At 49.5% G+C, this 57,671-nt stretch carries 52 protein-coding genes and 4 pseudogenes (1 of these 56 running past the window's edge); 19 read left to right on the plus strand and 37 right to left on the minus strand.

Annotated elements, in window-relative coordinates:
* From D9742_RS06965 to D9742_RS06980, 4 genes and pseudogenes are all read right to left on the minus strand, one after another.
* Positions 1-362, minus strand: a pseudogene (locus D9742_RS06965) (surface-exposed virulence protein BigA); the annotation flags it as partial.
* Between the two features lie 406 nt (positions 363-768).
* On the minus strand, positions 769-1,092 hold the full coding sequence (locus D9742_RS06970) for a YdbL family protein (protein WP_000831639.1): 324 nt from the start codon (positions 1,090-1,092) through the stop codon (positions 769-771).
* Positions 1,093-1,099: 7 nt separating this feature from the next.
* The gene (locus D9742_RS06975; protein WP_130236413.1) at positions 1,100-1,285 is read right to left on the minus strand and encodes a YnbE family lipoprotein; all 186 of its coding nucleotides are present in this window, start codon (positions 1,283-1,285) and stop codon (positions 1,100-1,102) included.
* Positions 1,282-3,921, minus strand: coding sequence for a YdbH family protein (locus D9742_RS06980; protein ID WP_130236414.1), 2,640 nt, complete (start codon positions 3,919-3,921; stop codon positions 1,282-1,284). The genes D9742_RS06975 and D9742_RS06980 overlap by 4 nt, the downstream gene beginning before the upstream one ends.
* Positions 3,922-4,128: 207 nt before the next feature.
* Here D9742_RS06980 and ldhA point away from each other — a divergent pair, with 207 nt between their 5' ends.
* Both ldhA and hslJ read left to right on the plus strand, forming a co-directional pair.
* Entirely contained in the window at positions 4,129-5,118 is a 990-nt protein-coding gene (ldhA, locus tag D9742_RS06985; RefSeq protein ID WP_130236415.1) for a D-lactate dehydrogenase, read from the plus strand.
* A 157-nt stretch (positions 5,119-5,275) separates the two neighbouring features.
* On the plus strand, positions 5,276-5,698 hold the full coding sequence (gene hslJ, locus D9742_RS06990) for a heat shock protein HslJ (RefSeq protein ID WP_130236416.1): 423 nt from the start codon (positions 5,276-5,278) through the stop codon (positions 5,696-5,698).
* Here hslJ and D9742_RS06995 read toward each other — a convergent pair.
* The gene (locus tag D9742_RS06995; RefSeq protein ID WP_064527363.1) at positions 5,695-5,961 is read right to left on the minus strand and encodes a DUF333 domain-containing protein; all 267 of its coding nucleotides are present in this window, start codon (positions 5,959-5,961) and stop codon (positions 5,695-5,697) included. The two genes, hslJ and D9742_RS06995, sit on opposite strands and share 4 nt — an antisense overlap.
* 271 nt (positions 5,962-6,232) lie before the next feature.
* Here D9742_RS06995 and nifJ point away from each other — a divergent pair, with 271 nt between their 5' ends.
* From nifJ to ttcA, 4 genes are all read left to right on the plus strand, one after another.
* Positions 6,233-9,757 carry a pyruvate:ferredoxin (flavodoxin) oxidoreductase gene (nifJ, locus tag D9742_RS07000; RefSeq protein WP_130236417.1) on the plus strand — a complete coding sequence of 1,175 codons (3,525 nt, stop codon included), beginning with the start codon at positions 6,233-6,235 and terminating at the stop codon, positions 9,755-9,757.
* A 365-nt stretch (positions 9,758-10,122) separates the two neighbouring features.
* Positions 10,123-11,241, plus strand: coding sequence for a porin OmpC (gene ompC / locus D9742_RS07005; protein ID WP_130236418.1), 1,119 nt, complete (start codon positions 10,123-10,125; stop codon positions 11,239-11,241).
* A 139-nt stretch (positions 11,242-11,380) separates the two neighbouring features.
* The gene (uspF, locus tag D9742_RS07010) at positions 11,381-11,815 is read left to right on the plus strand and encodes a universal stress protein UspF (RefSeq protein WP_064527357.1); all 435 of its coding nucleotides are present in this window, start codon (positions 11,381-11,383) and stop codon (positions 11,813-11,815) included.
* A 175-nt stretch (positions 11,816-11,990) separates the two neighbouring features.
* Positions 11,991-12,926 carry a tRNA 2-thiocytidine(32) synthetase TtcA gene (gene ttcA / locus D9742_RS07015; protein ID WP_000081418.1) on the plus strand — a complete coding sequence of 312 codons (936 nt, stop codon included), beginning with the start codon at positions 11,991-11,993 and terminating at the stop codon, positions 12,924-12,926.
* A gap of 118 nt (positions 12,927-13,044) precedes the next feature.
* On the opposite strand, the gene dbpA is transcribed toward ttcA, so the two are convergent.
* From dbpA to zntB, 3 genes are all read right to left on the minus strand, one after another.
* Positions 13,045-14,418, minus strand: a complete 1,374-nt coding sequence (gene dbpA, locus D9742_RS07020; protein WP_130236419.1) for an ATP-dependent RNA helicase DbpA — start codon at positions 14,416-14,418, stop codon at positions 13,045-13,047.
* 29 nt (positions 14,419-14,447) lie between these two features.
* Positions 14,448-14,621: a protein YnaL gene (gene ynaL / locus D9742_RS23655; protein ID WP_276319618.1), complete on the minus strand. Its 174-nt coding sequence runs from the start codon at positions 14,619-14,621 to the stop codon at positions 14,448-14,450.
* A gap of 274 nt (positions 14,622-14,895) precedes the next feature.
* Positions 14,896-15,879 carry a zinc transporter ZntB gene (gene zntB / locus D9742_RS07025; protein WP_130236420.1) on the minus strand — a complete coding sequence of 328 codons (984 nt, stop codon included), beginning with the start codon at positions 15,877-15,879 and terminating at the stop codon, positions 14,896-14,898.
* A 256-nt stretch (positions 15,880-16,135) separates the two neighbouring features.
* Here zntB and D9742_RS07030 point away from each other — a divergent pair, with 256 nt between their 5' ends.
* Positions 16,136-17,368, plus strand: a complete 1,233-nt coding sequence (locus D9742_RS07030) for a sensor domain-containing diguanylate cyclase (RefSeq protein ID WP_130236421.1) — start codon at positions 16,136-16,138, stop codon at positions 17,366-17,368.
* 30 nt (positions 17,369-17,398) lie between these two features.
* On the opposite strand, the gene smrA is transcribed toward D9742_RS07030, so the two are convergent.
* Positions 17,399-17,962: a DNA endonuclease SmrA gene (gene smrA / locus D9742_RS07035; RefSeq protein WP_130236422.1), complete on the minus strand. Its 564-nt coding sequence runs from the start codon at positions 17,960-17,962 to the stop codon at positions 17,399-17,401.
* Positions 17,963-18,249: 287 nt separating this feature from the next.
* On the opposite strand from smrA, the pseudogene D9742_RS23775 reads away from it, so the two are divergent.
* The 5 genes and pseudogenes from D9742_RS23775 to uspE form a co-directional block, all read left to right on the plus strand.
* Positions 18,250-18,339 (plus strand): annotated as a pseudogene (locus D9742_RS23775) (AraC family transcriptional regulator); the annotation flags it as partial.
* A 277-nt stretch (positions 18,340-18,616) separates the two neighbouring features.
* Positions 18,617-18,762: pseudogene (locus D9742_RS23235) on the plus strand (AbgT family transporter); the annotation flags it as partial.
* Between the two features lie 10 nt (positions 18,763-18,772).
* Positions 18,773-19,288 carry a methylated-DNA--[protein]-cysteine S-methyltransferase gene (gene ogt / locus D9742_RS07040; RefSeq protein WP_130236423.1) on the plus strand — a complete coding sequence of 172 codons (516 nt, stop codon included), beginning with the start codon at positions 18,773-18,775 and terminating at the stop codon, positions 19,286-19,288.
* Between the two features lie 194 nt (positions 19,289-19,482).
* Positions 19,483-20,235: a fumarate/nitrate reduction transcriptional regulator Fnr gene (gene fnr, locus D9742_RS07045; RefSeq protein ID WP_000611911.1), complete on the plus strand. Its 753-nt coding sequence runs from the start codon at positions 19,483-19,485 to the stop codon at positions 20,233-20,235.
* A gap of 150 nt (positions 20,236-20,385) precedes the next feature.
* Entirely contained in the window at positions 20,386-21,336 is a 951-nt protein-coding gene (gene uspE, locus D9742_RS07050; protein ID WP_130236424.1) for a universal stress protein UspE, read from the plus strand.
* Positions 21,337-21,386: 50 nt separating this feature from the next.
* On the opposite strand, the gene D9742_RS07055 is transcribed toward uspE, so the two are convergent.
* Complete coding sequence (locus D9742_RS07055; protein ID WP_130236425.1) at positions 21,387-21,644, minus strand: DUF2534 family protein; 258 nt, start codon at positions 21,642-21,644, stop codon at positions 21,387-21,389.
* A 243-nt stretch (positions 21,645-21,887) separates the two neighbouring features.
* Here D9742_RS07055 and ynaI point away from each other — a divergent pair, with 243 nt between their 5' ends.
* Positions 21,888-22,919, plus strand: a complete 1,032-nt coding sequence (ynaI, locus tag D9742_RS07060) for a low conductance mechanosensitive channel YnaI (protein ID WP_130236426.1) — start codon at positions 21,888-21,890, stop codon at positions 22,917-22,919.
* Positions 22,920-22,976: 57 nt separating this feature from the next.
* Here ynaI and D9742_RS07065 read toward each other — a convergent pair whose 3' ends face one another.
* The 4 genes from D9742_RS07065 to pgrR all read right to left on the minus strand — a co-directional run bounded on the left by D9742_RS07065 (position 22,977) and on the right by pgrR (position 29,022).
* Positions 22,977-24,902 (minus strand): GH25 family lysozyme, encoded by a 1,926-nt coding sequence (locus D9742_RS07065; protein WP_130236427.1) that lies wholly within the window; start codon positions 24,900-24,902, stop codon positions 22,977-22,979.
* Positions 24,903-24,905: 3 nt separating this feature from the next.
* Positions 24,906-25,892: a GH25 family lysozyme gene (locus D9742_RS07070; protein ID WP_130236428.1), complete on the minus strand. Its 987-nt coding sequence runs from the start codon at positions 25,890-25,892 to the stop codon at positions 24,906-24,908.
* Positions 25,893-26,172: 280 nt separating this feature from the next.
* Entirely contained in the window at positions 26,173-27,786 is a 1,614-nt protein-coding gene (gene mppA / locus D9742_RS07075) for a murein tripeptide ABC transporter substrate-binding protein MppA (RefSeq protein WP_130236429.1), read from the minus strand.
* A gap of 336 nt (positions 27,787-28,122) precedes the next feature.
* Positions 28,123-29,022, minus strand: coding sequence for a DNA-binding transcriptional regulator PgrR (pgrR, locus tag D9742_RS07085; RefSeq protein ID WP_130236431.1), 900 nt, complete (start codon positions 29,020-29,022; stop codon positions 28,123-28,125).
* Between the two features lie 137 nt (positions 29,023-29,159).
* Here pgrR and D9742_RS07090 point away from each other — a divergent pair, with 137 nt between their 5' ends.
* From D9742_RS07090 to mpaA, 3 genes and pseudogenes are all read left to right on the plus strand, one after another.
* Positions 29,160-30,080, plus strand: coding sequence for an alpha/beta hydrolase (locus D9742_RS07090; protein ID WP_130236432.1), 921 nt, complete (start codon positions 29,160-29,162; stop codon positions 30,078-30,080).
* A 70-nt stretch (positions 30,081-30,150) separates the two neighbouring features.
* A pseudogene (locus D9742_RS07100) lies at positions 30,151-30,288 on the plus strand (NAD-dependent dehydratase); the annotation flags it as partial.
* Between the two features lie 125 nt (positions 30,289-30,413).
* Complete coding sequence (gene mpaA / locus D9742_RS07105) at positions 30,414-31,142, plus strand: murein tripeptide amidase MpaA (protein ID WP_130236433.1); 729 nt, start codon at positions 30,414-30,416, stop codon at positions 31,140-31,142.
* On the opposite strand, the gene ycjG is transcribed toward mpaA, so the two are convergent.
* The gene (gene ycjG / locus D9742_RS07110; protein ID WP_130236434.1) at positions 31,117-32,082 is read right to left on the minus strand and encodes an L-Ala-D/L-Glu epimerase; all 966 of its coding nucleotides are present in this window, start codon (positions 32,080-32,082) and stop codon (positions 31,117-31,119) included. The genes mpaA and ycjG overlap by 26 nt on opposite strands.
* A 118-nt stretch (positions 32,083-32,200) precedes the next feature.
* Between ycjG and tpx the strand changes: the two genes are divergently transcribed.
* Positions 32,201-32,707 (plus strand): thiol peroxidase, encoded by a 507-nt coding sequence (gene tpx / locus D9742_RS07115; RefSeq protein WP_064527317.1) that lies wholly within the window; start codon positions 32,201-32,203, stop codon positions 32,705-32,707.
* Between the two features lie 44 nt (positions 32,708-32,751).
* Here tpx and tyrR read toward each other — a convergent pair whose 3' ends face one another.
* The 3 genes from tyrR to D9742_RS07130 form a co-directional block, all read right to left on the minus strand.
* Positions 32,752-34,293 (minus strand): transcriptional regulator TyrR, encoded by a 1,542-nt coding sequence (gene tyrR / locus D9742_RS07120; RefSeq protein ID WP_130236435.1) that lies wholly within the window; start codon positions 34,291-34,293, stop codon positions 32,752-32,754.
* Between the two features lie 146 nt (positions 34,294-34,439).
* Positions 34,440-35,501, minus strand: coding sequence for a YcjF family protein (locus D9742_RS07125; RefSeq protein WP_130236436.1), 1,062 nt, complete (start codon positions 35,499-35,501; stop codon positions 34,440-34,442).
* Positions 35,498-36,895 (minus strand): YcjX family protein, encoded by a 1,398-nt coding sequence (locus D9742_RS07130; protein ID WP_130236437.1) that lies wholly within the window; start codon positions 36,893-36,895, stop codon positions 35,498-35,500. Before D9742_RS07130 ends, D9742_RS07125 begins: the two co-directional genes overlap by 4 nt.
* 153 nt (positions 36,896-37,048) lie before the next feature.
* Between D9742_RS07130 and D9742_RS07135 the strand changes: the two genes are divergently transcribed.
* On the plus strand, positions 37,049-38,047 hold the full coding sequence (locus tag D9742_RS07135; RefSeq protein ID WP_130236438.1) for a LacI family DNA-binding transcriptional regulator: 999 nt from the start codon (positions 37,049-37,051) through the stop codon (positions 38,045-38,047).
* Between the two features lie 57 nt (positions 38,048-38,104).
* Here the strand turns inward: D9742_RS07135 and ompG are convergent, their stop codons facing one another.
* The 16 genes from ompG to pspA form a co-directional block, all read right to left on the minus strand.
* Positions 38,105-39,010, minus strand: coding sequence for a monomeric porin OmpG (gene ompG / locus D9742_RS07140; RefSeq protein WP_000735247.1), 906 nt, complete (start codon positions 39,008-39,010; stop codon positions 38,105-38,107).
* 44 nt (positions 39,011-39,054) lie between these two features.
* Entirely contained in the window at positions 39,055-40,137 is a 1,083-nt protein-coding gene (locus D9742_RS07145) for an ABC transporter ATP-binding protein (protein WP_130236439.1), read from the minus strand.
* A gap of 13 nt (positions 40,138-40,150) precedes the next feature.
* Complete coding sequence (pgmB, locus tag D9742_RS07150; RefSeq protein WP_130236440.1) at positions 40,151-40,810, minus strand: beta-phosphoglucomutase; 660 nt, start codon at positions 40,808-40,810, stop codon at positions 40,151-40,153.
* A complete protein-coding gene (gene ycjT / locus D9742_RS07155) occupies positions 40,807-43,074 on the minus strand; it encodes a kojibiose phosphorylase (protein WP_130236441.1) in 2,268 nt (755 codons plus the stop codon). The genes pgmB and ycjT overlap by 4 nt, the downstream gene beginning before the upstream one ends.
* Complete coding sequence (locus D9742_RS07160; protein WP_130236442.1) at positions 43,071-44,126, minus strand: Gfo/Idh/MocA family oxidoreductase; 1,056 nt, start codon at positions 44,124-44,126, stop codon at positions 43,071-43,073. The genes ycjT and D9742_RS07160 overlap by 4 nt, the downstream gene beginning before the upstream one ends.
* Before the next feature lie 9 nt (positions 44,127-44,135).
* The gene (locus tag D9742_RS07165; protein ID WP_000690223.1) at positions 44,136-44,924 is read right to left on the minus strand and encodes a sugar phosphate isomerase/epimerase; all 789 of its coding nucleotides are present in this window, start codon (positions 44,922-44,924) and stop codon (positions 44,136-44,138) included.
* A 17-nt stretch (positions 44,925-44,941) separates the two neighbouring features.
* Positions 44,942-45,994: a zinc-binding alcohol dehydrogenase gene (locus D9742_RS07170; protein ID WP_130236443.1), complete on the minus strand. Its 1,053-nt coding sequence runs from the start codon at positions 45,992-45,994 to the stop codon at positions 44,942-44,944.
* A 30-nt stretch (positions 45,995-46,024) separates the two neighbouring features.
* A complete protein-coding gene (locus D9742_RS07175) occupies positions 46,025-46,867 on the minus strand; it encodes a carbohydrate ABC transporter permease (protein WP_000224675.1) in 843 nt (280 codons plus the stop codon).
* Positions 46,854-47,735 (minus strand): sugar ABC transporter permease, encoded by an 882-nt coding sequence (locus D9742_RS07180; RefSeq protein ID WP_001080790.1) that lies wholly within the window; start codon positions 47,733-47,735, stop codon positions 46,854-46,856. The genes D9742_RS07175 and D9742_RS07180 overlap by 14 nt, the downstream gene beginning before the upstream one ends.
* A gap of 20 nt (positions 47,736-47,755) precedes the next feature.
* Positions 47,756-49,048: an ABC transporter substrate-binding protein gene (locus tag D9742_RS07185; RefSeq protein ID WP_130236444.1), complete on the minus strand. Its 1,293-nt coding sequence runs from the start codon at positions 49,046-49,048 to the stop codon at positions 47,756-47,758.
* A gap of 14 nt (positions 49,049-49,062) precedes the next feature.
* Positions 49,063-50,742 carry a glucosylglycerate phosphorylase gene (gene ycjM, locus D9742_RS07190; RefSeq protein ID WP_130236445.1) on the minus strand — a complete coding sequence of 560 codons (1,680 nt, stop codon included), beginning with the start codon at positions 50,740-50,742 and terminating at the stop codon, positions 49,063-49,065.
* A gap of 212 nt (positions 50,743-50,954) precedes the next feature.
* Positions 50,955-51,269 carry a thiosulfate sulfurtransferase PspE gene (pspE, locus tag D9742_RS07195; protein ID WP_081520933.1) on the minus strand — a complete coding sequence of 105 codons (315 nt, stop codon included), beginning with the start codon at positions 51,267-51,269 and terminating at the stop codon, positions 50,955-50,957.
* Between the two features lie 74 nt (positions 51,270-51,343).
* A complete protein-coding gene (gene pspD / locus D9742_RS07200) occupies positions 51,344-51,565 on the minus strand; it encodes a phage shock protein PspD (RefSeq protein WP_001295585.1) in 222 nt (73 codons plus the stop codon).
* Positions 51,566-51,573: 8 nt separating this feature from the next.
* Positions 51,574-51,933 (minus strand): envelope stress response membrane protein PspC, encoded by a 360-nt coding sequence (pspC, locus tag D9742_RS07205; protein WP_000907387.1) that lies wholly within the window; start codon positions 51,931-51,933, stop codon positions 51,574-51,576.
* A complete protein-coding gene (gene pspB / locus D9742_RS07210) occupies positions 51,933-52,157 on the minus strand; it encodes an envelope stress response membrane protein PspB (protein ID WP_001274963.1) in 225 nt (74 codons plus the stop codon). The genes pspC and pspB overlap by 1 nt, the downstream gene beginning before the upstream one ends.
* Positions 52,158-52,210: 53 nt before the next feature.
* A complete protein-coding gene (gene pspA / locus D9742_RS07215; protein WP_000511019.1) occupies positions 52,211-52,879 on the minus strand; it encodes a phage shock protein PspA in 669 nt (222 codons plus the stop codon).
* A 165-nt stretch (positions 52,880-53,044) separates the two neighbouring features.
* On the opposite strand from pspA, the gene pspF reads away from it, so the two are divergent.
* The gene (gene pspF, locus D9742_RS07220) at positions 53,045-54,022 is read left to right on the plus strand and encodes a phage shock protein operon transcriptional activator (protein ID WP_023154543.1); all 978 of its coding nucleotides are present in this window, start codon (positions 53,045-53,047) and stop codon (positions 54,020-54,022) included.
* A gap of 128 nt (positions 54,023-54,150) precedes the next feature.
* On the opposite strand, the gene puuE is transcribed toward pspF, so the two are convergent.
* The 3 genes in view from puuE to puuC are tightly spaced (at most 37 nt apart) and all read right to left on the minus strand, a layout consistent with a single transcriptional unit that may run on beyond the window.
* Entirely contained in the window at positions 54,151-55,416 is a 1,266-nt protein-coding gene (gene puuE, locus D9742_RS07225; protein WP_130236446.1) for a 4-aminobutyrate transaminase, read from the minus strand.
* Between the two features lie 37 nt (positions 55,417-55,453).
* Complete coding sequence (puuB, locus tag D9742_RS07230) at positions 55,454-56,734, minus strand: gamma-glutamylputrescine oxidase (RefSeq protein ID WP_130236447.1); 1,281 nt, start codon at positions 56,732-56,734, stop codon at positions 55,454-55,456.
* Between the two features lies 1 nt (position 56,735).
* Positions 56,736-57,671 carry the 3' portion of an aldehyde dehydrogenase PuuC gene (puuC, locus tag D9742_RS07235; RefSeq protein WP_130236448.1) on the minus strand. 552 nt of this gene lie beyond the right edge of the window, so 936 of the gene's 1,488 nt are visible here — the last part of the coding sequence; the start codon falls outside the window, past its right edge; its stop codon occupies positions 56,736-56,738.

A 57,671-nucleotide genomic window follows, 5' to 3' on the forward strand; every position in this document is an offset into this window, starting at 1 on the left:
GGAACCGGCGTATCACCGCCGTCGTCTGGAGGAACAGGCGTATCACCGCCATCATCCGGAACTGGGGAGTTATTATGGTGGTGATTGTCATCGTCACTTAAGGTATATACTGCAATTCCCGTAGCTACTGCAGCAAGACCTGCAGCTGCCCATGGTAAAACTGCACTATCTTTATTTTCTCTGCACTCCGCGGATAAATTTTCTAGCTGCTCTTTGCTCAGGGAATGAATATTTGCCGGACATGTTATCTTACTGGACTTACGTGTTTTTTCGGTTGAGTCGGGTATTGAAGTATCCGCAGCCCATGTCTGGCTACTTAACGCCATGGCAACACAAACAGACAATAATTTTTTCCTTTGCATATAAAATTCCTTAGATCTAGACCGTGCGTAACAAGCCATGCAGAATTTGAAGATAAATCGTAGTAAATATTCATAGTGAAATAAGCAATAAAGAAATGCTTATATAATTCACAAAATCAATATTAAAATCAGGCAAGTAAAAGCATACAAAAAACAGTTGATGGAATTATATTCCACAAAAAACTCACTTCAATCTAAAAATTAACGACAAAAAACAAAAACACACTAATAATTCATTGACGCTGCATATATATTTTGTGGTTACATATATATTGGTAATGATTTGTTATTTAAGGGAAGGATATATAAGGTTTTTGTAGAAATACCCACGGTAATTAAGCATGCTAACGTCAGTTTAAATACTGTAAAAGATCATTAATAGATACATTTTGTAGCCAACTATAATTTATTTGCGCAACCATTTACCATTAATTCCCTGAACATATTGCCCCGACTTCGCGCGAGCAACAAGCTTTTGTCCAGCCAATTTGGCTATCTCTTTAGTGGATACATTATTTTGCTTTGCCAGTTGTTGGTAACTATGGTTACGAGCTTCATTAATATCTTTTACTAATGCCTGTGTTTCGGCATCCGTTTGTAGCGCCACCAGGTAACCGTTAAGCGTTTCACCTACCCGCCCCTGACTTCTGGCTTCGTTCAGGGTTAAAGCCATTGCACTGTCGCTCATCAGGCCAATGGCCCATACAGCTATGAGTAATGTTCTTTTCATCATCACCTCAAAATAGATCGCTACGGGTTTTGAGCAGGTTTTCAACGTCCTTATCCGCTTTAATGATGATTTCATGCTCAATTTTAACGTTCATATTAATGGTGATTGGCTCTTTCGGCGCAGCCACTTCAATGCGAGGCGTGCAACCAACCAACATAAAAGAGGACGCAAACGCGGCTATCACTATTTTCATTGTTTTTCCTCACACTCTTTTCCTGATGGGCAGCCAGTTTCCGGTAGCTGGGCATTCTGCTCCAGCCATACCTGGAGATTATCGCCAAAGCGTAAACTGCGCCATAACGTAAAAATATTCTCTTCATGGTGATAATTAAGGTTTACCGTACCGCTTTTACCATCGACGCGACTGGTGCCCGAAATGTTGGCCCGCATGGTTAACACACCGAGATTATCTAAATTAATCCTTGTTGATGAGCGACTGATTTCCATATAACGCAACCAGTTGATGGCAGTTCCAGCGGTCATATTGTCTTTGGCCACCGCATCTGCAGTGTCTTTATCCAGACGCAGCGTCATCGGCCCCGCGTTTGCCAACCAGCCATCTTTGACAATCCATTTTTCATTGTTCAGCCATAGTGGCAAGGCCCCACTGAATGCCCCAGACATAGCAAACTGTTTCGGATTAACCGCGCTAACCAGTTCGCTGGACGATAGATTATTCAGGCGTAGCAACGCTGGGTCGTGCTGCGGCATACGCAATTGTTTCATTAGTACGTTACCGCCCAAAACATCAACGCTAACATCGGTCAGCAGCAATGGTTCTTCTTCTGTCCACGGATAACGCCCTTGCAAATCAGCAGTGATATTTTTCGCTGTCACCAAATTAATGACTTCGGCAATACGCAAAGTAACAGGTCCGCGAGTCCCAAGATGCCAGGCACCATCGGCAAAACGGAACGGCAATACAAAATCGACGCCGTTGACCTGGTTGTCCGGCATCCAGGCGCTGCCGTCTTTTAGCACACCATGCCCCCCCGCGCGGAAACCTTGTTCAGGTGCGGCAGAAAACGCAACCTGGGCATACAGTTCGCCATCGCGTAATTTCATCTTCCAGTCAGGGGGGACCAGCGGCTGGAACACTGTCAGTGATTGTTTGGGCCACCAGGCATTACCGCGTAAGCGAATACCATCCCAACGACCGTTTACCCGTACCGGGCCAATTTCGCCAGCATGCAAATCCCCTTTGAAGAGGAAATAAGTTGGCTCGCGCCCTTCAACACTGAATTTCAACGTTGATGGCGGTAACACACTGCCGCCAGTAAACAGCGTTTGCCCGGCATCCAAAGAAAGCGCCCCTCGAAACGAAGGTTTCTGTCGATCACGTACCCAGACGACAGGCTCGTCGAGAATCAATCGTGGATTTTCTACCGTCATTGTGCCGTATTGCAATTGGTCGAAACCGGTCGAGAGGTCGGTCAGCGTAATCGTGCTGTCATGCCACTCGCCTTTTCCTGCGACATCCCAGTTGGCGTTCATTGGCGTAAAACTGCCTTTTCCCCAGTAACGCCACTGCCAATGGCCTGCGTCAGGGAGAAAATCTTTTGCCAGCCCATCCATATGTAGAACAAAGTCGCCCAATTCATTTTCATGAGCCTGTAAAATGGCCTGCAAGCGACCGTCCACACCGCGCTGCGTCACTTTTACGCCAGCTAAAGGCCAGCGGATTTCGTCAATGTCAAGCGAATCGATGACTCGCCCTTTAGAACGTAACAATGCGCCCGGTTCAAAAGCCAGCGTTGGGTCAGCCAGACTTCCGCTTAACTGCGCAGGTAAACGTGCATACAAAATGAGATCCGCCTGTTTTGCCTCGCCTGTCAGTTGAAGTGGCATTTGGCTGTTATCCATGCTTAATTTTCCTGGACCAAAATTAAGCACCGCGTTGCCTTTACCCGCTTGTCCCTGAGTCAACACACTCAGACGACCACTGACCAACGCGTTCTCAAGCCCTGCCTGCCAGTTGTCGACTTTGATACCCAGTCGCCCACTCAGGGGAAAACCTACATACGGCCAGCTCCAGCGACCATCGCTAACGGTCAGCTGTTGACGGGTAATTTCCCACGGCAAATCGAGCAACGGATCGCCGTTATCTCGTGCCAATACAATCAATTGCCCGCTATTTTCCTGCCACTCCAGCTCGGCATCCACCAGTGACGGTTCCTGCGGCAGGTTCAACGTTGCTGTAGCATGACCACTTATCGGAAGCCCATCCGGTACAAGCGGCATGGTAAATTCCCCCACCAGTTTTATCGGTGGTTGATTTTCAAACGCGGCAACAGCCAGTTCGCTGACAGTAAGTTGTTGTCCTTTAAGATGACCTTGAAATTTCACTTTTTCGCCCTGATAACGCAGTTGCTGAATATCAGAAGTCAACGCGAGTGATAGTTTTCCCTGCCATTCCTGCCAGGGAGAAAAGATCAACTTATCAATATTGAACCAGGCGTTAGGCAACATAGCTTGCCACTGCGCGAGGGTTTTCGGGGCAGCAGGAGACTGCTCTGTCTGCGGCAATTTCGCCAGACACGCAGAGTCAAGTTCCACTGTGCCAATATTTATCAACCAGCGGCTGGGATGAGAAATTCTGGCGTCAGTGACATGTGCTAACTGGCAATCAGCAACCAGATAACGGAGATCGGGAATGATTAACCCCTTACGCGTAAAGCGTGGGCTTTCATCCAATGCGATACGAGTACCGAGCGGTAGCCAGATACCCGCCAGCGTGGGAACCCACAACCCGAGCGTCATCAGTAGCGTCAACGGCACAAGAATAATCAGTAATAGCAGCGCGAGAACGGCTTTATATTTACCCAACATGGGTAGTTAATATCCTGATTTAGCGAAAAATTAAGCAGTCAATACAGGTATTGTGGCATGTTTAACCTTTCAGTTGAAGGTTGCGCCTACACTAAGCATAGATGTTCCTGGAATTTTCAATATCGCCATAACTTTCAATTAAATTTTAAATTTTGTAAAATATTTTTAGTAGCTTAAATGTGATTCAACATCACTGGAGAAAGTCTTATGAAACTCGCCGTATATAGCACAAAACAGTACGACAAAAAGTACCTGCAACAGGTGAACGAGTCCTTTGGCTTTGAGCTGGAATTTTTTGACTTTCTGCTGACGGAAAAAACGGCAAAAACAGCCAACGGTTGCGAAGCTGTATGTATTTTCGTAAACGACGACGGCAGCCGTCCGGTGCTGGAAGAGCTGAAAAAGCATGGCGTTAAATATATCGCCCTGCGCTGTGCCGGTTTCAATAACGTTGATCTCGACGCAGCAAAAGAACTGGGATTCAAAGTGGTGCGAGTCCCGGCTTACGATCCGGAAGCCGTCGCTGAACATGCAATTGGTATGATGATGACGCTGAACCGTCGTATTCACCGCGCATATCAGCGTACCCGTGACGCCAACTTCTCTCTGGAGGGGCTTACTGGTTTTACTATGTACGGTAAAACGGCGGGGGTTATTGGCACCGGTAAAATCGGTGTGGCAATGCTGCGTATACTGAAAGGCTTTGGTATGCGTCTGTTGGCATTCGATCCGTACCCAAGTGCAGCAGCGCTGGAACTCGGCGTGGAATATGTCGATCTGCCGACCTTGTTCTCTGAATCAGACGTTATCTCCCTGCACTGTCCGCTGACGCCGGAGAACTACCACCTGCTGAATGAGGCGGCGTTCGATCAGATGAAAAATGGCGTAATGATCATCAACACCAGCCGAGGTGCGCTGATTGATTCACAAGCGGCGATTGAGGCACTGAAAAACCAGAAAATTGGCTCGCTGGGGATGGACGTTTATGAGAATGAACGCGATCTATTCTTTGAAGATAAATCCAATGATGTGATTCAGGATGATGTTTTCCGTCGTCTGTCAGCCTGCCATAACGTACTGTTTACCGGACATCAGGCGTTCCTGACAGCAGAAGCCCTGACCAGTATTTCCCAGACTACGCTACAAAACTTGAGCTATCTGGAAAAAGGCGAACCCTGCCCGAACGAACTGGTTTAATCTTACCGCTCCCCTGTCTTACAGGGGAGCTTATTCAGATAATCCCCAAAGATATTTGATCTTCTATTCTTAAAATATGTTTTAAGGACGGATAAGACGCAATCAGCGTTGCATCCGGCAAACAGCACCAAATTTATACCTTAAGTAGAGAACTAAAATGAAGAAAGTTGCCGCGCTAGTCGCACTAAGCCTGCTGATGGCGGGATGTGTAAGTAATGACAAAATTGCTGTAACGCCAGAACAGTTACAGCATCACCGTTTCGTACTGGAAAGTGTAAACGGTCAACCGGTTGCCATCGAGAAAAACCCGCCAGAAATCAGCTTTGGCGAAAAGATGATGATTTCTGGCAACATGTGCAACCGCTTTAGCGGCGAAGGTAAACTTTCGGACGGAGAACTGAAAGTAAAAGGACTGGCAATGACCCGTATGATGTGTGCCAACCCACAGCTTAACGAACTCGATAACACCATCAGCGAAATGCTGAAAGAAGGTGCGCAAGTGGACCTGACCGCGAATCAGTTAACGCTGGCGACAGCGAAACAGACATTAACGTATAAGCTGGCGGATTTAATGAATTAATAGCTACCACAACTTCCGGCGGCAAGCGACTGTTCGCTACAGCGTTTGCCGTTGGGTAATGCACACATCCCGATCGCTGTACCATCCAGTTGACGGGCAACGGAAAGCGAACCGCCAATCATGGCACAATTTGCCTCTCCGCTACTCGACATTGACGCTTTTAAACCTGGGGCCACATGCGCCGCGGTCGCCTGCTGAACAGGTTCACTACTACACGCCGACAACAATAAAACGGCAGCCCCTACGCACAACATTACTCGCATCTTTACTTCCTCAAATCTTTAAGTCCAACGAAACCGCCGTAATAATAGGCAGCTCAGGCGGCTACGTCGAGAACTGTATGTGAATTGCAACGTTTTTTTACTATTTTGTGGCTATTTTTTTGCCCGGGATTTGATCAAAACATTCATTACGCTGATATAGAGAACACAAAAGCGAAAATGCAGCAGAAAGCCATTTGCTAAAATTAAAAGATTACTACTGGGCGCGCAGCTTTTTCGTGCGCCCCTCATTTGCGCAATGTAAGGGTGTCGTATGATCACAATTGACGGAAATGGCGCGGTAGCTTCGGTGGCATTTCGCACCAGTGAAGTTATCGCCATTTACCCTATTACCCCGAGTTCCACGATGGCTGAACAGGCTGATGCCTGGGCCGGAAACGGCCTGAAGAACGTATGGGGAGATACACCTCGTGTGGTTGAAATGCAGTCAGAAGCTGGCGCTATCGCAACTGTGCATGGTGCTTTGCAAACAGGCGCTCTTTCGACATCATTTACATCGTCGCAGGGTTTACTGCTGATGATCCCGACGCTGTATAAACTGGCAGGTGAGCTGACGCCGTTTGTGCTACATGTGGCTGCGCGTACTGTGGCCACGCATGCGCTCTCTATTTTTGGCGATCATTCAGATGTGATGGCGGTACGTCAGACGGGCTGCGCCATGCTGTGTGCAGCAAACGTGCAGGAAGCACAAGACTTTGCTCTCATTTCGCACATCGCGACGCTGAAAAGCCGCGTGCCATTTATTCATTTCTTTGATGGTTTCCGCACTTCCCACGAAATCAACAAAATTGTCCCACTGGCCGACGACACGATTCTTGAGTTAATGCCCCAGGCAGAAATTGATGCTCATCGCCTTCGCGCACTTAATCCGGAACATCCGGTGATCCGCGGTACATCAGCTAATCCGGACACTTATTTCCAGTCTCGCGAAGCCACCAACCCATGGTACAACGCGGTCTATGACCATGTTGAACAGGCGATGACTGATTTCGCTGCCGCTACAGGTCGCCAGTATCAGCCGTTTGAGTATTATGGCCATCCGCTGGCGGAACGGGTGATTATCCTGATGGGGTCGGCCATCGGCACCTGTGAAGAAGTCGTGGACGAATTGCTGACCCGAGGCGAAAAAGTGGGCGTGCTAAAAGTTCGACTTTACCGCCCTTTCTCCGCCAGACACTTACTGCAAGCATTGCCGAACTCTGTACGTACTGTGGGGGTGCTGGATCGCACCAAAGAGCCTGGTGCGCAGGCAGAACCACTGTATCTGGATGTAATGACGGCGCTGGCTGAAGCCTTTAATAATGGCGAGCGCGAAACCCTGCCACGCGTCATTGGCGGACGCTATGGTCTTTCATCCAAAGAATTTGGCCCAGACTGTGTACTGGCAGTATTCGCCGAACTCAATTCAGCTAAACCGAAAACACGCTTTACCGTCGGTATTTATGACGATGTGACCAATCTGTCACTACCGTTGCCGGAAAATACTCTGCCGAACTCCGCAAAACTGGAAGCACTCTTTTACGGGTTGGGTAGTGATGGCAGCGTTTCCGCAACTAAAAACAATATCAAAATTATCGGTAACTCCACGCCGTGGTATGCGCAGGGATATTTTGTTTACGACTCTAAAAAAGCCGGTGGCCTGACGGTTTCCCATCTGCGCGTAAGCGAGCAGCCCATCCGTTCCGCATATTTGATTTCGCAAGCTGATTTTGTTGGCTGCCACCAGTTGCAATTTATCGACAAATATCAAATGGCCGAGCGTTTAAAACCAGGTGGCATTTTCCTGCTTAACACACCGTACAGCGCCGATGAAGTGTGGTCGCGGCTGCCGCAAGAAGTCCAGGCTGTGTTGAATCAGAAAAAAGCGCGTTTCTATGTGATTAATGCAGCGAAAATTGCCCGCGAATGTGGGCTGGCAGCACGCATTAACACCGTCATGCAGATGGTTTTCTTCCACCTGACGCAAATTCTGCCTGGCGACAGCGCCCTGGCCGAACTTCAGGGTGCCATTGCCAAGAGTTACAGCAGCAAAGGCCAGGATCTTGTGGAACGCAACTGGCAAGCTCTGGCACTGGCGCGCGAGTCCGTTGAAGAAGTACCACTGCAGCCGGTAAATCCGCAAAGTGCCAACCGTCCGCCAGTGGTATCTGATGCCGCACCTGATTTTGTCAAAACGGTTACCGCTGCGATGCTCGCCGGACTTGGCGACGCCCTCCCCGTTTCGGCGCTACCACCAGACGGCACCTGGCCAATGGGTACTACTCGCTGGGAAAAACGCAACATTGCCGAAGAGATCCCTATCTGGAAAGAGGAACTCTGTACCCAATGCAACCACTGCGTCGCGGCTTGCCCACACTCCGCCATACGCGCGAAAGTCGTACCGCCCGAAGCGATGGAAAACGCTCCGGCTAGCCTGCATTCATTGGATGTGAAATCTCGTGATATGCGCGGGCAGAAATATGTGTTGCAGGTCGCACCGGAAGATTGCACCGGCTGTAATCTATGCGTCGAAGTTTGCCCGGCGAAAGACCGACAAAATCCAGAGATCAAAGCTATCAATATGATGTCGCGTCTGGAACATGTGGAAGAAGAGAAGATCAATTACGACTTCTTCCTGAATTTACCAGAAATCGACCGCAGCAAACTGGAACGTATTGATATTCGTACTTCGCAGTTGATCACTCCGCTGTTTGAATATTCTGGCGCCTGCTCCGGTTGTGGTGAGACGCCGTATATTAAATTGCTCACCCAGCTCTATGGCGATCGGATGTTGATTGCCAACGCTACTGGTTGTTCTTCTATTTACGGCGGCAACCTGCCCTCCACGCCATATACCACGGATGCCAACGGTCGTGGACCTGCCTGGGCAAATTCGCTATTTGAAGATAACGCCGAATTCGGCCTTGGTTTCCGCCTGACGGTCGATCAACACCGCACACGCGTATTGCGTTTGCTGGATCAATTTGCCGATAAAATCCCGACTGAGTTACTGGTGGCGTTGAAATCAGAAGCCACGCCAGACGTTCGTCGCGAACAAGTCGCCGCTCTGCGCCAGCAACTCAAAGATGTGGCTGAAGCGCATGAACTGCTGCGTGACGCAGATGCGCTTGTTGAGAAATCAATCTGGCTGATTGGTGGTGATGGCTGGGCTTACGACATCGGCTTTGGCGGTCTGGATCATGTGCTGAGTCTGACGGAAAACGTCAATATCCTGGTACTGGATACGCAATGCTATTCCAACACCGGAGGTCAGGCGTCGAAAGCCACCCCGCTTGGCGCGGTAACTAAGTTTGGTGAGCATGGCAAACGCAAAGCACGCAAAGATCTTGGTGTTAGCATGATGATGTACGGTCATGTTTATGTGGCGCAGATTTCTCTCGGCGCGCAGCTGAACCAGACGGTGAAAGCGATTCAGGAAGCGGAAGCGTATCCGGGGCCATCGCTGATCATCGCTTACAGCCCATGTGAAGAGCACGGTTATGACCTGGCATTCAGTCACGACCAGATGCGCCAACTCACTGCTACCGGCTTCTGGCCGCTATATCGCTTCGATCCTCGTCGTGCTGATGAAGGTAAACTGCCGCTGGCGCTGGATTCACGCCCGCCTTCAGAAGCTCTGGAAGAAACGCTTCTTCATGAGCAACGTTTCCGTCGTCTGAATTCGCAGCAGCCAGAAGTGGCAGAACAGTTATGGAAAGATGCTGCAGCTGATTTGCAAAAACGTTATGACTTCCTGGCACAAATGGCCGGAAAGGCGGAAAAAAACAGCGCCGAGTAAACTTTCTGGATAATTATTATCCAATTCAAAAAAAAGCCCGAACGAAAGTTCGGGCTTGTCTTTTTATTCGTTGGAAAAACATTAGTAATGCAACGACCCAACCTAAAATAAAATCCGTGACAATAAAGGCATATAACCCGCGCAGAATAACTCATGTATTATTAAATGTATAATTTTTATTTTGTATGAATCTCCAGCAACACATTCATCAAACTTATTACCATTTCCACAGAATTATTTGATTAAGGTTTTACTTAAGGCGTAACAAATGATATTTATCTGCTGACTGAACTTCTCCTTTAGGATGTTTTCATTCCCCAAACGGGGAAAATTAAAGCAAATAAAATAACTAAAGGATTTATTCAATGAAAAGCAAAGTACTGGCGCTCTTAATTCCTGCCCTGCTCGCCGCAGGTGCTGCACATGCAGCAGAAATTTATAATAAAGACGGTAATAAATTAGACCTGTACGGCAAAGTCGATGGCCTGCATTATTTTTCTGATAATGCGAATAGTGATGGCGATCAAACTTATGTGCGTTTTGGTTTTAAAGGCGAAACTCAAATTACCGATCAACTGGTCGGTTATGGCCAGTGGGAATATAACGTTCAGGCTAATGGCTCTGAAAATGATAAAGGCGACTCCTGGACTCGTCTGGCATTTGCCGGTCTGAAATTTGGTGACTTCGGTTCATTTGACTATGGTCGTAATTATGGCGTGATGTACGACATCGAAGGCTGGACTGATATGCTGCCTGAATTCGGTGGCGACTCTTATACCAAAGCCGATAACTATATGACCGGTCGTGCAAACGGCGTCGCGACCTACCGTAACACCGATTTCTTCGGTCTGGTTGATGGCCTGGACTTTGCGTTACAGTATCAGGGAGCGAACGAAAACCAGGTTAGCCATGAGCAAGAAGGTACTGCAAACGGTAGCGATCGTAATATTAAGAATGCCAATGGCGACGGTTTCGGTATCTCCTCTACCTACGATTTAGGTATGGGTGTGAGCCTTGGTGCTGCGTATACCAGTTCTGATCGTACCAACCAACAGGCTGAATTCTCTACTGCAAAAGGCGATAAGGCTGACGCATGGACGGCTGGGGCAAAATACGATGCTCACAATATCTACCTTGCAACCATGTACTCTGAAACCCGTAACATGACGCCTTACGGCAATTCAGCAAATACGATTGCCAACAAAACCCAGAACTTTGAAGTTACGGCCCAGTATCAGTTTGATTTTGGCCTGCGTCCAGCTGTCTCCTTCCTGATGTCTAAAGGCAGCGATTTGGTCGGTACTGATGGCGATAAAGATCTGGTTAAATACGCCGATGTTGGTGCAACATATTATTTCAACAAAAACATGTCCACCTATGTTGATTATAAAATCAACCTGCTTGATGAGGATGACAGCTTCTACGCTGCGAACGGTATCTCTACCGATGATATCGTTGCTTTAGGTCTGGTATACCAGTTTTAATCTTGCCTGCCCGCCGTTTGGCGGGCTTTTTCTTCATATTTCTCCTCCCTTGATCTAAATTAAAAATGTGAACTCCGTCATTACACAAAATGTGTCATCTGGCGTTACACTTTATGCGGATACTAAAACAGGAGGTTTTATGAACAGAACGATTCTTGTCCCTATCGATATTTCAGATTCAGAATTAACTCAACGTGTGATTAGCCACGTTGAGGCAGAGGCAAAGATTGATGACGCAGAGGTTCATTTCCTGACGGTAATACCTTCGCTACCCTACTATGCCTCTCTGGGATTAGCGTATTCCGCAGAATTACCAGCAATGGATGACCTGAAAGCGGAAGCCAAATCGCAACTGGAAGAGATAATTAAAAAATTCAAACTGCCATCTGACAGGGTGCATGTTCATGTCGAAGAGGGTTCGCCAAAAGACCGTATTCTGGAAATGGCGAAAAAGATCCCTGCTCATATGATCATTATCGCCTCCCATCGCCCGGACATCACCACCTACTTGCTGGGCTCTAACGCCGCTGCCGTAGTGCGTCACGCAGAGTGCTCAGTGCTGGTCGTGCGCTAACACTAACGCCCGCAGATTGCTGCGGGCTTTTTGATTCATTTCGCAAATGTGCTGACATTTTCCCCTCTAATCCGTACCATACACGCCACAGTTTTTATATCAGATTTCTTATGCTGGGCGTTCCGGCATGACGCATACTCTTCTGATGCCATATAACGAATTGAGTCGCTATTAAATGTCGCAAAATCAAGAAATTAGCAAGAAAGAACAATACAATCTCAACAAATTACAAAAACGTCTGCGTCGTAACGTGGGCGAAGCCATTGCTGACTTCAATATGATTGAAGAAGGCGATCGCATCATGGTTTGCCTCTCTGGGGGTAAAGACAGCTATACCATGCTGGAGATCCTGCGTAATTTGCAGCAAAGCGCGCCAATCAATTTCTCGCTGGTTGCCGTTAACCTTGACCAGAAACAGCCAGGCTTCCCGGAACACGTTCTGCCGGAGTATCTCGAAAAGCTGGGCGTTGAGTATAAGATTGTTGAAGAGAATACTTACGGGATCGTAAAAGAGAAAATCCCTGAAGGAAAAACCACCTGCTCGCTCTGCTCTCGTCTGCGTCGCGGTATCCTTTATCGCACCGCAACAGAACTGGGTGCCACGAAAATCGCCCTGGGCCACCACCGCGACGACATTCTGCAAACGCTGTTCTTAAATATGTTCTACGGCGGCAAGATGAAAGGTATGCCACCGAAACTGATGAGCGATGATGGCAAACATATCGTGATTCGTCCGCTGGCCTACTGCCGCGAAAAAGATATTCAACGCTTTGCCGATGCAAAAGCGTTCCCGATTATTCCGTGCAACCTGTGCGGTTCACAGCCTAACCTGCAACGCCAGGTGATTGCTGACATGCTGCGTGACTGGGATAAACGTTATCCGGGGCGTATCGAGACAATGTTCAGCGCGATGCAAAATGTGGTGCCGTCGCATCTGTGCGATACCAACCTGTTCGATTTCAAAGGCATTACCCACGGTTCTGAAGTGGTTAACGGGGGCGATCTGGCCTTCGACCGTGAAGAGATCCCACTGCAACCCGCCGGCTGGCAGCCAGAAGAAGACGAAAATCAGCTGGATGAACTGCGGCTGAATGTGGTTGAAGTAAAATAATCAGGATAACGCCCGATGCGTAAGATTATCGGGCTACTCTTATGCATGCCGGATAAGACGCGGCCAGCGTCACATCCGGCAAGATGTTTAGCCTTGCATCAGACAAATCAACATTTCGTTATTTTAACAACCGTACCCGGCAAGTTTTTCCTTTAATCTTGCCGCCCTGTAACTGCTTCCATGTCTTATGAGCAACAGCCTGTCGCACTGCGACATAGACATGCGCTGGGTGCACGGTGATTTTGCCAATATCCGCGCCATCAAGCCCGATATCTCCTGTCAGCGCGCCTAATACATCACCCGGACGCATTTTGGCTTTTTTCCCGCCATCGATACACAACGTTGCCATTTCTGCCTCCAGCGGCACAATGTCCCTGCTGGCTGGCGGCGTTTGCCAGTTAAGTTTCATCTGCAACATGTCGGCAATGATATTGGCACGCTGTGCCTCTTCAGGCGCACAGAAACTGATCGCCAGACCGCTATTTCCTGCACGCGCCGTACGCCCAATACGATGCACATGAACTTCAGGGTCCCAGGCCAGCTCAAAGTTCACCACCAGCTCAAGCGATTTAATATCCAGACCACGCGCAGCGACATCGGTCGCAACCAGCACGCGGGCGCTACCGTTGGCAAAACGTACCAGTGTCTGATCGCGATCGCGTTGCTCCAGATCGCCATGTAACGACAATGCGCTTTGCCCTACTTCATTAAGCGCGTCACACACAGCCTGGCAATCTTTTTTGGTGTTACAAAACACCACACAAGACGATGGCTGATGCAAACTTAATAACCGTTGCAACAACGGAATTTTGCCCTTGCTGGATGTCTCATAAAATTGTTGTTCAATAGGCGGCAGAGCATCTGTTGTGTCTATTTCAATCGCCAGGGGCTCTCGTTGTACACGACCGCTAATCGCGGCGATCGCTTCCGGCCAGGTGGCAGAGAAGAGAAGCGTCTGGCGAGAAGCTGGCGCAAAACCGATGACTTCATCAATTGCGTCGCTAAACCCCATATCCAACATACGGTCGGCTTCATCCATTACCAACGTATTCAACGCATCTAACGAAACAGTGCCTTTTTGCAGGTGATCCAGCAAACGCCCCGGCGTCGCCACGATGATATGCGGCGCGTGTTGCAGTGAATCGCGCTGAATGCCAAATGGCTGACCGCCGCATAAGGTCAAGATTTTTGTATTTGGCAGAAAACGCGCCAGCCGACGTAACTCGCCTGCGACTTGATCCGCCAGTTCTCGAGTCGGACACAGCACTAAAGCCTGAGTCTGAAACAGCGAAGCATCAATTTGCTGTAACAATCCGAGTCCAAATGCCGCAGTTTTTCCGCTGCCGGTTTTCGCCTGCACGCGAACATCTTTTCCGGCAAGGATCGCCGGAAGCGCAGCAGCCTGCACCGGTGTCATGGTTAAGTAACCCAACTCATTAAGGTTAGTGAGCTGGGCGGGAGGCAAAACGTTCAGGGTAGAAAAAGCGGTCACAATCTATTCTCGTGGTCATCAGCGCAAAGTTAGCAAGCGCGTATCCTCGCAGATCTACGCTCACGTTGCGACAATTTAATCGGTTCTTCATCAGGCGGTGGGTCGGGCATAGGTTGTGGACGAGGGATTGGATCGGGTACTGGGACGGGATCGCCAGGAATCGGTTCAGGGACAGGAATTTGCAAATAAATGAGTGTCATCATATTTCCCTTTGGTCATTGGGTCGACTCTTAAAGGGTAGACGTTGACAGATAACAGGCAAAAAAAAGCCGACTTATCTAAGTCGGCGTCGTACGAATCAATTGTGCTATGCAGTAATTCAAAAAAGGAAGTAAGACAATATGGAGCGCAACGCCCATCGCTTGACGTTGCATTCACCTGCGTGAAAGATATTGCCCTGAATGGGTAGAGAGTTTATTGACCTCGCTCAAACTTTACGGCGTTTTTGTATACAGAAACCCGGAGAAATTGCTTTTGTTACAACCATTTACTACGATGCAACCATAAAGCAACACCACCAATAAGAACAACTAACAGAATACAAAAAAGCGAAAAACCAAATTGCCATCCTCCACCTGGAATACCCCCGAGGTTAACGCCAAATAACCCGGTTAAAAATGTACTGGGTAAAAAGACCATCGCCATCAATGACATTGTGTAAGTACGGCGGGCTAAATTTTCCTGCATCACTTGGGCGATTTCGTCCGCCATCACGCCAGTTCTCGCAATACACGCATCAATCTCATCCAGACCGCGCCCAAGACGGTCAGCAATATCCTGCATTCGACGCCGTTGATCGTCATTCATCCAGGGCAGGCGCTCACTAGCAAGGCGAGCATAAACATCTCGCTGCGGCGCCATATAGCGGCGCATAACAATGAGTTGTTTTCGTAGTAGTGCCAGGAAACCGCGCGGCGGAATTTGTTGATCAAGTAAATTATCTTCCAGGTCGATAATTTTATCGTGCAGTTGCTCTATAAACTCATTGGAGTGATCGGTTAATGCATCACACACATCCACCAGCCAGCCTCCGCAATCGGTCGGGCCGGTCCCCTCTTCCAGATCGCTAACTACATCGTCTAACGCAAGTACTTTACGTTGTCGGGTCGAGACAATTAACCGACCATCCATATAAACACGCATGGCGACCAGCTGGTCGGGACGTTCATCAGTACTGCCATTAATGCAGCGCAAAGTAATCAACGTCCCTTCGCCAAGACGGCTAACTCTGGGTCGCGTACTTTCCCCTGCCAGCGCGTCACGCACGTTATTTGGGAGCAATGGTGTCGTGGCCAGCCACTGCGCGCTGTCATGGTGCACATAATTAAGGTGGAGCCAGCAGGGATGCTCTTCATCTATCTCATCTGTATTTTCCAGCGGTTTAACACCGCCTTTACCATCCAACATCCAGGCAAATACTGCATCCGGTACATTTATGTCCTCTCCCTTAATCGTTTCCACAGTGCCTCCATTATCAATGCTTTATTTTGTAGTCTAGTCTTCTGGTCATCTTACGCAACATCTCCTCACCCCATTCCCCTGAAATGATTAATAAAATCCTGTCAAAACAAAATACAGAAAGCAAAATACTTTTCATGATTAGAAAGGGGGTAAAGTGTTAAATAGCGTCTATCATTATCAGAATTATCTGATCATTTTTCGTGGCATTTTTGCGATCAGATAACAATAGAAAATTGATAAAAATAACGGGATTTCAATGACTACGCACAACTTCAATACCCTGGACTTATTAACCAGTCCTGTCTGGATCGTTTCCCCCTTCGAGGAACGGTTAATTTATGCCAATAGCGCAGCGCAACTGTTGATGCAAGAACTCACTTTTAGTCAGCTACGAACCGGCCTCTATTCCGTCTCCTCTCAAAACGAACTACCAAAATATCTCGTAGACCTGCATAACCAGCTCGATATTGTAGAAATTCTCACGGTCAAGCGTAGTGGTGAAGAGACAGCACTAAGCTGTCGGTTGACCCTCAAAGAGATTAGTGATTCTGGGGAAGTGATTATATTTGAAGGACTGGAGACACCCGCAAGTCTGGGCTTAAAAGCCAGCCGCTCTGCAAATTATCAGCGTAAAAAACAAGGGTTTTATGCGCGTTTTTTTCTGACTAATTCCGCGCCAATGCTGTTGATAGATCCCTCGCGTGATGGCCAAATTGTCGACGCCAATGTGGCCGCACTCAATTTCTATGGCTATAACCATGAAACAATCTGTCAGAAACACACCTGGGAAATTAATATTCTTGGGCGTCGCGTGATGCCTGTCATGCATGAAATTTCGCGTTTACCCGGCGGGCATAAGCCACTTAACTTTGTGCATAAATTGGCCGATGGCTCCACTCGCCATGTGCAAACTTATGCCGGGCCAATTGAGATTTATGGCGACAAGTTAATGTTATGCATCGTACATGATATTACCGAGCAAAAAAGGCTGGAACAACAACTGGAACACGCTGCTCACCATGACGCGTTGACGGGATTACTTAACCGCCGACAATTTTATCACATCACCGAGCAAGGCCAAATGCAGCATCTCGCAATCGCTCAGGATTACAGTTTGTTGCTTATCGACACCGATCGTTTTAAGCATATTAATGACCTGTACGGTCACCAGAAAGGTGACGAAGTTTTATGCGCATTGGCACGTACGCTCGAAAGCTGCGCTCGCAAAGGCGATATGGTGTTTCGGTGGGGAGGTGAAGAGTTCGTCTTATTATTACCCAGAACCCCGCTGGATACCGCAATTTCTCTCGCTGAAACTATCCGATTGAGCGTGGCAAAAGTGAGTATCTCTGGCCTACCGCGTTTTACGGTCAGCATTGGCGTGGCACATCACGAAGGCAATGAAGGCATCGATGAACTGTTTAAACGCGTAGATGATGCGTTGTATCGGGCGAAAAATGATGGACGCAACCGCGTACTGGCGGCTTGATATTTTCAATAGCGCGGAAGCGTCAATGAATTATCGACTGCGTTTAGCGTGACGCTCCCAGTTTTCTTGTTTCGCCTGCGCTGTTTTACGCAGTGCAACGTAACACGCCCCGCTGCCGCCATGATGCGGTAGCGCGGTGCAATAAGCTTGTACGTCATCAAACTCTGTCAGCCAACGTGCGACATAACTACGGACAATGTTGGCATGAGATTTATCTTCCCTGCCTTTGCCATGAATAATCAGCACATTACGCAAACCATCCACCCGCGCCTGATGAATAAAACTAAACACCATTTTGCGGCACTCTTCCACCGACTGGCGAAGTAAATTCAGACTAGCCTGTTGCGGATATTTGCCGCTGCGTAGTTTATCGATCACCCCATGTTGCAAGCCTTCCCGACGAAACTCCAGTGGCTGATTTAGCGGGATGATGTCGAGAAATCCAGTGGTGAGGAAATTATCAAGTTGCAGCGTGTCTATACGCTGCGGCGCACGTTGGTTACGCACAGGATGCCAGTGGACATCAGTAGCGCGCTTCAGTGGTTGGACATCTTCCATGGCGTCAAGAAACAGCGATTTGTCGTCAAGGTTCATGTAACCTCCTATGTACCTTCGCACGTCGTGATTCAGACGGGTTAATTGTTCATACATCTGATACTTGCTGCATCGTTCACTTCGCAAGTTGAAACAACATCTGGTTCTATACCAGCGAGTCTCCCCGCAGGCGGGGCATTTTATACCAGCCTGGTTGCAGTATCGAACAGTTTAGGTCGGGAGTGAGCCTGCACAGGCCCTAATTAAGGCGATTTCTCCATCACATGAACCAATATATGATGAAGGTAATTCGTTGCACCTCGCCTGAAATATACTTAAGCAAGCTATTCGGCAATTTGTTTAAACGCTGCTCAGGTTAATCACCCGCTAAATTCACCAGTCGATTAACGATGCATGATTATTCAATCACGAGATGAACGGCTTAACTTATATTTTCGTGAAATCTGTCACTGAAGAAAATTGGCAACTGATGGGCAAAACCGTTATAACACTGTCACCGGCTGACAGGAAGCAGGCCGGATTCAAGACGCGGATGCACTGCTGTGTGTACTGTAGAGTCTGGCGGATGTCGACAGACTCTATTTTTTTATTCATTTATTTGCATTGCAGATAACCACATTCTCGCCGGAGTCGGGAAAAGTAACGAAGCGGCAGCCGCATATCGCGGGGAAATCCACTTCAGCGCTATCGATAAAACCGGACGCTGGTCCAGGTACCTATTATTCATTAGTCTTACCGTACCCTCTTATCTTCTTGTGGTATGGCTGCGAATGTTGCTGACGTGGTATCTTGTCGGCCTGCTGATTAGCCTGGGGGTTATTTACCCACATTTATCTTAAGAGAGAACGGATGCTGAAATTACTTGAAGAAAAAATTGCCACGCCACTGGGTCCACTGTGGGTGATTTGCGATGAACAATTTCGTCTGCGGGCAGTTGAGTGGGAAGAGTATAGCGATCGCATGGTGCAATTGCTGGACATCCATTATCGCAAAGAAGGTTATGAGCGTATTTCTGCCACCAATCCCGGCGGGTTAAGCGATAAACTTCGTGATTATTTTGCCGGTAATCTAAGCATTATTGATTCCCTACCCACCGCCACCGGCGGCACGCCATTTCAACGGGAAGTATGGAAAACGCTTCGCACTATCCCGTGTGGACAGGTAATGCATTACGGTCAACTGGCAGAACAACTAGGCCGCCCTGGGGCCGCGCGTGCCGTCGGCGCAGCCAACGGTGCAAACCCGATCAGTATTGTTGTGCCTTGTCACCGGGTCATTGGCCGAAACGGCACGATGACAGGATATGCAGGCGGAGTGCAGCGAAAAGAGTGGTTATTGCGCCATGAAGGTTATCTTTTACTGTAAACATTAAGCAATTTGTGCCTGCTTGTTCACACTTTTACGTAAAGTTACCCTTAACAATCTAAGGTTTTTCAATTAGATAGACATAAATTTACATCTATTATCGGAATTCTCCGCTGTTAAGGTTTGCTTAGACTTACTTGCTCCCTAAAAAGATGTTAAAATTGACAAATATCAATTACGGCTTGAGCAGACCTATGATCCCGGAAAAGCGAATTATACGGCGCATTCAGTCTGGCGGTTGTGCTATCCATTGCCAGGATTGCAGCATCAGTCAGCTTTGCATCCCGTTCACACTCAACGAACATGAGCTCGATCAGCTTGATAATATCATCGAGCGAAAGAAGCCTATTCAGAAAGGCCAGACGCTGTTTAAGGCTGGTGATGAACTTAAATCGCTTTATGCCATCCGCTCCGGTACGATTAAAAGTTATACCATTACAGAGCAAGGCGACGAGCAAATCACTGGTTTTCATTTAGCAGGCGATCTGGTGGGTTTCGATGCCATAGGCAGCGGTCATCATCCAAGCTTCGCCCAGGCGCTTGAAACCTCGATGGTGTGTGAAATCCCATTCGAAACGCTGGACGATCTGTCTGGTAAAATGCCTAATCTGCGCCAACAGATGATGCGTCTGATGAGCGGCGAAATCAAAGGCGATCAGGACATGATCCTGCTGTTGTCGAAGAAAAATGCCGAAGAACGTCTGGCTGCATTCATCTATAATCTGTCCCGTCGTTTTGCCCAACGCGGCTTCTCCCCTCGTGAATTCCGCCTGACGATGACTCGTGGCGATATCGGTAACTATCTGGGTCTGACGGTAGAAACCATCAGCCGTCTGCTGGGGCGCTTCCAGAAAAGTGGCATGCTGGCAGTCAAAGGGAAATATATCACCATCGAAAATAACGATGCGCTGGCCCAACTAGCCGGTCATACACGCAACGTCGCCTGATTTTTCCGCATAACTCACTATCCTTCTGTCATATCATTAAATTTTTCTCATTTATTGATCTGGCAGAAGGTTCATCACTGTTTCATTCACCAGATCTGGGTTACTCTTTTAATACAAACTGCATTGACAGTTGTTGTAAGGAGACTCTGTATGGCTATGTATCAGAACATGCTTGTTGTTATCGATCCTAACCAGGACGATCAACCCGCATTACGGCGAGCTGTTTATTTGCATCAACGGATTGGTGGCAAAATTAAAGCCTTTTTGCCTATTTATGACTTCTCATACGAGATGACTACCCTACTCTCCCCAGACGAGCGGACCGCTATGCGTCAGGGCGTCATTAGTCAGCGTACTGCGTGGATCCACGAGCAGGCGAAATATTATCTTAACGCTGGCGTTCCCATTGAAATTAAAGTGGTCTGGCATAACCGTCCTTTCGAAGCCATCATTCAGGAAGTACTTAGCGGTGGGCACGATCTGGTGCTAAAAATGGCGCACCAACATGACCGCCTGGAAGCGGTGATTTTTACGCCAACAGACTGGCACCTGTTACGCAAATGCCCAAGCCCGGTGTGGATGGTGAAAGACCAGCCGTGGCCGGAAGGGGGTAAGGCGCTGGTGGCGGTGAATCTCGCCAGTGAAGAGCCGTATCATAATGCGCTCAATGAAAAACTGGTGAAAGAGACGATCGAGCTGGCGGACAAGGTCAACCACACCGAGGTACATCTGGTTGGTGCTTATCCAGTCACCCCCATCAATATTGCGATTGAACTGCCAGAATTTGATCCAAGCGTTTATAACGATGCTATTCGCGGACAACATTTATTGGCGATGAAAGCCCTGCGGCAGAAATTCAGCATTGACGAGAAAATGACGCATGTCGAAAAAGGTCTGCCAGAAGAAGTGATTCCCGATTTAGCAGAGCATTTACAGGCTGGCATTGTGGTTCTGGGAACCGTAGGACGCACGGGTATTTCCGCGGCATTCCTTGGCAACACGGCGGAACAAGTGATTGATCATCTTCGCTGCGACCTGCTGGTGATTAAACCCGACCAATACCAGACACCTGTCGAACTGGATGACGAAGACGACGATTAATCGTTCGTCACTTGCTTTCAAGGCCCGAAGTTACGGGCCTTTTCTTTTACTTACTTCTCCTCACCACCGAGGAAATAAATACCCAGCGGGATTGCCAGTAACACGGTAAAGACCAGGCTATAGACAAAAATCATTGACGACTGAATCACATACATTGATGTCGTCCATTCGGACAGCGGGATATTGTATTGTTCAATAACACCACCGATAGTCGCGCGAGTCACGACCGACGCCGCAATAATGAAAACCGCCAACAAACCTACGAGAAACTTTCTCCCCTTCGCTGACTTCAGTTTCGCCATGATCATAATGTAATCCTTTTGCAGATAAACCCTTTGTTACTTGTGTGTAACAATACCATGACATTTTGACGTTGTCTGCTCTGAAAGCAATAGATTGTCGCGTAACATATCATCAACTCGTTGATAAATTCGCTAATGTTGCTACTTCCTTCCCTGACTATTGATGATATGCATGAGTTATCGCGATAAAATAACCCCGCCAGGGGTTTCCGGCATGACGTCAACAATCTGGAGGAGCCTGATAAAACAATGATCGCTGAACTGTTTACAAATAATGCGCTTAATCTTGTCATTATTTTCGGTAGCTGCGCAGCATTGATTCTTATGAGCTTTTGGTTTCGCCGTGGAAATCATAAAAGAAAAGGATTCTTATTCCACGCAGTACAATTTTTAATCTACACCATAATTATCAGTGCTGTCGGTAGCATCATTAATTATGTCATTGAAAACTATAAACTCAAATTTATCACACCGGACGCCATTGATTTTATCTGTACGTCCCTGATAGCCCTTATCCTGACGGTTAAATTATTCCTTCTAATCAATCAGTTTGAAAGGAAGCAGATTAAAAAAGGCCGCGATATTACCAGTGCACGGATTATGTCGCGGATCATTAAAATCAGCATCATCGTCGTCATTGTTCTGCTCTATGGCGAACATTTCGGCATGAGCCTCTCTGGCTTGCTGACTTTTGGTGGAATTGGTGGTCTTGCAGTGGGTATGGCCGGTAAGGATATTCTGAGCAACTTCTTTTCCGGCATTATGCTCTATTTTGATCGCCCCTTTAGTATTGGCGACTGGATCCGTTCTCCTGACAGAAATATCGAAGGAACGGTGGCAGAAATTGGTTGGCGAATTACTAAAATCACCACATTTGATAATCGTCCACTATACGTGCCGAACTCGCTGTTTTCGTCTATCAGCGTAGAAAACCCCGGTCGAATGACCAACCGTCGTATTACCACGACCATTGGTTTACGTTATGAAGATGCGGCTAAAGTGGGCGCTATTGTCGAAGCGGTACGCGAAATGCTTAAAAATCATCCCGCTATCGATCAGCGGCAGACCCTATTGGTTTATTTCAACCAGTTTGCCGATTCGTCGCTAAATATTATGGTTTATTGCTTTACTAAAACCACGGTTTGGGCCGAATGGCTTGCCGCCCAGCAGGACGTATATTTGAAAATTATCGATATTGTACAGTCGCATGGCGCAGATTTTGCTTTCCCCAGCCAGACGTTGTATATGGAGAATAACACACTACCAGAACAGGTGAAGTAACAACCCGTAGAAACTGGATGGCGATATGATTATTCGCCATCCAGAATTATTTATTATTCAATTGACAGCAGCCAACGCGACATTATTCTCACCTGCTTTAAACTGAACATATTGTTCCTCAGTACCAAAGAAAACTTCCGACTCCGTACTGTGACCGATCCCCGGCACCGTTTCATTCCCTGAATATTGCCAAAGCGTCCAGGGATTACGCCCTTCAAGCTTCACACCGGCTTGTCCCCAATATCCCATCCACACCATATACTGCTCGAATCGGCTATCCATGAAATGTGACAGGTTATTATGATTACCATAAAATATGGGCGTTTTATGATAATTTTGGTAGATTAAATCGGCAAAACGCAAAATATCATTACGTGCATTAGCCATTCCAGATTTTTTAAAACAAGTCAGTTGAGTTGCATCTTCACCTTCAGGATTCACCAATAAAATACCGGGCGGCAACATTTTCGTATCTGCCGGCAGGAGACTTTTTGCCGTTTCCAATTGCGCCTCAGGAGATCGACAAAAATCAAATTTGAAATAGCCTCCACGGTCAAATTTGGAATCTGCTAATTGTTTCCAGTGAGACTTAAATGATGAGTCGGGACCTCTCCAGCCAACCACTCTCGCATACACAAAACGCGCAGACGATTTTTCCTGAAACAATTTCCAGTCTATTTCACCATCGTTAGAAGAAATATCATGTCCGTGAATCGGGTAAATTTCCGGCGTTTTAAAAATACGAATGTCAGGACGGTTGGGAATTGCACTTACGGGGCCATAAGGAATCTCAATCGATTTATTATCTTTTTCCTGACTATCTGCGGGGACAGGGTCTGGCTTATCAATCGAGAATGAGGCCACATCAATATTAGTAAACTCCCCTGCTTTACCTGCAGCCAGCTGAGTCTTATTATCCAGACGACTTGCCGCAGGTTCATTGATGAAGAAGAATCCCCCCGGCCCCGCGGGCATTTCAGTTGCACCTATCCAGGCATCGCTCAAATGTAATCCCTTACCTTGTTCATCCAGTTTTTCATTAATATCTGAATATTGATCATTAACATAGATAAATAAACTCAACGTTCTGGTTATTCCGGCGTAGTATTCCTTTTTTCCATCTACCTTTACCATATACGACTTACCAAAACGTTCATCGGCAACACCATTCGTTACGCCTTTGATAATTGTATCGAAAAAGACACTACCGCGCTTTGCCTCCAGTGAGTAAACCTCTGTTTTATCATCACCGGCAGCTATTGCATACGCACCGGGATTAGTATACGAGTTAGAATTACCCGCTCCGATAGTCATGCCATACAAGCCAGAACCAAAGCAAGCATTGACTAAAGTCAGAACATGGAAATAACGCTTTGCCAGAATATTAAGTTGTGTGTTCAGAGCTGGCATTTCATACATGCCTTTGGAACCATCAATATCTATAGCGTTGCTCAATACAAATGCAGGAGCTTTATCAGAATTACCATTTTGAGTGCCAAAACGACCATGCCCTGAATAAGCAATTAACAAGCGAGCTTTATTATCAAACATCATCCCTCTGGCTGGTAAATATTCTTTTAAAAAATAATTAATATTATCTAATGAAGCTTCCTGATCTCTCAGTAAAATAACCTCATCAAACTTCTGTCCATTGATAAGAAAATCAGCCATTCTTTGGCCATCCACCGCGGCTGCCGGAATATCTGCATGTAATAGTGGATATTTTGAAATTGCAATAATCAATCCGATGGAGCGAGTTTTCGCCGCATCCTGATCGGGTATTTTTAACGCATCACTGATCCGGATATCCAGTTTCCCTGGGTTTTCTGGCCCATAGTGGACAAAAAAGTGACAATATTCATCAGGGACCATTGCGCCATTTTTGCAAATGTCATCTGCACGGACACCAGTCATTCCCAGTGATATTCCTGCAATTAACAGCCTCAGGACCATTTTACATAAATTTGACCATCGCCTGTTCATGATTTAAAACTCCTGCACACCCAGAGTAGAATAAAACTCAGCGGTCGGGCCCTTATAAATACTGGCATCGAATTTCTTACTTGATCCCAAATTAAGCTGCGCAGCATCGGTAAACTGCCAGATTGCCCATTTTGTCTGGTTAATTGAACGCGGCGTTTCGCTGGCCTGTGCCTGATTGGAATAATCAGCCAGCCACAGATTATGTTCTGCAACCTGGGCAAAACTTTTCTCTCCGCCGACGGCATCTTTCCACCACGCACGCGCAGTGTAGATAACCGGTTTACGCCCTAAATCGGCTTCTACCTGCGCGGTGAATGCCTTGATCATAGTGATTATTTCAGTGGGTTTACGCTTCTGCCAGCGGTCCTTACCCGTTGATGAATCTATATCCCACTCAACATCCACCGCCGGTGGCATATCTGTCGCCCTTAAACCACCGTTGGCTTTAATAACTTTAACAAACGTCATTGCCTGCTTGCGTCCCCACAATTCCGCGTCGTCTGCCGGTGTGCCACTGGAAAGAAAGTGGTAGGCCCCACGGTGAAGTTTTATCCCTCGTTCAGTATCCCCGGCCCTCTGCCAAAAACCGGCGAATTCAGGATCAACATAACGCGTTCCTTGACTGGACTTCATATACAAGAACACAGACTTATTTTTTGCCAACAATTCGATCGGGAAGTTTTTACCGTTATGATGGCTGATATCCACACCAAATAAAGAACTTGGCCGTGGTTGATTTAATACCGAATCGTAAGTGACATCAGCCGGGAATTTAAAATATTTTTTTACAGCAAAGGAATCAAACTCTTTATCACGAGAAGGATCCGATTCTAGTATTTTCACAAACAATTCTTGTCGTGAAAGATCATTCGTTAAGTTTTCCAGTCCCAGCGACGTGGCATCGGGCAGTGATTCTGCGGCCAGACTTAAAGAAGGATAATGAAGGAGTAATAACGAGATAACTAAAGGAATAGCTGAGGATTTTTTCATTTTACCACCCCATTTTAGCTGTGTGTCTTTTTGCGAATGAAGATTTTCGCAAAGAACGCAATACACTTGCGTTGTAAAGAAAAGTAAAGCACAGCTTATATTGGGAGTATGTAATACACCTTTTAAATAAAATATTTGATTATTCTTTACGTTGGGTATTGGCAGAAAAATTCAAATAATTATCTTGTGGGTGATTTTTTATAGGGGGGAATTTAAAAAATAAGGTATTTTATGGGGATTGTTAAATCCGGCGCGCATATACGCGCCAGATGACATCATATTAATGCTTCACAATATACATTGTGCGGCTATAGGCCACATCTTCCGGGTTATTAATTGGATAACCTTTCAACCACGGTTTGATTAATCGCCCATTGGTATACTGGTAAATCGGTGCAATAGGCGCTTGTTCTATGAGAATTTTCTCTGCCGCGTTGTAATCGGCATTGCGCGCCTTAACGGTATTTTCAGTCGATGCCTGGGCCAGCACTTTATCGTATGCCGGATTACTAAAACGTGAAATATTTCCCGAGTGCGTTGACGTTAACAGCGTCAGGAAGGTAGACGGTTCATTATAGTCCCCAACCCATGATGCGCGGATTACGTCAAAATTACCGGTGTTACGGCTGTCGATATAGGTCTTCCATTCCTGATTTTGCAATTTGACGTCCACACCAAGATTCTTTTTCCACATTGACGCTACGGCAATCGCAATTTTCTGGTGGTTTTCTGAAGTGTTATACAACAGCGTCAGTTTCAACGGCTTCTGGGGTCCATAACCGGCAGCACTTAGCAATGTTTTCGCCTGAGCGTTCAGTTCTTCCTGACTCATTTGTTCAAATGGTGAGGGTTCCGGCGTAAATCCGGCGGTAACATCTGGCGTAAAATGCCAGGCTGGTTTTTCACCAGTGCCTAATACTTTTTCCGTCATCAGGCGACGGTCAATCGTCATACTTAATGCCAGACGGACACGTTGATCTGCCGTCGGCCCTTTTTGCGTATTGAAGGCATAATAATAAGTCCCCAACTGCGGCGGCGTATAAACCTGTCCAGGAATATCCTTCAACAGCTTTTGATACATATTTTTCGGGAAGGATTCGGTGATATCAATATCACCTGCAAGATAACGTTTCGTGGCTGCGGATTCCTGATTAATTGGCAGGAAGGTCACTTTCTGCAGCACCGTTTTGGCGTTATCCCAATAATGGGTATTCGGTACAACCACCAGCTTTTCATTCACCACGCGCTCTTTAAGAACATAAGCGCCATTGCCGATAAGTTTCCCTGGTTTCGTCCAATCTTTACCGCTTTCAACGTTGGATTTTTGTACCGGGAAGAAGGCAAAGTTGGCCGTCAAATTAACAAACCACGGCAATGGCTTATCAAGCTGGATTTTCAAAGTATGGGCATCAACTGCGGTGACGCCAAGCTGGTCAGGCGTGGCTTTCCCATCAATAATCGCTTGTGCGTTGTTGATTCCCGCCAGCGCGGCAAACCAGGCAAATGGCGACAACGTTTTCGGGTCTACCAGACGTTGCCAGCTATAGACAAAATCTTGCGCCGTTACCGGTGTGCCATCCGCCCACTTTGCGTTATCGCGCAGGGTAAAAGTCCAGATACGGTTGTCATTACTTTTCCACTGAGTCGCAACGCCGGGGACAATCTCCCCTTTTTCATTCTGATTCACGAGTCCTTCAAACAAATCGCGAATCACCTGAATCTCCGGCAAACCTACTGCTTTCGCGGGATCTAATGATGCAGGCTCATCCTTAATATGACGCACCAGCTCCTGCTTGTCTGCCAGTACTGTGCCACTCGGAACATCAGCAGCATACGAAAGAGAAATGCTGCTGACTAACAGCGCACAACAAGTTACTGAAACAGAGTGCTTCATAAGTTACCCTCAAACCGACGTTAATATTGATGCGTAATTATTTGTTTCTCCTTGAAGAAATGCAAATAACTTCCGGCAAAAAAGTGACACAGGGAGCATCAAATGTTTTAAGTATCAATATATCACATTAGATTTAGTGTAAATAATAGACTCCAGAACGCGGCAAAGCCTATAGAACGCCGAACACTACGTTCGGGTTTCGCACGTTCAAACCCGTTTTCAGTATCATAATCAGCATCTGTCGCCATTGTACGAAGAATAAAAAACGACCAAAACGTTGAAAGGAACTGAGAATACGTTAAGAAAAGAATTAAATTAATGTACCAGTAAGTAGTACTAAACAGCACCTTTATACTTCAGCCTATCTATAAATAATGAGAATGCCGAGCCAGCATGTCGACGATGTGGATAGTACAGGTGATAACCGGGTAAATCTGGTGTGAATTTATCCAAAACACGTATCAGTTTTTTTTCTTTAATAGCCAGCTCAACCTGATCATAAGGTAGATACGCCAATCCATGCCCATCAATTGCAGCATCAATGATCAGGTCTATAGTATTCAGTAAAAGCTGACCTTCCATGCGAACACGAACTTCACGTCCACCGCGTATTAATCTCCAGCGATTTGCTGTACCCGATGTGGGAAGATACAAATTAATTGCCTGATGATCTATTAATTGTGACACTGACGTTGGAACACTTCGGCGGGAAAAATAATCCGGTGAGCCAACAATAGCCATTGGTATATCTGGCCCGATTCGAATGGCAATCATATCTTTATCCATCTCCCCACCCAGACGGACGCCTGCATCAAAACGTTCAGAAACGACATCGGTCAAACCATAATCAATGGTAAGGTGAATATCAATTTCAGGATGCGATTTCAGGAATGTGCGCATGGCTGGTAACAATATCGTTTTTGCTGCATGTTCTACAGTAGTAATACGTATTGTCCCGGATGGGCGGTTCTGCAGATCGCTCAGGGATGTCAGGGCAGAATCTATGTCATGTAACATAGGGCCAAGAATAGACAAAAGATGCTCGCCCGCTTCAGTTGGTACAACACTGCGCGTGGTTCGCGTCAGAAGCCGCAATCCCAATCGTTCTTCTATACGGCGCACTATCTGGCTTAAAGCTGACTGCGCCATGCTCAGGCGGGCTGCTGCGCGAGTGAAGCTACGCTCCTCTGCAACGACGACAAACGCCATCAGATCAGCGATCTCTTCACGCTTCATTCAGTATCTCCATACAATCTATTAATCATTTAAATGATAGGTCTAATCATGATTTTGGGTCTAATCAACTTAATGATCAATATCTATAGTGATATCACCAACCGTTAAAACGAACCAACAACTCCATGAGGAACGGAATGATGAATAATAAAGTCAGCTTCACTAACAGCAATAATCCAGCAATCTCTTTGTCTGCAGTAATCTATTTCCCTCCAAAATTTGATGAAACCCGTCAGTATCCGGCAATTGTGGTATCTCACCCCGGTGGGGGCGTGAAAGAACAAACGGCCGGAACCTATGCCGAAAAACTGGCGGAAAAGGGATTTGTCACCATTGCTTATGACGCATCTTATCAAGGTGAAAGTAGCGGCGAGCCGCGTCAGTTAGAAAACCCATACATTCGTACTGAAGACGTCAGTGCCGTGATTGATTACCTGACAACTCTTTCTTACGTCGACAATACCCGAATTGGTGCGATGGGAATTTGTGCCGGTGCAGGATATACAGCCAATGCTGCAATTCAGGATCGCCGCATCAAGGCCATCGGTACCGTTAGTGCGGTCAATATTGGTTCGATGTTCCGTAATGGTTGGGAAAACAATGTGAAATCTATTGATGCCCTACCACACATTGAAGCGGGTTCAAACGCCCGAACCAGCGATATTAGCAGCGGAGAATACGCCATTATGCCACTGGCTCCAATGAAGGAGTCCGATGCGCCGAACGAAGAACTGCGTCAGGCCTGGGAGTATTACCACACCCCTCGGGCGCAGTATCCAACAGCACCGGGTTACGCTACTTTGCGCAGCCTTAACCAGATTATTACCTATGATGCTTACCATATGGCGGAAGTGTACCTGACTCAGCCAATACAGATTGTGGCGGGCAGCCAGGCAGGAAGCAAATGGATGAGTGACGACCTGTACGATCGAGCATCAAGCCAGGATAAACGCTATCACATTGTTGAAGGCGCAAACCATATGGATCTTTATGACGGCAAAGCCTATGTGGCTGAAGCAATTTCAGTACTGGCTCCGTTCTTTGAGGAAACGCTGTAATGAAACATATTCAAATCCGCAATAGTGATATGGCCTGGCATATTGCTGCCAATAATCTGGGAAAAGTTTCATGAAAAATGTACTGTTTCTTGGTGCTGGCGGTCAGATAGCCCGCCATGTGATTAATCAACTGGCAGATAAGCAAACCATTAAACAAACTTTATTTGCCCGTCAGCCAGCAAAAATCCACAAACCCTATCCAACTAATAAAATGCAAACAACTTCCGGCAAAAAAGTGATACAAGATCGATAGCATAGCGTGAAGAAAAGGATTTGATAATCCACAAAATTTGCACAACACTGCCTGTAACACTTCTATTATCAGAGACGATTATGACCGTGACCCGCCCACGCGCCGAACGCGGCGCTTTCCCCCCAGGAACTGAACATTACGGACGTTCATTATTGGGTGCGCCGCTGCTCTGGTTTCCGGCCCATGCCGCCAGCAGCGAAAGTGGTTTGATTCTTGCTGGTACCCACGGCGATGAGAATTCTTCCGTCGTCGCCCTCTCCTGCGCATTACGCACATTAACACCGTCTCTGCGCCGCCATCATGTAGTGCTCTGTGTGAATCCCGACGGTTGCCAGTTGGGTCTACGGGCTAATGCCAATGGTGTGGATTTAAACAGGAACTTTCCCGCTGCCAACTGGAAGGAAGGAGAAACGGTATATCGCTGGAACAGTGCCGCCGAAGAGCGCGACGTTGTCTTGCTGACCGGAGATAAACCCGGCTCCGAACCTGAAACCCAGGCGTTATGCCAGCTCATTCACCGCATTCAACCCGCCTGGGTCGTCTCGTTCCACGATCCGCTGGCGTGTATCGAAGATCCCAAACACAGTGAATTAGGTGAATGGCTGGCCCAGGCGTTTGAATTACCACTGGTAAGCAGCGTCGGCTACGACACTCCCGGTTCCTTTGGCAGTTGGTGTGCTGATCTGAACTTGCACTGTATCACTGCCGAATTTCCGCCCATCTCCGCCGATGAAGCCAGCGAAAAATATCTTTTTGCGATGGCGAATTTACTGCGCTGGCATCCTAAAGATGCAATTCGCCGGTCGTAAACTGGAGAGCCGGTTCCACATCCGCCGCCAGCCAGGTCGGACCGTCGAGATCGGCGAAGCTGACCTGCGGCGCCAGCGGTAACGCCGCACTAATGGCGCGTGAGGTGCATAACATGCAGCCCAACATCAGGCTGAAACCTTGTGCACGCGCTTCTGTTGCCAGCGCCAACGCTTCCGTCAGGCCCCCGGTTTTATCAAGCTTGATATTAACCATCTCATAGCGCCCTTTCAGCGCCTTCAGGTTGCTGCGGGTATGACAACTTTCATCTGCGCAAATAGGCAATGGATGGATAAAATTCTCCAGCGCCGCATCGTCCTGAGCCGGGAGAGGTTGCTCCAGCATTGCGACGCCTAAATCGGCCAGCAACTGGCATCGCGCCGCCAGTCCTTCCGCACGCCACGATTCATTGGCATCAACAATCAACGTCGCATCCGGTACTGCCGCACGAATCGCCACCATCCGCTCGCTGATAAGATGATTATCCAGCTTCACTTTTAGTAATTTAGCCCCAGCCTGCCATAATGCTGCGGCACTGCCTGCCATCTGATCCGGCGTACCGATCACTACAGTTTGCGCAGTGGTGATAGTTTCAGGGAGAGATATACCGATAAGTTCAGCCAGCGTCTGTTGCTGTTGTCGTGCGGCAAGATCCCACAGCGCACAATCCAGCGCATTACGCGCCGCACCGGCAGGCAGAACTTTTTGCAACTCTGCGCGCGTCAGCCCTTTTTCCAGTTGTGGGAGCACGCTCAATATTTGCGCCATGACTGAGGCATCACTTTCGCCATAGCGCGGATAAGGCGTGCATTCTCCAGTACCTTTGACGCCTTCTTCTTCCAGCTCAACCACCACCACGCGCGCTTCACTGCGGCTTCCCCGCGCAATAACAAACGGGGTATGTAACGGCCAGGCTTCCTCAAATACCTTAACGGTTCTCATCTTTACTCCTTGTTGCCGCGGTGGTCTGCGGATTAAGCGCAAATAGCGATTGCTGTGTTATTGACAGTTAGCATAAACTAGGCATGACGTTAACTATATGTAAACAGGAAAGATAATCATGTCACAAATCGTTCATTTCCAGGGCAACCCGGTTACAGTCGCCAATTCCATCCCGCAAGCGGGTAGCAAAGCGCAGACTTTTACTCTCGTGGCAAAAGATCTGTCTGACGTCACCCTCGGTCAGTTTGCGGGTAAACGCAAAGTGCTGAACATTTTCCCGAGCATTGATACCGGTGTTTGCGCCGCATCAGTACGTAAGTTTAACCAACTGGCAACCGAAATCGACAACACGGTTGTGCTGTGCATCTCCGCCGATCTGCCGTTTGCTCAGTCTCGTTTCTGCGGCGCGGAAGGTCTGAACAACGTTATCACTCTCTCCACTTTCCGTAACGCTGAATTCCTGCAAGCTTACGGCGTTGAGATCGCTGAAGGCCCACTGAAAGGTCTGGCGGCACGTGCGGTTGTGGTAATTGATGAAAATGATAATGTGATTTTCAGTCAGTTGGTAAATGAAATCACCACCGAGCCGGATTACGAAGCAGCTCTCGCGGTACTGAAAGCGTAAATTATTATGCCTGATGGTATTGCGCCATCAGGCATTTATCCCACTTATTCTTCGCTCTTCTTCTGACTCAATCCATATTCCCGCAATTTATTGGCAATCGCGGTGTGAGAAACGCCCAAACGTTTTGCCAGTTTACGCGTACTGGGGTAATTGCGATAAAGCTGGGTTAATACCGAACGTTCAAAACGGCTGGTGATTTCGTCCAGCGAACCTTCCATTGCATCTTCACCAACGGCCACTGTTGCAGCGTCATAATCCGGCAGCAAAATATCCTGCGGACGCAGTTCATAACCTTCCAGTTGCGTCAGTGCGCGGTAAATGGCGTTTTTCAACTGCCGCACATTACCCGGCCATGCATAACGCGTAAGCACGGTATTCAGATCTGCAGCCAGTTTCGGACGCGGCACTCCCTGTTCGTCAGCAAACCGGGCAACAAACAACTCGGTTAACGGCATAATGTCCTGTGGACAGTCGCGCAGCGGCGGCAGATTTAACGTCAGCACGTTCAGACGATAATAGAGATCTTCGCGGAACATGCCTTTTTGCACCAGCTCGACCAGATTCTTCTGCGTCGCGCAAATTACCCGCACATCGACATGCACTTCGTGGTCTTCCCCAACTCGACGGAAAGTGCCATCGTTGAGAAAACGCAATAATTTTGCCTGCATTCGCGGCGACATTTCGCCAATCTCATCCAGCAAAACCGAGCCGCCGTTCGCCTGTTCGAAGAATCCTTTTTTCCCCTCAGGCGCATGTCCGAACAGTTCGCTCTCTACTGCATCTTCTGGAATAGAAGCGCAGTTCAGAGCCAGATAAGGTTTACTCGCTCGCGGGCTTGCCTGATGACAAGCGTAAGCAAAGAGATCTTTGCCCGTGCCGGTATCCCCCGTGATCAGCAGTGGTGCGCTTAACATTGCCAACTTTTGCGCCTGCTCTACCGCGTGCTTCATTTTAGGACTGATGGCGACAATCTGACTAAAGGCGCTGACATCCTGCGCAGCCACATTTTGCAACTGACGGCCCATACGGATTGTTGAGCGCAGCATCACTACCGCACCGGTCAGGACATGCTGGTCGTTTTCATCCTGAAGATAGACAGGCGTTATCTCCATCAGGAAATTTTGTCCATTAATCACTACATGTTCGTTATGTGAATCCTGCGGGTCGCTCTCAAGCCAACGTAAAAAATTAAATCCGTTAATCAATTGCGCAGCGGTATGATTGCGTAAGCGATCCAGTTTTTGCCCGAATAGCTGACAGCTCGCCGGATTTGCCATGTCCACTTTGCTTTTCATATCGACAGAAAGCACGGGCTCAGGCAATGCTTCAAGCAATGCGCTCAACGCCTGATGTTCTCGCTCGGAAGGCATCCACGGCACAGTGCGCACATCGGTAACGCCCACAATACGGCGTATTTCCGCCATCAAACTGCTGAAACTGTCAAAATCCAGTTCGGCAAAATTCAGGTAAATCCGCCCGATTGGGTCAATCTCAATACCGCGTAAATCGATGCCTCTTAGCACCAGTAGATCAAGCAATTCGCGGGTCAGACCGAGTCGGTCTTCACAAAAGACTTCCAGACGCATGGGAACCTTCACATGAAAAAGAACAATAAATATGATGATATGACACTATTCGAGTAGCAGGAAGGTTTCTGTCAACAAACATTGACACAACGATGGATAAACGGGCACTTCGGCGTAAAGGTATCCGATCAGCGCCCGAAAGTGCGCTAATTTTCGCCGGACGTTTTGCTCTTTTGTAACGTCTCTTTTACCTGACCGATAAGCTGACGACGGAAATCCCCGAGGCGAGGTTTGTCATCGTCAATCCACGGTAGCGGGCGGCAAAGCTCCATAGCTTTAATCCCCAGTCGCGCCGTCAGAAGCCCAGCACCAATCCCCTGAGCTGCGCGAGTAGACAAGCGCGCGGCGAGATCCTGCGACATCCAGTCCATCCCCACTTCACGTACCAGTTCGCTGGCCCCGGCGAAAGCGATATTCAGTAACACCAGTTTAAACAGACGCAAACGGCTGTAATACCCCAGTTCAATGCCATACAGCGTGGCGATACGATTAATCAAACGCAGATTGCGCCAGGCGATAAACGCCATATCCACCAGCGCCAGTGGGCTAACAGCAATCATTAACGTTGATTCCGCCGCTGAGCGACTGATTTCGCGCCGCGCCTGAGCATCTAAAACCGGCTGGACCAGGTGAGCATACAGGCTGACCACTTCACGATCGTTCTGCGTTTCATGGATTGAGGCATACCAGCGTTGCAGCGCAGGATGAGACTGATCGATACCCGCCTGCTGCGCCAGTTTTTCGCAAAATGCGCGCCCTTTACCCGTGCCGTGACTGTGCAACAAATCGCGCGCTTCGTCGCGTTCGTGGGCACGCTGTCGCAAGCGCCATAAGCGCCGCCACTCTGTTACCACAGATCCTACGCCAGCGCCAATAATCAATGCCCCAGCGGCACACCCACCCAGCGCCACCCAGTCCTGAGTTTGCCAGGCGTTCATTGTCCACTGCACTCCCTGACCAACAACGCTTGCGCCAAACAGAGCCAGCCCGCCCATCACCATTTTGCGCCACAGACTGCGTTTCGGACGTAATGCTGCGTCCATTACCGCTTCAACTTGCCCCTCTTCTTCCTGCGCTTCGTCGAGCGTGGCCGGGGCAAAATTTTGCGCCTGATTTTCGTCGAAGGTCTGCTGCGCCCTGAATTTTGGATTCTGATCGACCTCCAGCGGACCGTCGAAATCAATACGTGGTTTTAACGGTTCGGTCATCGCAATTTATCTCCTATTAAAAATTCCAGCGCAGCATCAAGGCGAATGTGCGGTAGCGGTTTGTCGACATCCATCACCTGCGGACGAAACGCCTCAAACTGGAAGCCTTGCTTATCCCAGAACGCCTGACCGGGCAAACGTGCGGGAACTTCGCCAGGATAAACAGTGAGCGGTGCGCCATCGCTGAGTCGATTACCGCGCAGCGCCGGGATTTTCTCACCGTTAACATCAATAATGCCGCTGGTGGTCGCCTGAACTGACGCCAGCCCCAGACAATCCATACTGATCCCTTCGAACGCCGCATTTTGCCAGGCATCCTGAATCAGTTGTTGCAGTAATGAAACCATATTGGCGTGCTGATCAATGGTCACATGATCCGCTTTAGTCGCGGCAAACAACAGCTTATCGATAACCGGCGAGAACAAGCGCCGGAACAGCGTGCGCTGCCCGTAATGGAAACTCTGCATTAATTGCGTCAACGCCAGACGCATGTCATTAAATGCCTGCGGTCCACTGTTGAGCGGTTGCAGGCAGTCCACCAGCACAATCTGGCGGTCAAAGCGCAGAAAATGATTCTTATAGAACCCCTTCACCACTTTCTCGCAGTAATAATTAAACCGCTCGCGCAGCATTCCTGCATTGGTATGCTTATCGGCCTGCGCGAGTTTGGACTCGCCCCAGGCATCGACATCCGGCCACGGGAAGAATTGCAGCGCGGGCGCACCGGCCATATCGCCAGGCAAAACAAAGCGCCCAGGCTGAATAAAGTGCAGCCCCTGCTGTTTACAGTGGTGGAGATAATCGGTCCACGCGGCGGCAATGTCTGCCAGTCGGTTTTCGTCGGCAGGCGCTAACGGGTCCAGACCTTCGCACATCATCCGCCATTTCGCCGACCACACGCCGCGCTGACCATTGAGCAAGCCTGTCATCTGCCGCGACCAGCTTAAGTAATCCTGCGCCAGCATCGGCAGGTCGAGCAGCCATTCGCCGGGATAATCCACAATCTCCAGATACAGCGTGGAGGTGTCTTTGAAGTGGCGCAACAGTGAATCATTCGATTTATAACGCAACGCCAGACGAATTTCGCTGACACCGCGCGTTGGCGTCGGCCAGGCGGGAGGATCGCCATATAACTGCGCCAGGCCTTCGTCGTAAGTAAAACGCGGGATGCCAAAATCACGTTGAGGAATACGCTTCACACCCAGCAGGCGCTCTTCGCGCACCGCGCTTAATAGCGGCAGCCTGGCTCCTGCGTGAATATTAAGCAACTGATTAACCATCGCGGTGATAAACGCTGTTTTGCCGCTGCGGCTAAGTCCGGTTACAGCGAGGCGCAGATGTCTGTCGACACCCCGATTCACCAGCGCATTAAGTTCATTTTTAAGTCGCTTCATTGCTATCCTGTGCTGCTCTGAAGACCAGAAAATAATCATTCATATGGATATGAATGTGGGGTCAGGCCATTGATTATCAACTGCCCGTGTTGTCATCGACGGGCGAACTCCATAAGATGTGCAGCATTCACGTTCGGACGGAGTTCCTGACCTATGTCCCCTACTATTTATGATATTGCCAGAGTTGCAGGCGTATCAAAATCCACCGTATCACGCGTGCTGAATAAGCAAACCAATATCTCCCCGGAAGCGCGCGAAAAAGTGTTACGGGCCATTGAAGAATTACAGTATCAACCAAACAAGCTGGCCCGCGCGCTGACCTCTTCGGGTTTTGATGCAATTATGGTGATTTCAACCCGTTCGACCAAAACTACGGCGGGTAATCCGTTTTTCTCTGAAGTTTTGCATGCCATCACCGCCAAAGCGGAAGAAGAAGGTTTCGACGTGATATTACAGACGTCGCACACCCCGGCAGAAGACTTACAAAAGTGTGAAAGCAAAATTAAGCAGAAAATGATTAAGGGCATTATTATGCTAAGTTCGCCAGCGGATGAGTCATTTTTTGCCCAACTCGATAAATACGAGATCCCGGTGGTGGTGATCGGTAAAGTTGAAGGTCAATATAGCCATGTTTATTCCGTCGATACCGATAATTATGGCGACAGTATTGCGCTCACCGATGCGTTAATTGAAAGTGGGCATAAAAATATTGCCTGCCTGCATGCTCCGCTTGATGTCCATGTTTCGGTTGACCGCGTTAATGGTTATAAGCAAAGTCTGTCTGCACATAACATTGCTGTGCGTGATGAATGGATTGTTGATGGTGGTTATACTCATGAAACAGCATTAAAAGCAGCACGGCAATTATTAAGTCAGTCACCGTTACCTGAGGCGGTGTTCGCCACTGACAGCCTGAAATTAATGAGCATTTATCGTGCGGCGGCAGAGAGAAATATTGCTATTCCGCAGCAGTTAGCGGTGGTGGGTTACAGCAATGAAACGCTGTCGTTTATATTAACGCCTGCACCGGGCGGCATCGATGTTCCGACGCAGGAGTTAGGTCAACAAAGCTGCGAGTTATTATTCCGCTTAATTGCCGGAAAACCATCACCACAAAATATCACCGTTGCCACACATATGTCGTTAAAATAAATACCAGACGTAGGCCGGATAAGGCGCTCGCGCCGCATCCGGCAATTTAGCTCATTATCAGAACGAGTAATTTACGCCGACACCTGCATAATGGAATTTATCGCTGTCGCCTTCGTCGTGATCCTGCCACTCAAACGCGTATTCCAGCGAAACGGAAAGACCATTCTGGAAATCATAACCGTAAAATAAACCAACACGGTTAAAATCATGGCCTTCACGTTCAATATCATCCTGCCAGTCCCAGTTACTCCAGCGATCCAGCCCAATGCGCGTATACGGCGTCACCGAGTGGTTGCCGAGCGTCAGCGGCAAATAGGCGCGAATTTCTTGCGTGGAAAACTCACCGTTATTGCGGCTGTCGTCCATATTGAAGCCGCGCTCGAGATAATAGTTCACTCGCAAGGCAACCGTTTCGTTGAAGGTATATTGCAGACCTGTTTCCGTTTCGACACGGGTATCAGCGTAACCGGTCGTGTTCAGATCGTTGGCAAATTTATACATCGACAACCAACCGTTGAAACGTAAATCGTCAGTCAGTTTCACATCCCAATCTGGCGCGATTTTCCAGCGCTGCATATTCGCCGTGTCTTTACCCGGTTCATCAACGTAGTGATAACCATAATTACGGAAACCGCCGGTCAGGCCGAAACTGAAATCATCGCTTTCGAGGAACTGATAATGCACCTCCAGCTCCGGGCGATCAAACCACGTTCCACGTTTACCCGCGCTATAATCTACCGGCCCTTCCTGATAATAGGCCAAAGAAATTCTCCACGGCCCGTTGGCGGCATTAAAATAGACAGAAGGCTCCGCCAGCCCATCCATATCTTCGCCATAACCCTCGACGTTTTCTATTTCGTACATCGCGCCGATATTAAAGTGCCAGTCGTTCTTTTCCTCGGCCTGTGCGCAGGCCATTCCCGCACACATCACCAGTGCGGTACAGGGTAATAACTTTTTCATTATTGTTCCTTGTATTATCCTGGGGGAATGCCTTCCCCCTGTATTTAGCGAATTGCTATTTCCGTTTCTGCATCAAAGAAATGACATTTAGTCATATCAAAATGAATAGTGATATTTTCTCCTGCATGATAATCATTTAACGCACCAGCACGGACCACTAACTCGTGCCCCCCAACCGTGGTGTAGAGCATAAATTCCGCACCGGTTAATTCTGCCACGCTAATTTTGGCGGAGATGTTATTTTCCTCTTGCGCGTCCGGATGAATATCTTCCGGGCGTATTCCCATCACGATGGGCTTATGCAAACTTTCCTGTGTTTTCAGAACCGCTAATTTCTCTTCGGGAATGGTTAATTTAAGCGTTTCCGTAACGAATTTATCGCCATCGATCGTGCCGCGAATAAAATTCATCGCCGGTGATCCAATAAATCCGGCAACAAACATATTCGCCGGTTGGTTATAAACCGTTTTCGGTGCCCCCACCTGCTGAACAATCCCATCCTTCATAATCACAATCCGCGTCGCCATGGTCATCGCTTCGGTCTGATCGTGGGTCACGTAAATCATGGTAGTGTTCAGTTTCTGATGCAGCTTGCTGATCTCTGCGCGCATTTGCACACGCAGCTTTGCATCAAGGTTAGAGAGCGGTTCATCCATTAAAAACACACCCGCTTCGCGCACAATCGCCCGCCCGAGCGCCACACGCTGGCGTTGCCCGCCGGAAAGCGCCCCCGGCTTGCGTTTCAGGTACTCACGCAGGCCGAGAATTTGCGCCGCCCAGTTCACCCGCTCATCAATCACCTCTTTAGCGATTTTTTGCATCTTCAGGCCAAACGCCATGTTGTCGTAGACCGTCATATGCGGATACAGCGCGTAGTTCTGGAACACCATCGCAATATTGCGCGCTTTGGCTGGAACGTCATTCATTCGTTTGCCGTCGATCAACAGATCGCCGCCGCTGATCTCCTCAAGCCCGGCAATCATGCGCAGGGTGGTCGACTTACCGCAGCCCGACGGGCCGACAAACACGATGAACTCTTTATCGGCAATTTCCAGGTTGAAGTTCTTCACCACATGCACCTGGTTATCGTAGATTTTTTGAATATGTTGTAACGAAAGCTGAGCCATGTTGATTCCTTTGCTATACGTTTTTCCAGAAGGCCGATAACCGCGACCAGGTCAGGGAGTCCGTTGAGGGCAACAATAATTGCGCCCCGGTTAAGCCTGCGCCGATCCCCACCGAGCGCATACCGCTGGCGTTAATGGCGTCAATGCCCGCCTGCGCATCTTCAATGCCGATACATGCCTGTGGCGGCACGCCTAGCCCGGCACAGGCGGCGAGAAAGATTTCCGGATCCGGTTTCGAGTTTTTAAGTTGGGAAGCATCCGCGCAGAAGGTGAAAAACTCCCGAAGCTCCAGCGCCGCTAAAATCGTCGGCGCATTCAGGGAGACAGAAGCCAGCCCTACCGGGATCTGCTGTGCGCGGAGATCTGCCAGCAAAGGCCGGATCCCCGGCAGAACGGCATTAACCGTCAGTTCGCGCAGTGAGTGGACGTAGAGCAGATTTTTGCGATACGCCAGTTGCGCCCGCTCCTGCGAGTTAAAGTCGCCCTCTTTGCCCCCGTGTTGCAGAATTCTCCGCAGGGATTCATCGCGGCTGATCCCTTTTAGCGTTTCGTTAAACTGCGCATCAATGTTGATGCCAATTTCAGCAGCAATCTGCTGCCACGCCTTGAAATGCAGATGCGCGGTATCGGTGATTACACCATCCAGGTCGAAAACTACTCCTTGCAGTTTCATTCATCCTCCTGATGTGTGGTAGCGGTCCCATTGAAGGGCAAAATAAAATCGCCCAAACAGAAAACAGATTCTTCAGCCACGGAAATAAGCTGACCGTTCAAACGCAGTGAAACGGGCGCAGAAGTTCGAATCGCAATACGCTGCGCGTCGAGCGTGATCTGTAATTCGCAGCCCTGCCAGAACATAGGGAAACTCAACCGTCGCCACTGCTCAGGTAACGCCGGATTCAGATGTAATTCACCGTTGCGCACGCTCACCCCGGCAAAACCCTGAATCGCCCCCAGCCAGATAGCGCCAGTTGCGGCAGCGTGGATACCGTCGTCACAGCTATGCGGATCAGCACCAAGATCGATTTCAGTCCCCTCGCGCCAGAATTGATAACTCTGCGCCAGCAGGCCACAACGTGCGGCGACAATACCGTGGATCGCTTTACTCAACGAAGAGTCGTGAATGGTGCGCGGTTCATAAAATTGCAGATTGGCAAGACACGATGCCGCTGAGAACTGCTCCGGCAATATATAATTGAGCATCACCACATCAGCTTGTTTGAGGATCTGCATCTCGTTCACTTCTGCGCGTGAATAATCCAGCAGAATGGTTTGCTTCCCCGCCGCCGCTTTGTATTTCGCCAGATTAATTGTCGGTTTCGCCATAAACGAATCATCCTGCGGCAAAACGCCGTCTGGCTGAGTTTCTGGCAACCGCAGTTCTTTGAGGAACATTTCGGCACGATAAATAAATGCGTCGTCGCTACAGCCGAACTGGCGGGCAATATTCAGCGCCTGTTGGACGTTGTAGCGGGCCATATAGCTGGTGTATGCGTTATTATTGACATGTTCGGTATATTCGTCTGGCCCAATAACATCATGAATTTCCAGACGATTGTTAACTCTCACCGCGCGGCTAATCCAGAATTTCGCAGTTTCCAGCAGTAGCGCCATGCCTTCGTGAGCGATGAAGCTTTCATCTCCCGTTGCCTGCCAGTATTGAATGACAGCCCAGGCGATATCTGCGACCAGATGATGTTCAGCCTGCGCCGAGGCCACTTTTTGCCGCAGTCCGGTGCGGATGTTAATGGCGGCAAATTCCGGCGTCTCTTCTTCGCCGCTGCGCGCGCTCTCCCACGGAAACAGCGCGCCCTGCCAACCATTGCGTCGCGCTTTCTCCTGCGCGCCAGGCAAGTTGTGCCAGCGATAACGCAGTAAACTTCGGGCCACCGTCGGATCGCTAAACAGATGAAACGGTAGCAAGAATACTTCTGTATCCCAGAAAACGTGGCCTTTGTAGCCTTCTCCGGTTAAGCCTTTTGCCGCAATACTGCTGCGCTCGTCGTGAGCAGGCGTCATGATGCGCAGATGATAAAGCGCATAATCTAACGCTTGCTGATCGTGCGCATCGCCGCCGTTTACCGTGATACGACGTTTCTGCCACCATTGACGCCAGTTTTCTGTTGATGCTGCAAGAAATTGGTCGTAACTCTGCTGTGCGCACATTTCAAGCTGACGAAGCGACGCGCCACCCCACTCGTCTAAAGCGGTTTGTCGGTCATCCCGCCAGTCGATCCACACCAGTTTTTGCAGCGTCAGCGTCTCGCCTGCGTGAAGCTGCGCGCTGGTATGTTGCAGTAAACGGCGCTCTTTGGCGGTATAGCATTGCTGAACGTCACCGCTCACCTTACAGCAACAGCTGATGGCCACATCATTGCGTCCATCCTGGGTGGTGTAGATCCCCTGCATGAGATGCTGACCAAACACCCGCACCTGGGTTTCGTCGAGATGCTGGCGACCGTGGTTGGTTTGCGTGGCGTCAATGCCTGTTGAAATCAGCACTGACGCGTCGGCGTCCAGTGGAGTAATAGTGATTTCCAGCGCAATGAGCGGCAGTTGGTCTGCCGAAACAAAGCGACGGCTGGCAATGGTGTAACCAGTGCCGTTGCTGGTACGCCAGACAACGCTACGGCGTAATTCTCCACTGGCAAAGTCAAGTTCACGCTGCCATGTTTCGCGGGATAACGAGAAAATCTCGCCATTGAGTGAAAGGTCCATCCCTACCACATCAGGCAGGTTCACCAGTTCGTTGATTTCACCTTTACCCGCCCGATGATAAAGCCCCGCCAGATACATGCCGCGCGTCTGGCGTGTGTAATCTTCTTCATGGCTGGCGCGAAGTCCAAGATAGCCGTTCCCCTGCGCCATCAGCGAAGCATATTTGTTCAGGGTATGCTGGCTGAAATGGGGTTCTGATAACGTTACTGGCCTGGTCATAATTCCACACGCGTCCCTGTTTCTGCGGATTGATAAAGCGCCGCCACCAGTTGCTGGATGATGTACCCCTGCTCTGCGTCGGCTATCATCACGGGTTTGCCCTGTACGTGATTGATAAAGGCTTCCATGCTGCGCAAATGGCGGTTGTCGTCTGCCATTTCCCGTTGCATCAGCGTCATTAACTCACCGTTGTTATCGGTATAGATATGTGCCGGAAACAGCGTCGCCCCTGCCTTATCGCCACAAAAGCTGACGTTCATAATCGACTGTTCGCGGATGTTGAGTGCAAATGACGTTTCCAGCCACAGAATGCCGCCGTTATGAAATTCAATGGTGCCAAACAACGAATCTTCGACACTGTAAGTTGCCGGGTCCCACTCGCCAAACTGACCGCAGCTCTTTTGCGTGCCGATTTTTTGAAAACTGTGCGCAGTCACGCTTTTCACCGCCGGAAAGCCCAGCACATACATCGCCGCATCCAGCATATGAATACCGATGTCGATAAGCGGCCCGCCCCCCTGCAGTTCTTTATTGGTAAAGACGCCCCAGCCGGGAACGCCGCAGCGACGCAGGGCGCGGGCGGTGGTAACGTAAATCTCTCCCAAAACGCCGTTGGTCACCTGTTCACGCAGTTGTTGCGTATCGAGCGCAAAACGATGGTGAAAGTCATAGGCCAGCACCTTGCCCTGTTTGCGCGCGGTATCGCACATTTCCCGCGCCTGTTCTGGCGTCATGGCGGGCGGTTTTTCGCACATCACATGGCAGCCCGCTTCCAGCGCCATCAGGGTATGTTCGTAATGAAAACGGTTAGGTGAGCAGACACTAACCACATCAGGTTTCACCGCCAGCAGCATGGTCTGCGGATCGTCCCACACGGATGCATTACCGTATTTATCTGCCAGCGCCTGCGCCTGGGAAAGGCGGCTGTCACAGACAGCCACCAGTTCCAGATCGTTGCGGGTGCAGTAGTACGAAGCATGAACTTTATCCGCCACCTGGCCCGCGCCTATTATCGCGATCCGCAGCGGAGAGCTTGTCATTGCACTTTTCACAAAGACCTCTTAGCAGGTACGCAACCAGGCCAAAGAATCACGGTACGCCTGGGCAGGATCTTCTGCCCGGATACGCCCTTCGTAAACCACATAACCCTGATAGTTATCGGCGCGCAGCTGTTCAAACAGCGCGTGGAAATCGAGGGTGCCGCTGCCCGGCTGGTAACGATGGTTATCCGCAATATGCACATGACCGAGCAGGTCGCGGTTGTCGTGCAGCGCCTGCGCGAGGTTATCTTCTTCGATATTCATGTGATAGAAATCGCCGATAATCTGCACATGTTTAAGATTGTTTTCGACGATGTAACGACGAGCATCGGCGAGGGTGTTGATCATGTGATCCTGATAGCGGTTTAACGGTTCGAGATACACCACAGTTCCGGTACGCGCGGCTACCTGTTCCAGTACGCGCAGGGAATCACTCACCATTTTACGATCTCCGTCCAGGCTGCGCGGCGAGGTCATCGGCGGTAAGCGGAAGGTAAACATGCCCCATGCTGCCGGAACGACGATACCTTTTCCCCCCACTTCGGCCAGCGCTTCGAGAATGCGCTCGATCTGCTTTAAACCATTAAGACGACGCTCTTCGATAAAGTCGCCAATCCAGCCGTCATAGCCGCCGCAGGCGGTGGTCACCGGTAAACCGGTTTCTTTGATCGCCGCTTTGACTTCTTCGATGTTGTTGACCAGCAGTTTGCCGTCAATCTCAAAACCATCGAAGCCCATCGCTTTGATATAACGAAATTTCTCCAGAATGTTTTCCGGAAAGAACGCCTGATTCTGTGTGCCTATTTTCATTTTTTCATTCCTTTGAATTAAAACGTAACGCCCATTTTGATGCTCTGTTCCGGATGCTGGTCGACATACTGCATGTAACTTTCCGGGCTATTGGCAAAGGTCACCACCGGGTCGATTAAATCTTCGCAATTCAGATAACCGTTCATCAGCAGCTCCCAACAGGTTTCTTCAATACGCTTACGGCTCCAGCGTGGATAATCCGGGTTCGGTTCGCTGCACGCGCGAGAGAAAACAATTTTTGCGTTATTGAAATGCGCTTCGCGTCCGAGGTTAAAACCTTCGGCAAACGGTTTGGCAAATGCGACATACGAAATGGTGCCGCCATAAGCCAGGCCACGCAGCGCCGATTGCAGCGCGTCGGCGTAGCCACTGGTTTCGATAATCACATCAGCACCCTGCTTGCCGGTCAGCGTTTTGATCTCTTTACCTACGTCAGTGCCAATGGGGTTAAGGCAGAAATCCGCGCCGTGGCGACGGGCAATATCACATCGATGGGCGATAGGATCGACGCCAATCACCACCGACGCGCCAGCGCGTTTAGCCAGTTGGATGGCAATTTGACCGATCGCGCCAAGCCCTACCACCACTACAAAATCCCCTACGCGTACGTTGGCATCGCGAACGCCACTCATGGCGAACTGCGCCGGGTCGTAGCAGACGGCGTTTTTCCAGGAGCTGCCTTCCGGCATTTTGCGCAACTTGTAGTTATTCACTGCGTTAATGATGACCGTCTCGGAGAGCGGGCCGTAGCCGCATACGCTGTCGCCCACCGCGTAGTCGGTAACGTCGCTGCCGCACTCGATAATGTCGCCAACCACCATGTTGCCAAGCTGGAATTTGCCAAACTCAATGCCGCGCGGCGCATCTGCCGGACGCGGGGTGAACATCTGCCACTCGCCGTTAAAGTCTTCATCGATAAACGGGCTGGCGGCGCGGAAGTCGACCACTTCCGTTCCGTGTTTCGGTGCGCCGAAACGCACGCGGATCTTCACTTCATTGGCTAAAATCGCCCGATCTTCATATTCAACCAGCGCAGCAACGCACGGTGCTGTGGCTACTAACTTTTTCATTTAAAACTCCTTGTAAAGAAACTGGCCGCTTTAGCCCTTCACGCCACCGGCGGTCAAACCACTCTTAATAAAACGTTCCGAAAGCGCATACATAATCACCACCGGTAATGCGGTCACCAGCGAGGCGGCCATCATGCGTCCCCAGATGTAATCAGGCGTACTGAACAGCGCGTTCAGGCCCACAGGTAAGGTGAAATTGCTGGCGCTGGAGAGGAAAATCGACGCAAACAGATAGTCGTTCCATGCCACCATAAAGCAGTAGACGAACACGGATATCAGCCCCGACATCGCCAATGGCACGGTGATACGGAAGATAATTTGCAGACGGTTGAGGCCATCCATCATCGCCGCTTCTTCAATTTCATCAGGGATGGTGTCGAAGTAGCTTTTCAGCATAAACACGGCGGTGGGCAGGGTTTGCGTCACCATGGTGATGATCAGCGCCATCTCAGTGTCGTAAATGCCAAGCGCGGTGATGATTTTGAACAGCGGCACCACCAGCAAAATGCCGGAGAACATATACACCGTGTAAAAGCTGGCGTTGATGGTCATTCGCCCTTTAAAGCGCAGGCGGGAAAGCGCGTAAGCCCCGAGAATGCCGAGAAATACCGCTACCACGGAGGAAACCACCGACACCACCATGCTGTTACGGAAGTAGTCGACAAACGGGAAAATCACCGGGTTAAAAATGTCGACGTAATGCTCCAGCGTCCACTGTTGCGGCAGCAGCGTAGGATGCAGCGAGATTGCCTCTTTTGCGCTCTTGAACGAGGTCATCAGCATCACAAAAAACGGAAACAGCGTGATGATGAGAAACAGCGCCAGCCCGCAGTAAAAACCGATACGACTGAGTGTGCGTTTATTTGTTGCCATTGAGGTTCACCCGTTTCCTGGTCAGCAGAATGACAGCGAAAATAATGATGAAGAGCACCACCGAGATCGCCGCCGCTTTCCCTAAGTCATTAAAGGCAAAGGCAGTTTTGTAGAGATAAACGCCGAGAATATCGACCTTGGTCGTCAGCAGATAAACGTCAGCGAACATGTAGAACATCCAGATGGTGCGCAGGGTCACCACCGTCGCCAGGACCGGCATAATCGCGGGCAGCGTGACGATGCGAAACCGCTGCCAGGCATTAGCGCCATCCATCTCTGCCGCTTCGTACAACGATTTATCAATGGTCTGCAAAATCGCCAGAAACGAGATAAAGGCATATGGGAAATAGCGCCAGATGGCGAACAGCACCACCAGCACAAAGCTACTGCCCGGATTATCGAACCACAGCGGTGCCTGCTCGTAGAGATGCAGAAGATCGACGCCGAGGTAGTTCACAATGCCGTAGCCGTTGTTGAACATGTATTTCCAGGCGAACACCAGCGAAATGGACGGCGTTACGTAGGAGAGGATCACCAGCGAACGCGCGGTTTTGCGCAGGCGGAACTCGCGGTTGAAAAACATCGCCACCGCCAGCCCGAGCACGGTGCTGCCCGCCACTACCAGCGCGGTATACCAGACCGTCATCCACAGCGAATGCCAGAAGCCGGGATCGGAGAGGATACGCACATAGTTGCTCACCCCAACAAACGTTGACTCGATGTTGGGATTGAGCGGCAGACGTAAAAAACTGATTTCGATATTCGACACCATCGGCCACGCCACCAGACCGCCCAGCAGTAATAAGCTGGGCGCGAGAAGCAGCAGCGCAAAGGGCATATCGGAACGACCTGAAAAAAGCCTGTTCATTGCGGATTCCTGTCCTGGGTTTAGTGCTGTTCGACCAACTCATCCAGCTTTTTCTGGCTCGCTTGCAGCGTGGTAGAGAGGTCGGCTTTACCCACGGTGACGTTATGCACCATTGAACTCACCACGCCAGACCCCGTCACATCGCCCATGCGGGTAAAGTTTTTATCCCCTACGGCACCAAAGACCTGAATATTCGGCAGTTCGCTGATTAACTGATTCGGCAGTTCACCCAGCGCCTTAATCACGTCGTTGTCTTTCCAGGTGGCGGTAGTCACCACCGCTTTGTTCACCGGCAGCGCCGCGCCTGGCGACATCATCACCCAGTCGGCAATGTTGTCTGCCTGCTCCATAAAGGTGACAAATTTTTCAGCCGCTTCGGTCTCTTCGGTCTTTTGCCCGGCGGTAATGGTCAGCGAGGTCAACATGCCGTAGACCGCAGAGTTTTTCTCGGTTGGCACCACGAAACCGACGTTTTTCGGGTCGCCTTCTTTAATCACAGCCGGAAGGATATAGGTGGAGTAAATCGCCATCGGCGCGGTGCCGTTCATAAAGGCGTCTTTCACTTCCATGATGTCGTTAGAACCCGGCATGGTGTTGGCAGCAAGGTCGCGGTAATAGGTCAGCGCCTGCATCATCTCTGGTGTATCAAGGGTGATTTTGCCTTCGGCGTTAAAGACGTTGGCCTGGTTGGATAACGCAAACTGGGAGAAGGATTGTTCCGTCAGCACGCTTTCTGCTGTAGGCAGCGCAATACCGTATTTTTTATTCGCCGGGTCATTCAGTTTTTGCGCGACGTCAAGCAACTGCTGCCAGTTTTTCGGCTCCTCCAGCCCGGCTTTTGCCAACACATCTTTGCGATACCAGATACCGCCTATCCATGCGCTGACGGGAACACCGGTCCAGGCGCTGCCATCTTCGGTGCGCACAATACGCAGTACGCCATCGTAGAACGCGCCTTCACCAACGTTGCTGATGACTGTGGCAACTGCTTCGCGATCGATAAGCTGTTCTTTGTCCATAACCTTGGCGTAGTCATGGCTGGTTTCGATGACTTCCGGCAGCGAGCCGCTACGTGAAAGGGTAATGACTTTTGTGTTATAAGCGTCCTCTTCCACGGGCACTTGTTTAACGGTGATACCTGGGTTTTCTTTTTCAAAACGGGCAATCAATTTACTAATAACTGCCTGACGCTCCTGCTCCACCGAAGAATGCATAAATTCGATGGATACATGAGTTTTATTTTCTTCTTTACAGCCTGAAATCAGGGCGCAGGAAACCAGTGCTGATAACAGCACGATTTTTGATTTAATCATGAGATGTTCCTTTTTTATTTAATCCACATAACCTGCCAGGGACGCAGCGTTATTTCATTACCCAATATATCAACTTCACTAATCAGATCCCGACCATGCAGCTCAGTAATATTTATATGCTGAATATTTTCACTGACATTAAACAATCCAGTCAGACAATTACCATCCGCGTTGCATCTTTGAATACGCAGTACGGATGAATTAACCGTGTCGATGGTAAAGTTATTATCCGGATGAAACTCGTTATTACTGCGACGAAGTGTAATTAAACGCGACAACTCATGATATACCGCATGCCTTAATGTATCTTCATCGTTCAGCTCTCGGGTTATCTCTTCACGGTGATATTTTTTACGGTTAATCGCACGGTTATATCCGAGTTTTTCGACACCTGCGTAATCATTACGCGAGCCCAGAATACTTTGAATATATATCGCTGGCACACCGGGGAAACTTAACAAAATCGCATGGGCAAGGATAAACCTGGCGCAACGTTCTTCATCGCTACTCTCGCGGCGGCTTAACGCATCCATATAGGTGACATTTATTTCATAGGGACTGCGCGTACCGTCGGGATTATTTTTCCAGTTTACTAATGCACCTTCCTGCTGTAATGCCTTGACCAGCGCTAATATTTCGCTTTCTGGTAACAAGCCCCGCAGTGGGTTCAGCCCGATGCCATCGTGAGAGGCGAGGAAGTTAAACCAGGTCGTTTTACCGGAGGGCAAGCTCAGACTTTGCGCCCACTGGCACAGCGCCTCGACGTTCTGTTTTTGCACCGCATGTAACACCAGCGGCGGCAGCGAGAACTGGTACACCATTTGCGCTTCGTCATCGCCTTCGCCAAAGTAAGCAATGTTATCTTTATGCGGGACATTCGTCTCAGTAATAATCACTGTGCCTGGCGCGACGTTATCAATAATCGACCGTAAAAGTTTGATAATCAGATGTGTTTTTTCCAGATGGATGCAGCTTGTTCCAGGCTCTTTCCACATAAAGCCAACGGCATCCAGGCGGACATATTCTGCGCCCTTTTCCAGGTAACAAAGCAAAACATCCACCATCGCCAGCAACACTTCAGGGCTACGGTAATTCAGGTCAATTTGGTCGTCACTAAAGGTGGTCCATAAATGACGCGTGGAATGATCGCTCATCTGGAATGGCGTTAATAACGGTAACGCACGCGGACGAGTGACGGCGCTGAGATCGGTTTGCGGATCAACGGCAATAAAAAAATCTTCAAAACCTGGCTGCTGTTGTAAATAGTTTTTAAACCATTCACTTTTTGCCGACATATGGTTGCAGACAAAATCAAACATCAGATGGCTGCATTCACCGAGTTGCTGAATATCTTGCCACTCCCCTGTTTCACTGGCGACCTGATGATAATCAATTACCGAAAATCCATCATCAGATGACCATGGATAAAAAGGTAATAAATGAACATGCGAAAAAATGCCTTGCAGCCATTGATGGTAAAACTGATTAAATGTTGGTAGTGGTTTTAAATCATTACTGTGAAATTGATCGGCATAGGTAATTAACACGACATCACTTTCGTCCCAGTGTTTTTTACGTCGCTGTGTAATTAATCGTTTCGCACTCTCAAGACGCGTTACAAGTTTCTGTAAATGAGTTGCGGTAAATGTTCCACCGTAGATTTCGTCCAGGTAATCCGTAATTTTCTGTTTCATGTTGCCTTTCCGTGGTAGCGGTCCCATGAAACGAGAGACTACTCCGCAGAAAATAAACTGTCAATTGAGCACAAGGGGTTTAGTCACGCAGGAAATCATTTTTTACCAGGGAAAAAGCGTATTTGTGAGCTGACGCAAATAATCTATGGGGTTGTAAATAAGGTGTGACAGAAAAAGAAAACGGCGCCTAAGCGCCGCTCATGGTGATTATTTTAACCTTTGACCTTCGGCATTGCGATGTCTTTCAGGCCACCGGCGTTCTCAACGTGGGTATATCCCATCTCGTTGAGGATCTCTTTTGCCTGCCCGGACTGACGTCCGGCGTTGCAATATACTTTCACGGTGTCGTTTTTATCCGGAACAGCGGTGGCTATGCGCTCTTTCACTTCCTTCAGCGGAATATTGATGGCTCCCTGAACATGCTCTTGCTGATACTGCTCTGGAACACGAACATCTATCCAGTGTTCAGCGGCAAAAACGGGCAATGAAAACACCAGTGTCAGAGCAAGTAACCCTTTTTTAAACATGTGAGCGTCCTTCTATGGATGAAAATTGCCAACCATTATACGCCTGAGATTCAACAATTTTTGCGGAACTCCCCTCACCTTTTATAACGCTGCGCCAGTTTATTGGCGGCCCGACTTAATAGTGGTTCCAGCGCCACAGCCAGCAACATTTTCAGCGGTCGGCGAGCAACAGATTTTATCGCCCAGCCCGCCACACCCGCCGGGCCATAGCGCAGTGCGGTAAGAAGTACCAGCTTGCCTGCTAATTTGAAACCAGGCTTCACCTTTTGCCCGGCCTGTTGCCAGCGAGTATTCATAACTTTCCTCACAATTGACGGAAACGGCTACGCAGCGTGAAAGTATCGGAAGTGACATAACGTTCCATCTCGCGTAAACGCGTTTCACTTGCCGCCAGTTCACGGTCGACTTCATCCAGCAATTCACTGCTGGAAGGTAGCTGCTCACCAAAGGCCATGTTGTCCGGCATTGGATCAAGCGCAAATGACAAAATGATGTAAGCAACCAGGGTAAACAGCGCCAGACCGAAGAAAATCGACAGCACCACCAGGATACGCACCAGTTTTACCGGTACATCAAAATAGTTGGCAATCCCGGCGCAGACGCCACGGACCATGCCCTGCTGTGGAATACGCCATAATTTTTTATTGAGATTAATGCCTGCCATTAGCGATCCCTCCAGTTCGGATGTTCTGCATCAAGAATGGATTCCAGCGCCTGAATACGCTCGCGCATCCGTTTTGCTTCATCAGCCAGTTGTGCTAATCGCTGCTGCTCACTTTGCGATAATTCACTGCGACCGGAACGATTGCTGTAATGCAGCCATAACCAGATCGGCAAAACAAACAGCACAAAAATGGTTAACGGAATAGCCAGAAATAGCGCGCTCATAAGTACTCCTTAAGGGATGAGCGGCGGCGCGTTCGGACGCCGCCTGAGTGTTATTATTGATTGTCTTGCTTCATTTTGGCTTTTAATTGTGCCAGTTGCTCGCTGATTGCATCATCGGCTTTCAGCTCGGCAAACTGATCGTCCAGCGATTTTTGTTTACCGAAGCTGTGGCTTTCTGCTTCCGCTTCCATCTGGTCGATACGACGTTCGAAAGATTCGAAACGAGCCATTGCTTCATCCAGTTTGCCACTGTCCAGCTGACGACGCACATCGCGCGACGAGTTTGCGGCCTGATGACGCAACATCAATGCCTGCTGGCGAGCACGAGTTTCGCTCAATTTGTTTTCCAGCTCGCCAATCTCTTTCTTCATACGCACCAGCGTATCGTCCACCAGCGTCACTTCATGTTCCAGTGACTTAATCAGATCGGTCAGTTTCTGTTTTTCAATTAACGCAGCACGCGCCAGGTCTTCTCTATCTTTCAGCAGTGCCAGTTCGGCTTTTTCCTGCCATTCAACTTCACGCGCCGACGCTTGTTCAATGCGGCGAGTAAGCTGTTTCTTTTCCGCCAGCGCACGCGCCGAAGTAGAACGCACTTCAACCAGCGTGTCTTCCATTTCCTGGATCATCAGACGCACCAGTTTCTGCGGATCTTCCGCTTTCTCTAACAGAGCGTTGATGTTGGCATTCACGATGTCGGCAAAGCGAGAAAAAATACCCATAATGTTGTCCTCTTGATTTCTTCGTTCAGGATTGTCCTGCTGAACTGTTAATACAATTTGCGTGCCAATTTTTATCTTTTTGATTTATAAAGATCTGATTGAAGATTCAACAGCAACATGCCAGGATGAATTAGCGAATTACACTAACAAGTGGCGAATTTCATCATGGCAGAATACAAAGATAATTTACTCGGTGAGGCAAACAGCTTTCTCGAAGTGCTGGAACAGGTTTCGCATCTCGCACCGCTGGACAAACCGGTGCTCATCATCGGCGAGCGCGGCACAGGTAAAGAACTGATCGCCAGCCGTCTGCATTATCTCTCCTCCCGTTGGCAAGGGCCGTTTATTTCCCTTAACTGCGCGGCGTTAAATGAAAATCTGCTGGATTCAGAACTGTTTGGTCACGAAGCTGGCGCGTTTACCGGTGCGCAAAAACGTCATCCAGGGAGATTTGAACGTGCCGACGGCGGTACGCTATTTCTTGATGAACTCGCTACGGCACCGATGATGGTGCAGGAAAAATTATTGCGCGTGATTGAGTACGGTGAACTGGAGCGCGTAGGCGGTAGTCAGCCATTGCAGGTGAATGTGCGGCTGGTATGCGCGACGAATGCCGATCTCCCTGCGATGGTCAATGAAGGTACTTTTCGCGCTGACCTGCTCGACCGACTAGCGTTCGATGTTGTGCAACTGCCGCCACTGCGCGAGCGTGAAAGCGACATTATGTTGATGGCAGAACACTTTGCCATCCAGATGTGTCGGGAAATCAAGCTGCCTCTGTTCCCGGGTTTTACCGAGCACGCCAGAGAAACATTGCTGAATTATCGCTGGCCGGGAAATATTCGTGAATTGAAAAACGTGGTGGAACGTTCAGTGTATCGCCACGGCACCAGCGATTATCCGCTTGATGACATCATTATTGATCCCTTTAAACGGCGTCCACCTGAAGAAGCCATCGCCGTTTCAGAAACCACCTCGCTTCCGACGCTGCCGCTGGATTTACGTGAGTTTCAGATGCAGCAGGAAAAAGAGTTGCTGCAACTCAGTTTGCAACAGGGGAAATATAACCAGAAGCGCGCGGCTGAATTGCTGGGGTTAACCTATCATCAGTTCCGCGCGTTGTTGAAAAAGCACCAGATTTAGCATTTGGGCAATGCAACTTGCCGGATGCAGCGTGAACGCCTTATCCGTCCTACATAATCATTACGTCGTTTGTAGGCTTGATAAGCGCAGCGCATCAGGCATTATTGCGTTGACCCCGCTTCTGCGTATTAATCTCTCAGCGCATCCTGCAAAATATTCATTGCCGCATCGAACTGCGCATCCGGAATGGTCAGCGGATACAGGAAACGAATCACGTTGCCGTACGCGCCGCAGGTCAGCAGTAACAATCCCTGCGCCAGCGCGCGTTGCTGGATTTTCTGTGCAATCGCCGCTGACGGTTCCCCCGTTTGCGGATCGTTAAACTCTGCGGCAATCATCGACCCCAGACCACGTACCGCCGCGATGGCCGGAACGTTTTCTTTAGCCTCAATCAACGTGTTTGTCAGGCGCTGACCCAGTTGATTCGCGCGTTCGCAAAGGGATTCTTTATCGATAATGTTGAGCACCGCGTGCGCGGCGGCTACCGCCAACGGGTTACCGGCGTAGGTGCCGCCAAGCCCGCCCGGCGCGGGCGCGTCCATAATATTCGCGTTACCGACCACGCCCGAAAGCGGCATCCCGCCCGCGAGGCTTTTCGCCATCGTCATTAAATCCGGCTTATCGGCGTAGTGATCCATGGCAAACAGCTTACCGGTACGCGCAAAGCCGCTTTGCACTTCATCGGCAATCATCACAATGCCGTGCTCGTCGCACAGGCGGCGAATGGCGGCAACCAGCTCTTTTGGCGCCACGTTGAAACCGCCCTCGCCCTGCACCGGTTCGAAAATAATCGCCGCGACCTGTTTCGCTTCGATGTCTGATTTAAACAAGCGTTCGATGGCGTCGAGGGAGTCCTGGGTTGAAACGCCATGTAAATCTGACGGATACGGCACGTGATACACCGAACCGGGGAACGGGCCGAAGCCGATTTTGTACGGCGCGACCTTTCCGGTCAGCGCCATAGTCATATACGTACGACCGTGGAAGCCGCCGCTAAACGCAATCACGCCTGGCCGTCCGGTATGGGCGCGAGCAATTTTCACCGCGTTCTCAACCGCTTCCGCGCCGGTAGTGAAGAACGCGGTTTTAGCCTGCCCGCTTACCGGGGCCAGGGCGTTGATTTTCTCCGCCAGCGTGACGTAGCTTTCGTACGGCACAATCTGATATGCCGTATGGGTAAACTGTTGCAGCTGCTGCTCCACCGCCGCGACCAGCTCAGGGTGGCGATGCCCGGTATTCAGCACCGCAATGCCTGCGGCGAAATCGATGTACTCGTTGCCCTCAACATCCTTCAGCGTGGCATTTTCAGCCGACTGGGCGAAGAAGTTACACATCACGCCAACCCCGCGCGGGGTGGCAGAAAGACGACGCTGATGGAATTCATTGTTGCTCATGTTTCACACCTTTTGACTCTTCACTGTTAATCGGAAATTAAACGCCCAGACGATCGCGCAGGCTGTAATAAGCTGCGCCCATCGCGGTAAACGGAACGCGCAGGGTGCGCCCGCCGGGGAACGGGTAATGCGGCAGATTGGCGAAGGCGTCGAAACGTTCGGCGTCGCCGCGCAGCAGTTCGGCAATCAAACGTCCGGCGAGATGAGTACAGGTGACGCCGTGGCCGCTGTAGCCCTGCATGTAATAGATGTTGGTATCGAGGCGACCGAACTGCGGCATGCGCGACAGGGTCAGCAGGAAATTGCCCGTCCAGCGGTAATCAATTTTCACGCCCTTCAACTGCGGGAAGGTTTTCAGCAGTTTCGGCACCACAAGACGCTCAACGTCGTCCGGGTCGCGTGCGCCATACACTACGCCGCCGCCGTACAGCAAGCGGTTATCGGCGGTAAGACGGTAGTAATCAAGCAGATAGTTACAGTCTTCCACACAGTAGTTTTTCGGGATCAGCGAACGGGCCAGATCATCGGAAAGCCGCTCGGTGGTGATCACCTGCGTGCCGCACGGCATGCTACGTTTCGCCAGCTCCGGCTCCACTTTATCGCCCAGGTAGGCATTCCCAGCGACAATCACATACTTCGCCGTCACCTGGCCTTTGGCTGTACGCACCACCGCTGGCGTGGTGTGCTGGATCTGTGTCACCGCAGAAAGCTCATACACGCGCCCGCCGTTCAGGCGGATGGCATCGGCTTCGCCAATGGCGAGGTTCAACGGGTGAATATGCCCGCCGCTGTGATCCAACAGCGCGCCGGTGTAGCGATCGCTGGCGACCTCGCGGCGAATGGCGTTGGCATCCAGCAGTTCCAGCTGTTTATTGCCGTAGCGTTCCCAGTTCTCTTTCTGCTCTTCGAGTGTGGCGAGCTGTTTATCATTCATCGCCACAAACAGACCGCCGGGGCGGTAGTCACAGTCAATCTGATAACGTTTGATACGTTCACGGATGATCTCCCCGCCCTCAAACATCATGCTGCCGAGCATACGGGCGGTGTCCATGCCGTAGCTTTTTTCGATAACGTCGATGTCGCGGCTGTAGGAGTTCACAAGCTGCCCGCCGTTGCGCCCGCTGGCGCCAAATCCGATGCGTGAGGCTTCGAGAACCACTACGTCAAAGCCCGCTTCCGCCAGATGCAGCGCGGAAGAGAGCCCGGTATAGCCGCCGCCGACCACGCAAACGTCGCAGGAAATCGACTCATTCAGCGTTTCGAAAGGCGCATATTTATTCGCACTGGCGGCGTAGTAACTGCTGGTATGTTCGGTCATTTCAGGCCTCCAGGCTTATCCAGATGGTTTTCAGTTCGGTGAATTTTTCAAGGGCATGCAGAGATTTGTCGCGACCGTTGCCGCTCTGCTTATAGCCGCCAAACGGCACGGTCATATCGCCGTCGTTGTAGTTATTGACGAAGACGGAACCGGCCTTCAGGCGGCGGCTCATACGGTGCGCGCGGGAGAGATCGCGCGTCCATACCGCCGCGCCGAGGCCATACTGGCTGTCGTTGGCAAGCTGTAGCGCCTGGTCTTCTGATTTGAAACGCGTGACCACCAGCACCGGGCCGAAAATCTCTTCGCGACTTAAGGACGCATTCGGGTCTACATCCACAAAGATGGTCGGGCCGATGGCCGCCGCCAGCTCGGCGTTACGACCATCCAGCAGCAATTGCCCTTTGCCTTCGCCTTCACGAATAAAGCTATGCACCGAATCAGCGTGGGCGCAGTCGATTAAGGTGCCCATGGTGGTTGCGGGTTCAAGCGGATGGCCCGGCTGCCAGTTTTGCGCCTGCTGTTTTAACAGGGCTAAGAATTCATCGGCGATGCTCTCTTCCAGCAACAGGCGCGTTCCGGCAATACACACCTGCCCCTGGTTGTAGAAAATGCCCGCAGCGGTCGCACTCGCCGCTTTTTGCAGATCCGGGCAGTCAGCGAAAACGATGTTGGCGCTTTTGCCGCCTGCTTCCAGCCAGACGCGTTTCATGTTGCTGTCGCCTGCATCTTTCAGCAGCTGTTTCCCGGTGCGGGTTGAACCGGTAAAGGCGATGGCGTCGATATCGTTATGGCGCGACAGCGCCTGCCCCGCTTCATGACCAAACCCAGTCACCACATTCAGCACGCCATCCGGCAGACCCGCTTCTTTCGCCAGCCCGGCGAGTCGAATCGCACTGAGCGGTGATTTTTCAGACGGTTTCAGGACAACGCTGTTACC

This window comes from Escherichia sp. E1V33 (genome assembly GCF_004211955.1).
In the GTDB taxonomy this organism is placed as follows: domain Bacteria; phylum Pseudomonadota; class Gammaproteobacteria; order Enterobacterales; family Enterobacteriaceae; genus Escherichia.

What these genes read in the sequence shown, in the direction of transcription:
- D9742_RS06970 (WP_000831639.1), bottom strand. Translation starts at nt 1,092, where the DNA reads ATGAAAAGAACATTACTCATAGCTGTATGGGCCATTGGCCTGATGAGC.
- D9742_RS06975 (WP_130236413.1), bottom strand. Translation starts at nt 1,285, where the DNA reads ATGAAAATAGTGATAGCCGCGTTTGCGTCCTCTTTTATGTTGGTTGGT.
- D9742_RS06980 (WP_130236414.1), bottom strand. Translation starts at nt 3,921, where the DNA reads ATGTTGGGTAAATATAAAGCCGTTCTCGCGCTGCTATTACTGATTATT.
- ldhA (WP_130236415.1), top strand. Translation starts at nt 4,129, where the DNA reads ATGAAACTCGCCGTATATAGCACAAAACAGTACGACAAAAAGTACCTG.
- hslJ (WP_130236416.1), top strand. Translation starts at nt 5,276, where the DNA reads ATGAAGAAAGTTGCCGCGCTAGTCGCACTAAGCCTGCTGATGGCGGGA.
- D9742_RS06995 (WP_064527363.1), bottom strand. Translation starts at nt 5,961, where the DNA reads ATGCGAGTAATGTTGTGCGTAGGGGCTGCCGTTTTATTGTTGTCGGCG.
- nifJ (WP_130236417.1), top strand. Translation starts at nt 6,233, where the DNA reads ATGATCACAATTGACGGAAATGGCGCGGTAGCTTCGGTGGCATTTCGC.
- ompC (WP_130236418.1), top strand. Translation starts at nt 10,123, where the DNA reads ATGAAAAGCAAAGTACTGGCGCTCTTAATTCCTGCCCTGCTCGCCGCA.
- uspF (WP_064527357.1), top strand. Translation starts at nt 11,381, where the DNA reads ATGAACAGAACGATTCTTGTCCCTATCGATATTTCAGATTCAGAATTA.
- ttcA (WP_000081418.1), top strand. Translation starts at nt 11,991, where the DNA reads ATGTCGCAAAATCAAGAAATTAGCAAGAAAGAACAATACAATCTCAAC.
- ynaL (WP_276319618.1), bottom strand. Translation starts at nt 14,621, where the DNA reads ATGATGACACTCATTTATTTGCAAATTCCTGTCCCTGAACCGATTCCT.
- D9742_RS07030 (WP_130236421.1), top strand. Translation starts at nt 16,136, where the DNA reads ATGACTACGCACAACTTCAATACCCTGGACTTATTAACCAGTCCTGTC.
- smrA (WP_130236422.1), bottom strand. Translation starts at nt 17,962, where the DNA reads ATGAACCTTGACGACAAATCGCTGTTTCTTGACGCCATGGAAGATGTC.
- ogt (WP_130236423.1), top strand. Translation starts at nt 18,773, where the DNA reads ATGCTGAAATTACTTGAAGAAAAAATTGCCACGCCACTGGGTCCACTG.
- fnr (WP_000611911.1), top strand. Translation starts at nt 19,483, where the DNA reads ATGATCCCGGAAAAGCGAATTATACGGCGCATTCAGTCTGGCGGTTGT.
- uspE (WP_130236424.1), top strand. Translation starts at nt 20,386, where the DNA reads ATGGCTATGTATCAGAACATGCTTGTTGTTATCGATCCTAACCAGGAC.
- D9742_RS07055 (WP_130236425.1), bottom strand. Translation starts at nt 21,644, where the DNA reads ATGATCATGGCGAAACTGAAGTCAGCGAAGGGGAGAAAGTTTCTCGTA.
- ynaI (WP_130236426.1), top strand. Translation starts at nt 21,888, where the DNA reads ATGATCGCTGAACTGTTTACAAATAATGCGCTTAATCTTGTCATTATT.
- D9742_RS07065 (WP_130236427.1), bottom strand. Translation starts at nt 24,902, where the DNA reads ATGAACAGGCGATGGTCAAATTTATGTAAAATGGTCCTGAGGCTGTTA.
- D9742_RS07070 (WP_130236428.1), bottom strand. Translation starts at nt 25,892, where the DNA reads ATGAAAAAATCCTCAGCTATTCCTTTAGTTATCTCGTTATTACTCCTT.
- mppA (WP_130236429.1), bottom strand. Translation starts at nt 27,786, where the DNA reads ATGAAGCACTCTGTTTCAGTAACTTGTTGTGCGCTGTTAGTCAGCAGC.
- pgrR (WP_130236431.1), bottom strand. Translation starts at nt 29,022, where the DNA reads ATGAAGCGTGAAGAGATCGCTGATCTGATGGCGTTTGTCGTCGTTGCA.
- D9742_RS07090 (WP_130236432.1), top strand. Translation starts at nt 29,160, where the DNA reads ATGATGAATAATAAAGTCAGCTTCACTAACAGCAATAATCCAGCAATC.
- mpaA (WP_130236433.1), top strand. Translation starts at nt 30,414, where the DNA reads ATGACCGTGACCCGCCCACGCGCCGAACGCGGCGCTTTCCCCCCAGGA.
- ycjG (WP_130236434.1), bottom strand. Translation starts at nt 32,082, where the DNA reads ATGAGAACCGTTAAGGTATTTGAGGAAGCCTGGCCGTTACATACCCCG.
- tpx (WP_064527317.1), top strand. Translation starts at nt 32,201, where the DNA reads ATGTCACAAATCGTTCATTTCCAGGGCAACCCGGTTACAGTCGCCAAT.
- tyrR (WP_130236435.1), bottom strand. Translation starts at nt 34,293, where the DNA reads ATGCGTCTGGAAGTCTTTTGTGAAGACCGACTCGGTCTGACCCGCGAA.
- D9742_RS07125 (WP_130236436.1), bottom strand. Translation starts at nt 35,501, where the DNA reads ATGACCGAACCGTTAAAACCACGTATTGATTTCGACGGTCCGCTGGAG.
- D9742_RS07130 (WP_130236437.1), bottom strand. Translation starts at nt 36,895, where the DNA reads ATGAAGCGACTTAAAAATGAACTTAATGCGCTGGTGAATCGGGGTGTC.
- D9742_RS07135 (WP_130236438.1), top strand. Translation starts at nt 37,049, where the DNA reads ATGTCCCCTACTATTTATGATATTGCCAGAGTTGCAGGCGTATCAAAA.
- ompG (WP_000735247.1), bottom strand. Translation starts at nt 39,010, where the DNA reads ATGAAAAAGTTATTACCCTGTACCGCACTGGTGATGTGTGCGGGAATG.
- D9742_RS07145 (WP_130236439.1), bottom strand. Translation starts at nt 40,137, where the DNA reads ATGGCTCAGCTTTCGTTACAACATATTCAAAAAATCTACGATAACCAG.
- pgmB (WP_130236440.1), bottom strand. Translation starts at nt 40,810, where the DNA reads ATGAAACTGCAAGGAGTAGTTTTCGACCTGGATGGTGTAATCACCGAT.
- ycjT (WP_130236441.1), bottom strand. Translation starts at nt 43,074, where the DNA reads ATGACCAGGCCAGTAACGTTATCAGAACCCCATTTCAGCCAGCATACC.
- D9742_RS07165 (WP_000690223.1), bottom strand. Translation starts at nt 44,924, where the DNA reads ATGAAAATAGGCACACAGAATCAGGCGTTCTTTCCGGAAAACATTCTG.
- D9742_RS07170 (WP_130236443.1), bottom strand. Translation starts at nt 45,994, where the DNA reads ATGAAAAAGTTAGTAGCCACAGCACCGTGCGTTGCTGCGCTGGTTGAA.
- D9742_RS07175 (WP_000224675.1), bottom strand. Translation starts at nt 46,867, where the DNA reads ATGGCAACAAATAAACGCACACTCAGTCGTATCGGTTTTTACTGCGGG.
- D9742_RS07180 (WP_001080790.1), bottom strand. Translation starts at nt 47,735, where the DNA reads ATGAACAGGCTTTTTTCAGGTCGTTCCGATATGCCCTTTGCGCTGCTG.
- D9742_RS07185 (WP_130236444.1), bottom strand. Translation starts at nt 49,048, where the DNA reads ATGATTAAATCAAAAATCGTGCTGTTATCAGCACTGGTTTCCTGCGCC.
- ycjM (WP_130236445.1), bottom strand. Translation starts at nt 50,742, where the DNA reads ATGAAACAGAAAATTACGGATTACCTGGACGAAATCTACGGTGGAACA.
- pspE (WP_081520933.1), bottom strand. Translation starts at nt 51,269, where the DNA reads ATGTTTAAAAAAGGGTTACTTGCTCTGACACTGGTGTTTTCATTGCCC.
- pspD (WP_001295585.1), bottom strand. Translation starts at nt 51,565, where the DNA reads ATGAATACTCGCTGGCAACAGGCCGGGCAAAAGGTGAAGCCTGGTTTC.
- pspC (WP_000907387.1), bottom strand. Translation starts at nt 51,933, where the DNA reads ATGGCAGGCATTAATCTCAATAAAAAATTATGGCGTATTCCACAGCAG.
- pspB (WP_001274963.1), bottom strand. Translation starts at nt 52,157, where the DNA reads ATGAGCGCGCTATTTCTGGCTATTCCGTTAACCATTTTTGTGCTGTTT.
- pspA (WP_000511019.1), bottom strand. Translation starts at nt 52,879, where the DNA reads ATGGGTATTTTTTCTCGCTTTGCCGACATCGTGAATGCCAACATCAAC.
- pspF (WP_023154543.1), top strand. Translation starts at nt 53,045, where the DNA reads ATGGCAGAATACAAAGATAATTTACTCGGTGAGGCAAACAGCTTTCTC.
- puuE (WP_130236446.1), bottom strand. Translation starts at nt 55,416, where the DNA reads ATGAGCAACAATGAATTCCATCAGCGTCGTCTTTCTGCCACCCCGCGC.
- puuB (WP_130236447.1), bottom strand. Translation starts at nt 56,734, where the DNA reads ATGACCGAACATACCAGCAGTTACTACGCCGCCAGTGCGAATAAATAT.